The 57,671-nt window shown below is 58.1% G+C and carries 52 protein-coding genes and 3 tRNA genes (1 of these 55 running past the window's edge); 31 read left to right on the forward strand and 24 right to left on the reverse strand.

All coding sequences use genetic code 11. The features are described 5' to 3' along the window. The 14 genes from ACHUE7_RS17030 to ACHUE7_RS17095 form a co-directional block, all read right to left on the reverse strand. On the reverse strand, positions 1-566 hold a 566-nt coding region (locus tag ACHUE7_RS17030), incomplete at its 3' end, for a GTP-binding protein (RefSeq protein ID WP_394171082.1). Between the two features lie 100 nt (positions 567-666). Next, a tRNA-Thr gene (locus ACHUE7_RS17035) sits at positions 667-741 on the reverse strand. Positions 742-803: 62 nt separating this feature from the next. Beyond that, a tRNA-Gly gene (locus ACHUE7_RS17040) sits at positions 804-877 on the reverse strand. Positions 878-898: 21 nt separating this feature from the next. Further along, positions 899-983 (reverse strand) — tRNA-Tyr (locus tag ACHUE7_RS17045). A 228-nt stretch (positions 984-1,211) separates the two neighbouring features. Then, entirely contained in the window at positions 1,212-1,868 is a 657-nt protein-coding gene (locus ACHUE7_RS17050; RefSeq protein ID WP_394171083.1) for a hypothetical protein, read from the reverse strand. Beyond that, entirely contained in the window at positions 1,865-2,596 is a 732-nt protein-coding gene (locus ACHUE7_RS17055; RefSeq protein WP_394171084.1) for a type III pantothenate kinase, read from the reverse strand. Before ACHUE7_RS17055 ends, ACHUE7_RS17050 begins: the two co-directional genes overlap by 4 nt. 22 nt (positions 2,597-2,618) lie before the next feature. After that, on the reverse strand, positions 2,619-3,584 hold the full coding sequence (locus ACHUE7_RS17060; protein WP_394171085.1) for a biotin--[acetyl-CoA-carboxylase] ligase: 966 nt from the start codon (positions 3,582-3,584) through the stop codon (positions 2,619-2,621). Between the two features lie 311 nt (positions 3,585-3,895). Then, positions 3,896-4,732: an ABC transporter permease subunit gene (locus ACHUE7_RS17065; protein ID WP_394171086.1), complete on the reverse strand. Its 837-nt coding sequence runs from the start codon at positions 4,730-4,732 to the stop codon at positions 3,896-3,898. Continuing rightward, positions 4,729-5,631, reverse strand: a complete 903-nt coding sequence (locus ACHUE7_RS17070; RefSeq protein ID WP_394171087.1) for an ABC transporter permease subunit — start codon at positions 5,629-5,631, stop codon at positions 4,729-4,731. The genes ACHUE7_RS17065 and ACHUE7_RS17070 overlap by 4 nt, the downstream gene beginning before the upstream one ends. Further along, positions 5,628-6,770 carry an ABC transporter ATP-binding protein gene (locus ACHUE7_RS17075; protein ID WP_394171088.1) on the reverse strand — a complete coding sequence of 381 codons (1,143 nt, stop codon included), beginning with the start codon at positions 6,768-6,770 and terminating at the stop codon, positions 5,628-5,630. Before ACHUE7_RS17075 ends, ACHUE7_RS17070 begins: the two co-directional genes overlap by 4 nt. Before the next feature lie 200 nt (positions 6,771-6,970). Further along, on the reverse strand, positions 6,971-8,062 hold the full coding sequence (locus ACHUE7_RS17080; protein WP_394171089.1) for a polyamine ABC transporter substrate-binding protein: 1,092 nt from the start codon (positions 8,060-8,062) through the stop codon (positions 6,971-6,973). 109 nt (positions 8,063-8,171) lie between these two features. Beyond that, the gene (locus tag ACHUE7_RS17085; RefSeq protein WP_394171090.1) at positions 8,172-9,566 is read right to left on the reverse strand and encodes an aspartate aminotransferase family protein; all 1,395 of its coding nucleotides are present in this window, start codon (positions 9,564-9,566) and stop codon (positions 8,172-8,174) included. Positions 9,567-9,828: 262 nt separating this feature from the next. Next, entirely contained in the window at positions 9,829-11,181 is a 1,353-nt protein-coding gene (locus ACHUE7_RS17090; protein ID WP_394171091.1) for a glutamine synthetase family protein, read from the reverse strand. Between the two features lie 18 nt (positions 11,182-11,199). Beyond that, entirely contained in the window at positions 11,200-11,940 is a 741-nt protein-coding gene (locus tag ACHUE7_RS17095) for a gamma-glutamyl-gamma-aminobutyrate hydrolase family protein (protein ID WP_394171092.1), read from the reverse strand. Between the two features lie 366 nt (positions 11,941-12,306). Here ACHUE7_RS17095 and ACHUE7_RS17100 point away from each other — a divergent pair, with 366 nt between their 5' ends. The 6 genes from ACHUE7_RS17100 to ACHUE7_RS17125 all read left to right on the forward strand — a co-directional run bounded on the left by ACHUE7_RS17100 (position 12,307) and on the right by ACHUE7_RS17125 (position 20,459). Then, entirely contained in the window at positions 12,307-13,758 is a 1,452-nt protein-coding gene (locus tag ACHUE7_RS17100; RefSeq protein ID WP_394171093.1) for an NAD-dependent succinate-semialdehyde dehydrogenase, read from the forward strand. Between the two features lie 89 nt (positions 13,759-13,847). Continuing rightward, the gene (locus tag ACHUE7_RS17105; RefSeq protein WP_394171094.1) at positions 13,848-15,212 is read left to right on the forward strand and encodes a glutamine synthetase family protein; all 1,365 of its coding nucleotides are present in this window, start codon (positions 13,848-13,850) and stop codon (positions 15,210-15,212) included. A 297-nt stretch (positions 15,213-15,509) separates the two neighbouring features. Then, a complete protein-coding gene (aguB, locus tag ACHUE7_RS17110; RefSeq protein WP_394171095.1) occupies positions 15,510-16,379 on the forward strand; it encodes an N-carbamoylputrescine amidase in 870 nt (289 codons plus the stop codon). A 1-nt stretch (position 16,380) separates the two neighbouring features. Beyond that, positions 16,381-17,478 (forward strand): agmatine deiminase, encoded by a 1,098-nt coding sequence (aguA, locus tag ACHUE7_RS17115; protein ID WP_394171096.1) that lies wholly within the window; start codon positions 16,381-16,383, stop codon positions 17,476-17,478. Positions 17,479-17,760: 282 nt separating this feature from the next. Beyond that, entirely contained in the window at positions 17,761-18,420 is a 660-nt protein-coding gene (locus tag ACHUE7_RS17120; protein ID WP_394171097.1) for a hypothetical protein, read from the forward strand. Between the two features lie 620 nt (positions 18,421-19,040). Next, positions 19,041-20,459: a DUF4397 domain-containing protein gene (locus ACHUE7_RS17125; protein WP_394171098.1), complete on the forward strand. Its 1,419-nt coding sequence runs from the start codon at positions 19,041-19,043 to the stop codon at positions 20,457-20,459. A gap of 93 nt (positions 20,460-20,552) precedes the next feature. Here ACHUE7_RS17125 and ACHUE7_RS17130 read toward each other — a convergent pair whose 3' ends face one another. The 6 genes from ACHUE7_RS17130 to aptA all read right to left on the reverse strand — a co-directional run bounded on the left by ACHUE7_RS17130 (position 20,553) and on the right by aptA (position 27,148). Then, entirely contained in the window at positions 20,553-20,978 is a 426-nt protein-coding gene (locus tag ACHUE7_RS17130; protein ID WP_394171099.1) for a CBS domain-containing protein, read from the reverse strand. 80 nt (positions 20,979-21,058) lie between these two features. Continuing rightward, positions 21,059-21,712, reverse strand: a complete 654-nt coding sequence (locus ACHUE7_RS17135; protein WP_394171100.1) for a hypothetical protein — start codon at positions 21,710-21,712, stop codon at positions 21,059-21,061. 93 nt (positions 21,713-21,805) lie between these two features. Further along, positions 21,806-22,261 carry a YaiI/YqxD family protein gene (locus ACHUE7_RS17140; RefSeq protein WP_394171101.1) on the reverse strand — a complete coding sequence of 152 codons (456 nt, stop codon included), beginning with the start codon at positions 22,259-22,261 and terminating at the stop codon, positions 21,806-21,808. Positions 22,262-22,722: 461 nt separating this feature from the next. Beyond that, entirely contained in the window at positions 22,723-24,009 is a 1,287-nt protein-coding gene (locus ACHUE7_RS17145; protein ID WP_394171102.1) for an NAD(P)/FAD-dependent oxidoreductase, read from the reverse strand. 249 nt (positions 24,010-24,258) lie between these two features. Continuing rightward, positions 24,259-25,746: a CoA-acylating methylmalonate-semialdehyde dehydrogenase gene (locus ACHUE7_RS17150; RefSeq protein WP_394171103.1), complete on the reverse strand. Its 1,488-nt coding sequence runs from the start codon at positions 25,744-25,746 to the stop codon at positions 24,259-24,261. A gap of 40 nt (positions 25,747-25,786) precedes the next feature. Then, a complete protein-coding gene (aptA, locus tag ACHUE7_RS17155; protein ID WP_394171104.1) occupies positions 25,787-27,148 on the reverse strand; it encodes an omega-aminotransferase AptA in 1,362 nt (453 codons plus the stop codon). 292 nt (positions 27,149-27,440) lie between these two features. Here aptA and ACHUE7_RS17160 point away from each other — a divergent pair, with 292 nt between their 5' ends. From ACHUE7_RS17160 to ACHUE7_RS17260, 21 genes are all read left to right on the forward strand, one after another. After that, positions 27,441-28,931, forward strand: a complete 1,491-nt coding sequence (locus tag ACHUE7_RS17160; protein ID WP_394171105.1) for an aldehyde dehydrogenase — start codon at positions 27,441-27,443, stop codon at positions 28,929-28,931. Positions 28,932-29,022: 91 nt separating this feature from the next. Then, a complete protein-coding gene (locus ACHUE7_RS17165; protein WP_394171107.1) occupies positions 29,023-29,850 on the forward strand; it encodes a hypothetical protein in 828 nt (275 codons plus the stop codon). A gap of 410 nt (positions 29,851-30,260) precedes the next feature. Then, positions 30,261-33,056, forward strand: a complete 2,796-nt coding sequence (locus ACHUE7_RS17170; protein ID WP_394171108.1) for a monovalent cation/H+ antiporter subunit A — start codon at positions 30,261-30,263, stop codon at positions 33,054-33,056. Continuing rightward, positions 33,056-33,421 carry a Na+/H+ antiporter subunit C gene (locus ACHUE7_RS17175; protein ID WP_127558074.1) on the forward strand — a complete coding sequence of 122 codons (366 nt, stop codon included), beginning with the start codon at positions 33,056-33,058 and terminating at the stop codon, positions 33,419-33,421. The genes ACHUE7_RS17170 and ACHUE7_RS17175 overlap by 1 nt, the downstream gene beginning before the upstream one ends. Then, positions 33,421-34,926 (forward strand): monovalent cation/H+ antiporter subunit D, encoded by a 1,506-nt coding sequence (locus ACHUE7_RS17180; RefSeq protein WP_394171109.1) that lies wholly within the window; start codon positions 33,421-33,423, stop codon positions 34,924-34,926. Before ACHUE7_RS17175 ends, ACHUE7_RS17180 begins: the two co-directional genes overlap by 1 nt. Continuing rightward, entirely contained in the window at positions 34,923-35,411 is a 489-nt protein-coding gene (locus ACHUE7_RS17185; protein ID WP_394171110.1) for a Na+/H+ antiporter subunit E, read from the forward strand. Before ACHUE7_RS17180 ends, ACHUE7_RS17185 begins: the two co-directional genes overlap by 4 nt. Beyond that, on the forward strand, positions 35,405-35,674 hold the full coding sequence (locus tag ACHUE7_RS17190) for a K+/H+ antiporter subunit F (protein WP_394171112.1): 270 nt from the start codon (positions 35,405-35,407) through the stop codon (positions 35,672-35,674). Before ACHUE7_RS17185 ends, ACHUE7_RS17190 begins: the two co-directional genes overlap by 7 nt. A 46-nt stretch (positions 35,675-35,720) precedes the next feature. After that, the gene (locus ACHUE7_RS17195) at positions 35,721-36,098 is read left to right on the forward strand and encodes a Na+/H+ antiporter subunit G (RefSeq protein WP_394171113.1); all 378 of its coding nucleotides are present in this window, start codon (positions 35,721-35,723) and stop codon (positions 36,096-36,098) included. Positions 36,099-36,511: 413 nt separating this feature from the next. Beyond that, on the forward strand, positions 36,512-37,645 hold the full coding sequence (locus ACHUE7_RS17200) for a hypothetical protein (protein WP_394171114.1): 1,134 nt from the start codon (positions 36,512-36,514) through the stop codon (positions 37,643-37,645). Then, complete coding sequence (locus ACHUE7_RS17205) at positions 37,642-38,274, forward strand: hypothetical protein (RefSeq protein WP_394171115.1); 633 nt, start codon at positions 37,642-37,644, stop codon at positions 38,272-38,274. The genes ACHUE7_RS17200 and ACHUE7_RS17205 overlap by 4 nt, the downstream gene beginning before the upstream one ends. 41 nt (positions 38,275-38,315) lie before the next feature. After that, a complete protein-coding gene (locus ACHUE7_RS17210; protein ID WP_394171116.1) occupies positions 38,316-40,106 on the forward strand; it encodes a hypothetical protein in 1,791 nt (596 codons plus the stop codon). 34 nt (positions 40,107-40,140) lie between these two features. Continuing rightward, on the forward strand, positions 40,141-40,605 hold the full coding sequence (locus ACHUE7_RS17215; RefSeq protein ID WP_127558090.1) for a hypothetical protein: 465 nt from the start codon (positions 40,141-40,143) through the stop codon (positions 40,603-40,605). Positions 40,606-40,643: 38 nt separating this feature from the next. Continuing rightward, positions 40,644-41,447, forward strand: a complete 804-nt coding sequence (locus ACHUE7_RS17220; protein ID WP_394171118.1) for a hypothetical protein — start codon at positions 40,644-40,646, stop codon at positions 41,445-41,447. 43 nt (positions 41,448-41,490) lie between these two features. After that, complete coding sequence (locus ACHUE7_RS17225) at positions 41,491-42,057, forward strand: hypothetical protein (RefSeq protein ID WP_213676660.1); 567 nt, start codon at positions 41,491-41,493, stop codon at positions 42,055-42,057. A 3-nt stretch (positions 42,058-42,060) separates the two neighbouring features. After that, positions 42,061-43,056: a hypothetical protein gene (locus ACHUE7_RS17230; RefSeq protein WP_394171119.1), complete on the forward strand. Its 996-nt coding sequence runs from the start codon at positions 42,061-42,063 to the stop codon at positions 43,054-43,056. A gap of 45 nt (positions 43,057-43,101) precedes the next feature. After that, entirely contained in the window at positions 43,102-43,743 is a 642-nt protein-coding gene (locus ACHUE7_RS17235; protein WP_394171120.1) for a hypothetical protein, read from the forward strand. Next, the gene (locus ACHUE7_RS17240) at positions 43,743-44,942 is read left to right on the forward strand and encodes a PASTA domain-containing protein (protein WP_394171121.1); all 1,200 of its coding nucleotides are present in this window, start codon (positions 43,743-43,745) and stop codon (positions 44,940-44,942) included. The genes ACHUE7_RS17235 and ACHUE7_RS17240 overlap by 1 nt, the downstream gene beginning before the upstream one ends. A 230-nt stretch (positions 44,943-45,172) precedes the next feature. Continuing rightward, positions 45,173-45,853, forward strand: a complete 681-nt coding sequence (locus tag ACHUE7_RS17245) for a PASTA domain-containing protein (protein WP_394171122.1) — start codon at positions 45,173-45,175, stop codon at positions 45,851-45,853. 77 nt (positions 45,854-45,930) lie between these two features. After that, positions 45,931-46,938, forward strand: coding sequence for an LLM class flavin-dependent oxidoreductase (locus tag ACHUE7_RS17250; protein ID WP_394171123.1), 1,008 nt, complete (start codon positions 45,931-45,933; stop codon positions 46,936-46,938). Between the two features lie 210 nt (positions 46,939-47,148). Beyond that, positions 47,149-48,228: an SDR family oxidoreductase gene (locus ACHUE7_RS17255; RefSeq protein WP_394171124.1), complete on the forward strand. Its 1,080-nt coding sequence runs from the start codon at positions 47,149-47,151 to the stop codon at positions 48,226-48,228. Positions 48,229-48,260: 32 nt separating this feature from the next. Next, complete coding sequence (locus ACHUE7_RS17260; protein WP_394171125.1) at positions 48,261-48,656, forward strand: hypothetical protein; 396 nt, start codon at positions 48,261-48,263, stop codon at positions 48,654-48,656. A 2-nt stretch (positions 48,657-48,658) separates the two neighbouring features. On the opposite strand, the gene ACHUE7_RS17265 is transcribed toward ACHUE7_RS17260, so the two are convergent. After that, a complete protein-coding gene (locus ACHUE7_RS17265; protein ID WP_394171126.1) occupies positions 48,659-49,720 on the reverse strand; it encodes a GlxA family transcriptional regulator in 1,062 nt (353 codons plus the stop codon). Between the two features lie 102 nt (positions 49,721-49,822). On the opposite strand from ACHUE7_RS17265, the gene ACHUE7_RS17270 reads away from it, so the two are divergent. Continuing rightward, on the forward strand, positions 49,823-50,782 hold the full coding sequence (locus tag ACHUE7_RS17270) for an alpha/beta hydrolase (protein ID WP_394171127.1): 960 nt from the start codon (positions 49,823-49,825) through the stop codon (positions 50,780-50,782). A gap of 6 nt (positions 50,783-50,788) precedes the next feature. Here ACHUE7_RS17270 and ACHUE7_RS17275 read toward each other — a convergent pair whose 3' ends face one another. Continuing rightward, the gene (locus ACHUE7_RS17275; protein ID WP_394171128.1) at positions 50,789-51,451 is read right to left on the reverse strand and encodes an SDR family oxidoreductase; all 663 of its coding nucleotides are present in this window, start codon (positions 51,449-51,451) and stop codon (positions 50,789-50,791) included. A gap of 239 nt (positions 51,452-51,690) precedes the next feature. Further along, positions 51,691-53,859, reverse strand: a complete 2,169-nt coding sequence (locus tag ACHUE7_RS17280; RefSeq protein ID WP_394171129.1) for a methyl-accepting chemotaxis protein — start codon at positions 53,857-53,859, stop codon at positions 51,691-51,693. Positions 53,860-54,251: 392 nt separating this feature from the next. Here ACHUE7_RS17280 and ACHUE7_RS17285 point away from each other — a divergent pair, with 392 nt between their 5' ends. After that, positions 54,252-55,025: a YiiX/YebB-like N1pC/P60 family cysteine hydrolase gene (locus ACHUE7_RS17285; protein WP_394171130.1), complete on the forward strand. Its 774-nt coding sequence runs from the start codon at positions 54,252-54,254 to the stop codon at positions 55,023-55,025. Positions 55,026-55,060: 35 nt separating this feature from the next. Here ACHUE7_RS17285 and ACHUE7_RS17290 read toward each other — a convergent pair whose 3' ends face one another. Further along, positions 55,061-56,029 carry an NAD(P)-dependent alcohol dehydrogenase gene (locus tag ACHUE7_RS17290; protein ID WP_394171131.1) on the reverse strand — a complete coding sequence of 323 codons (969 nt, stop codon included), beginning with the start codon at positions 56,027-56,029 and terminating at the stop codon, positions 55,061-55,063. A gap of 261 nt (positions 56,030-56,290) precedes the next feature. On the opposite strand from ACHUE7_RS17290, the gene ACHUE7_RS17295 reads away from it, so the two are divergent. Both ACHUE7_RS17295 and ACHUE7_RS17300 read left to right on the forward strand, forming a co-directional pair. After that, a complete protein-coding gene (locus tag ACHUE7_RS17295; RefSeq protein ID WP_394171132.1) occupies positions 56,291-57,565 on the forward strand; it encodes an efflux RND transporter periplasmic adaptor subunit in 1,275 nt (424 codons plus the stop codon). Continuing rightward, positions 57,562-57,671, forward strand: the 5' portion of a protein-coding gene (locus tag ACHUE7_RS17300; RefSeq protein WP_394171133.1) for an efflux RND transporter permease subunit. The gene runs 2,983 nt beyond the window's last position; only the first 110 of its 3,093 coding nucleotides appear in the window; the start codon lies at positions 57,562-57,564; its stop codon lies beyond the right edge, outside the window. The genes ACHUE7_RS17295 and ACHUE7_RS17300 overlap by 4 nt, the downstream gene beginning before the upstream one ends.

Genomic DNA, 57,671 nt, shown 5'->3' on the forward strand with positions numbered 1-57,671 from the left:
CCCATTTCGTTGTCGTCTTTGCCTTCCAGCGCCATCAGGGCAGAACCGATGATGATCGGCGTGTCGTCGCCCGGGAAATCGTACATGGACAGCAGGTCACGCACTTCCATCTCAACCAGCTCCAGCAACTCTTCGTCGTCGACCATATCGGCCTTGTTCAGGAATACAACGATGAAGGGTACGCCAACCTGACGGGACAGCAGGATGTGCTCACGCGTTTGCGGCATCGGGCCGTCAGCGGCAGAACACACCAGGATAGCGCCGTCCATCTGGGCAGCACCGGTGATCATGTTCTTCACATAGTCAGCGTGGCCCGGGCAGTCAACGTGCGCGTAGTGGCGAGCAGGTGAATCGTATTCAACGTGAGAGGTGGCGATGGTGATACCACGCTCGCGCTCTTCCGGTGCGTTGTCGATGCCGTCAAACGCAACCGAGGCGCCAGTGCCCCACACTTCGTGACAGACGCGCGTCAGCGCCGCGGTCAAAGTAGTTTTACCGTGGTCAACGTGACCGATGGTGCCGACGTTTACGTGCGGCTTGGTACGCTCAAAAGTAGCTTTAGACATAGTCCCAGCCTCTCACCTGGATTCACATAAGCAAAAGGCAGCCACTGTTAAGTGCCTGCCTTCCGATTCACTCAGCCAGCCAAAACGCCGGCTATAAATATGGTGCTCACGATGAGATTTGAACTCATGACCTCTCCATTACCAATGGAGTGCTCTACCACTGAGCTACGCGAGCGAACAAACACTGCAGACAGACCAGAAGGCACAGCCCGTAGGCTGACTTTCGACAACACTATCTGGAGCGGGTAGCGGGAATCGAACCCGCATCATCAGCTTGGAAGGCTGAGGTTCTACCGTTGAACTATACCCGCACTGCCTCCCGGGGGAGGAAATGGTGGAGGGGGACGGATTCGAACCATCGAAGCATAAAGCGGCAGATTTACAGTCTGCTCCCTTTGGCCACTCGGGAACCCCTCCAAACCGGGCGAGAGTTTGCATGAAGCCTGCCAGGGTGTCAACTCTGATCGTTAAATTTTTCTCAATCAGAACAAGCACTTAGACAACATGAAACCGGGTAAAACCCACCTTGCCTAACAAGGAGGCGCGCATATTATTGATTATGGGATTGAAATGCAACTGTTCGGCAAGTGTTTTGCGTCGCCGCTGTGGGGCCGCACCACAGCCGGCCTGCAGCGGCGTACGGCGTTAACAGCGGAAGCGCTGGAACGAGGCCCCTTCAAATTCAGAGACGATGGAATCCACAGCGGCATTCGAAATCTGCCGGGCGGACTCGGCCCCGACCGTCAGGACCCAGACTTGGCGAGTCCGGTCTACTCGCTCTACCCGGGCTTCTATGTCTTGCCCGGCCAGTTCAGAAACCCGGGTTCTGGCATTGGTGTCCGATGAAAACAACCCCAGTGAAATACCGCCGGCGAGGCGGCCCTGGTTGATCAGAAAGCTCTCGATGTCGTCGGACTGCAATTGCGCCAGGCGGTCACGTCCTTGCTGATCGGTGTCGAAGGGACCAATCACGACCCAGTAGTCCGAACGCAGAATCTCTTCGCGGGTGCTCATGTCAGACGACACTTCCAGCGCCCGCAACCGGGATTGAATAATATCGGCCTGATCTTCAGCAGCAATGCCGGTGATGCGAATGCACTGCAACGGCTCGACCACCGGCTCAGCCACCACAGTTTGTTCCAGCTCTGCCAGTTGGTTTCGTGTCGCCTGGTCAATCGCCAGGTTGTTCATTTGTGCGACCGAGGGCTCAGCCACCTGCACGGCGGGCTGCGTCGTCTGCCAGTACTGAAAACCACCCAGCGCCAGGTTCAGCACCAGCAGGGTCAGAATTATCCACTTCATCCTAGAGATTCCATGTAAGCCGCATCCTTATACAGTTGTTTCATACCGTCGATTACCAGGTCCGGCAGCTGCTCGCCGGCGGGCTCTACCTGCCCCGCCAGTGCCGGTGCATCGCCTCCGGTCCAGACCAGGCGGCAAGGCGAGAGGGCATACTCGATGCAAGCCGCGCTGACCGCTGCACTGAGCGTCAGTACCGCACCGTTGGCAATGGCATCGGCGGTGTTGTGCCCGGGTGCCCTGCTCTTACTCGCGGCTACGGCCGGTAACGCGAATGTATCACTTACCAGCGCACGGCGCATCAGCGCCAGGCCGGGCACGATATAGCCACCCCGGTGCTGCCCGCTGGCATCGAGCGCATCAATGGTCAGCGCGGTGCCGGCATCCACAACAACCACGTTCTGTTGCCAGTGGCGCACGGCGATCAGCGTCAGCCAGCGATCCACGCCATAGCGTGCGGGGTCGGGATAGGCCAGTTGAATCCCGTGCCAGCCATTTCGCACTGCCATTACGCTGATCTTGCATCGACGGGTCGCTGACAGGGCTTCGCGAAGCCGGGCGCCGAAAGCAGAGACGGTCGCGATTACCACCTGCAGAGGTTGCCAGTGATCTATATCGGCCAGCGCCGCTTCAATGTCGAGCCAGTAGCCTCGGCGCTCACCCATCCGGTATTTGCAGCGGCTGTTGCCGCAGTCGAGGAACAGGACCTGTGTTTCCTGAATCGGTGTCATAGCCGCCACTCTCCTGCTGGCCTTACCACAGTACCGACACCTCACCGCCATTGACGGTTCTGCGTTGCCCGGCCTCGTCATCGACGATCAACTGACCCTGGGCATCGATACCGCGAGCGACAACGGTTTCTTTCCCGCTGCCTTGCACTAACGTGACCGACCGGTCCAACAAGCAATCGTATTCGGACCACTCTCGCAACAATTCCGCCAAACCACCAGACTGCGTCAGGCTGGCCAGCACGCTGTGCAGTTCGTTAAGCAATGCTGCCAGCAAGTCATTGCGATCAATAAACCGACCGGAAAGATCGCGCAAGCAAGCGATGTCGCGGTCCAGCCCCGGTGGCGCCGCGTTCACATTCAGACCAATGCCGACGACCAACACGGGCTGATCGAGCAGGTTTCCCTGTAATTCGCAGAGCACGCCGCCGAGTTTGCGACCTTCATAATAAATGTCGTTGGGCCATTTCAAGGCGACTGACAAGGTCGTAATCTGCCGAATAGCCCGCACTACGGCCACACCGACCACCAGGCTGGCGGCATAGAGGGCATCGCCCGTCAGCGATTCCCGCACCGCCGCCGAGACCATAACGCTGCTGGCGGGCGGACTCTGCCAGGCCCGCCCGCGGCGCCCCCGACCCTGGTGCTGATAATCAGCTGTACACACCGACCAGCGCCCCGGCGCAGGCGGCTGCGCCAGCACCCAGGCGTTGGTGGAATCGACATCGGTGCGAATATCCAGCACCGACAAGCGGCGAGTCACCTCACCCGACAGCAAACTCAGTATCCGCTCCCGGTCGAGCAGGCTGACCGGTTCGGCAAGCCGGTAACCCCTGCTTTTGACCGAATAAACATCCACGCCTTGAGCCACCAGCTCCGCCACCCAGTTAGACACCGTGGGCCGCGTCACCTGAAGCTCGTCAGCCAGGGCCTGACCCGAGGTGAACTGCTGGTGGGACAATAGCGGCAATAGTCGATACAGGCTTTTCATGCAGTCGGGGCAACCTTGCAATAACGGGACGGTTAACGGGCAGGCCTTGCCCGGTCTGTGCACATCATAGGGAATTTTGACGCAACGGCCCAGAGCGAACCGTAACAACCCAAGTTTCGGGTTTCGATTGGGTAGCTAGCAGCGGGTGCCGGGTGTGCCCCTGTGGGGTAGTCCGCAGCAAGGATGCTGCGGCCTAGGCTCCATGGACGGATCTACGCCGACCCCACAGGGGCATACCCGGCTCCCGCTGCGGGCCAATGCCACTCCAGGCAGCCCGACCTCTTAAACTTGAAGCCACAAGAGCAGCTTCCTTAACCCTGAGCCGCCATGCGAGCCGCCGCCCGATTGTGCTGATCGATCTTGCGGAACAACAGCCAGCTGGAGAAAGCCACGATCGACACCACACCGATGATGATGGTCGCCAACGCATTGATCTTGGGCGTCACGCCCAGCTTGACCTGGCTGAACACTTCAATCGGCAGGGTTGTAGCCCCGGGTCCGGTTACGAAACTGGCGATCACCACGTCATCGAGCGACAAGGTGAACGAGAGCAGCCAGGCGGAAATGATCGCTGGCGAAATGACCGGCAAAGTGACCAGAAAAAAGGCCTTGATCGGTGTCGCCCCGAGATCAAGCGCCGCTTCTTCGAGGCTCTGGTCCATTTCGCGCAGTCGTGAACTGATCACCACCGTCGAATAAGCTACACAGAAGGTTGTGTGCGCAATCCAGATCGTCAGCATGCCGCGCTGGGCCGGCCAGCCGAGCGACTGCGCCATAGCAACAAACAACAACAGCATGGAAATGCCGATGATCACATCGGGCATGACCAGCGGCGCGGTGATCATGCCGCTGAACAGGGTGCGACCGCGAAAGCGGGTGAAGCGGATCATCACAATGGAGGCCAACATACCAATCACCACGGCGGTACTGGCCGAGTAAAACGCAATTTGCAGTGAGCGACCCACCGCACCCATGAGTTGCTGGTCCTGAAACAGTTCACCGTACCAGCGCGTCGACCAGCCAGCCCAGACCTGCACCATACGTGAGGCGTTGAACGAATAAATAATCAGCATCAGCATCGGGCCATAAAGGAAAAAGATGCCAATCCAGAAAATGATGACGCTGAGACTGAAACGACCCGACCTCATAGTCCCGACTCCTTGTTCTGATAGCGGTGGAACAGCATGATCGGAATGATCAGCAGCAGGATCATGAGCACCGCCAGCGCAGAGGCAACCGGCCAGTCGCGGTTATTAAAGAACTCCTGCCACAAGACCTTGCCGATCATCAGTGTTTCGGCACCGCCCAGCAGTTCTGGGATGACGTATTCACCCACCACCGGAATAAACACCAGCATTGATCCGGCAATAATGCCGTTAACCGACAAAGGCAGGGTTATGCGAAAAAAAGAGGTCACCTTGCGGGCCCCCAGATCGCTGGCGGCTTCCAACAGAGCGTTATCGTGTTTGACCAGATTGGCGTACAGCGGCAACACCATAAACGGCAGGTAGGAATACACCACGCCAATGTACACCGCAAAATTGGTGTTAAGCATTTGAATCGGGCTGTCGATCAGGCCGATCCAGATCATGAAGTTGTTGAACACGCCATTGTTTCCGAGCAGCCCCATCCAGGCATACACCCGTATCAGAAACGAGGTCCAGCTGGGCAGCAGCACCAGCAGCAACCAGGTGGTCTGCAAATGCGACGGCGCCTTGGCGATGGCATACGCCATGGGATAGCCCAACAGCAAGCAGAAAATGGTTGCATTGAAGGCGATCTTGATCGAATTCCAGTAGGCGCGAATGTACAAATCATCACTCAGCAACCAGGCGTAATTGCTGAACGTCATGCGAATGTTAAGTGTCTGATCCAGCCATTCGAACATCGCGGTGTACGGTGGAATGCCCAGAAAGGTTTCCGACACGGATATCTTCGCCACCATCACAAACGGCATGAAGAAGAAGACCAGCAGCCAGAGGTAGGGGCCGGCAATCACCCAGCGGCGACCACCCGGCAGAATGCGAGCCAGATCGAGTTTTTTCATGAGCGCAACACCACACCGCTGTCGCTGGCCCAGTGCACATAGACCGGGTCATCCCAGGTCGGCCGGTCTGCCCGGCGTTCGACATTGGCCAGAAAACACTGAACGATTTTGCCCTGCGGCAACCGGACGTAATAAACGGTGTGGCCACCCAGGTAGGCAATGTCATGCACAATGCCGGACGACCAGTTGTAATCACCTTCCGGTTTCTCGCGTGTCATCAGGGTTTTTTCCGGGCGCAAGGCGAACAGCATGCTGCGCTCGTCCACACCGGAGGTCACCCCGTGGCCGATGTAAATATCGGCATCCAGATCCGGGGTGTGCAGGGTCATGTGGTCTTCCTGATCGTCGATGATCTGCCCGTCGAACAGATTCACCGACCCAATGAATTCAGCCACCATACGGCTGTTCGGGCTTTCGTAAATATCGACCGGTGAACCGACCTGTTGAATAAAGCCCTGGTCCATGATGGCGATGCGATCTGCCATGGTCATGGCTTCTTCCTGATCGTGCGTTACCATCACACAGGTAACGCCGACGTTTTCCAGAATATCGACCACTTCCAGCTGCATTTCGGTACGCAATTTCTTATCGAGTGCACCCATGGGTTCATCGAGCAACAACAATTTGGGCTGTTTAGCCAGGCTACGCGCCAGGGCCACTCGCTGCTTCTGACCGCCGGATAACTGGTGCGGTTTACGCCGCGCATATTTTTCCATATGCACCAGCTTCAGCATGCGCTGTACCCGATCGATGATCACGTCTTTCGACAGTTTTTCCTGCTTAAGGCCGAAAGCCAGGTTTTGCTCTACGGTCATATGCGGAAACAGCGCATAGGACTGAAACATCATATTGATCTGACGCTGGTAAGGCGGCTGATGGGTAATGTCTTCCCCCTCCAGCAAAATGCGCCCTTCGGTCGGATTCTCGAACCCGGCCATCATTCGCAACAGGGTTGACTTACCCGAACCGGATGCCCCCAACAGCGCAAAAATCTCCCCCTGACGAACCTCGAGCGAGACGTTATCAACCGCCAGGTCTTCATCGAAGTACTTGGTCACTTTTTCAATACTGAGCAGCGTTTTTTTTGCTTCGGTACTGGTTTCATGCTGTTGTCGGCGCGCGCCGGCCGCTAATGCCATCTGGGTGTCTCCCCTGTCACGCTGGCTAATATTACCAAGTCTGTTTCTGAATAATGGGCAAGCGCCCCGTTGAACCCTGCATCGGGCTTACAGCCCTGCTCCAAACCTACTGGTGTTTCTTGTGCAATTGTTAAAGTACCGCTTGGAGCAGAAATGTCGGGGCCGGATTACCCGGCCCCGTTGTCATGCATTCTGTTAACTCAGCTGCCAGACTTAAAACGAGTCCAGCTGCGTGTAATTTCCCGCATGATGCTGTTGGGCAGAATTTCGTTGGTGAACAACTCAGTGCCATCCGGCGGATAGATGCCCGGGTTTTCAAGAATTTCCGGGTCGATGTACGGGTTGGCCGCTTCAACCGGGCTGCCGTACCAGACGTAGTTGGTGATGCCGGCAGCCACTTCAGGCTCCAGCACGAAGTTGATGAACTCGTGGGCTTCTTCCACATTGCGGGCGTCCGCCGGAATCACCATCATGTCAGACCACAACACGGTGCCTTCTTCGGGAATAAAGTAATCAACCGAGACATCGTTTTCCGCTTCTTCGGCACGCCACATGGCCTGGAATACATCACCCGACCAGCCTATGGACACACACACTTCGCCATTGGCCAGGTCGGAAATGTAGCGTGAGCTGTGGAAATACTGGATGTACGGACGCACCTTGTTCAACTCGTTCAGTGCGGCACGGTAGTCCGCTACGCTGCGGCTGTAAGGGTCACGGCCCATATACTGAAGTATCAGCGGGAAGATCTCGTTACCGGAATCGAGGAAGGTAATGCCGCATTCGGCCAGTTGTGAGGCGTATTGCGGATCGAACACCAGATCCCAGCTGCCAACGGGCGCATCGTCACCCAGAATTTCCTGGATTTTGCCGACGTTGTAGCCAATACCATTCGTGCCCCACTGGTAGGGGACTGAGTATTCATTGCCCGAATCGAAGTTCTCGAGGCGCTCCAACAGCTCCATGTCGAGATTGTCGTAATTGGTCAGCTTGGATTTGTCGAGCTTCTGGTAAGCACCGGCCTGAATCTGACGCGCCATGTAGTTGGTGGTCGGGACGACCAGGTCATAGCCGGTCTGGCCGGACAGCACCTTGGCTTCCAGTACGTCGTTGGAGTCGAACACATCGTACACAACTTCAATGCCGGTCGCTTCGGTAAAGTCTTCCAGCGTGTCCGGGCCGATGTAGTCAGACCAGTTATAGATATAAACAACGCGATCTTCAGCGATCGCCGTTCCCCCAACAGCCGCCGCCAGTGCGGCGATGGCGATGGTCTTCTTATGTTTACTCATCGAAAGATACTCCCCTGCATCATTTTTTAATTCGGACCTTCGGCTGACCTGGCCAGCTTCCGGACCACCTGCCTACAGTAAAATGAGATGATCAAAACACCAAAAGAATTTATGCACCGGCCGGATATTCTTTCTGCAACTGAGCCAGGGTCTGGTCCAGCGCCCGCCGTGTTTTGGCGACAAGTTCATCAATTTCAGCCGGCTTGATCACCAACGGTGGTGACATCAGCATGGTGTCACCGGTAGCGCGCAACACCAGGCCTTCGGCCAGGGCATAATCGCGACACAGTGTGCCCACCCGACCCTCTTCAGGGTAGCGCCTGCGGCTTGCCTTATCCTGAACGAGTTCCACAGCACCCAGCATACCCACACCCCGCACTTCGCCCACCAGAGGGTGATCTGCCAGCGTCTGCAACTGCGCCTGCAAGTAAGGTGCCGTTTCCTCGCGGACTCGGTCGACAATGCCTTCTTCGCGCAGAATTCGCACATTCTCGAGTGCCACGGCCGCACAGACCGGATGCCCTGAATAGGTGAAGCCGTGGTTGAATTCGCCACCACTGATTTTGAATACTTCAGCAACCCGGTCGGCAACCATAACCCCGCCAATCGGCAGGTACCCGGACGACAGCCCCTTGGCGATGGGCATGAGATCCGGTGTTAACCCATAGTAATCGGACCCGAACCATTCACCGGTGCGGCCGAAACCACAAATCACCTCATCAACCACCAACAATAGATCATAGCGCTTAACGATGCGTTCGATTTCCGGCCAGTAAGTCTTCGGCGGGATAATCACGCCACCGGCGCCCTGAATCGGTTCAGCAATAAAAGCGCCGACCGTTTCCGGGCCAAGCTCCAGAATTTTCTCTTCAAGGGCTCGTGCAGCCAGCAGACCAAACTCGTCCGGCGACAGGTCGCCTCCCTCGCCGTACCAGTAGGGCTGACGAATGTGGGCAATGCCGGGAATTGGCAAGTCCCCCTGAGCATGCATGGGGCTCATGCCGCCCAGACTGGCACCCGCCACCGTGGAGCCGTGGTAGCCATTATGGCGGCCGATGATGGTTTTCTTCTCAGGCTTGCCCTGCAAATCCCAGTACCGCCGCACCATGCGCAGCACAGTGTCGTTGGCTTCACTGCCGGAGTTGGTAAAGAAGGTATGGTTAATGTGCTTCGGAGCAATCTCGGCCAGAGCCCCGGCAAGCTCAACCGCCGGTGGTGTCGCCGATTTGAAAAACAGATTGTAGTAAGGCAACTGACTCATCTGCTTGCTGGCAGCATCGACCAGTTCCTGCCGGCCGTACCCCAGGTTCACACACCAGAGTCCGGCAAAGGCATCCAGATACTCATTACCTTCACTGTCCCAGAGCATCACGCCCTCGGCCCGCGTAATAATGCGAGCACCCTCACGGCCAATCGCACCGCTGTCACCAAAAGGGTGCAGCATGTGATCGGCACCCTGATGTTGCCAGTGTTCGGTTTGAGTCAATGACGGTGCGGCTGTCAAGGAATAACCCCTTATATAGTTCTGATCGAGTGGCGGAGGCAAACGTGACCAATCACGCCGGATACTTTATTCCTTAAGGTTCGGGTTGCGCACATTGCGAGCGGCGGTTGCCGGTGATGCCTCTGCGGGGAAGTCCGCAACATGGATGTTGCGGTCTAGGCCCCATGGATGGGTTGAGTGGGCGGCATCCCGCCCGACCCCGCAGAGGCATCACCGGTGGCCGACGCGGACCTCGCCACCCAATGGACCCGTGCCTCTAATTTTAAACCGTGCTCAACAAGAACTCGCGTTCCCAGGAACTGATCACACGCTTAAAGCCTTCATATTCAGCCCAGCGAGTTGCAATGAAGCCGTCTACAAAGGTTGGCCCCAACAGCTCCCGCATTTCCTGGCACTCGGCCATGATTTCGAGCGCGGCTTCGAGGTTGAACGGCACATCCGGGTCGGCCTCGGCACCGGCGCGTCCGGTAACCGGCTTGCGTGGTTTGAGATCCTTGACCATGCCCAGATAGCCACAGGCGAGGTTCGCCGCCATGGCCAGGTAAGGGTTGGTGTCGGCGCCGGGCAAACGGTTCTCCACTCGGCGGGATTCCGGCGACGCCTGGGGTACCCGCAAACCAACGGTTCGGTTTTCTTCACCCCATTCAATGTTGACCGGCGCGTTGCCGTCGGCGCCCGGCAAATAGCGCCGGTAGCTGTTCATATTGGGTGCGAACATCGGCATTAGCTGCGGGATATACGCCTGCAAACCACCAATGTAATTGAGGAACTGCTTGGAGGCTGAACCGTCCGGATTGGAGAACAGGTTCTTGCCGGTTTTGGCATCGACCAGCGACTGGTGAATGTGCATCGAACTGCCTGGCTCGCCGGTGATCGGCTTGGCCATAAAAGTTGCACCAATGTTGTGCTTCAACGCCGCTTCACGCACCGTCCGTTTAAACACAAATACCTGGTCGGCCAGTTTCAGGGCATCGCCGTGGCGGAAATTGAATTCCATCTGGGCGGTGCCTTCCTCGTGAATCAGAGTGTCGATATCCAGACCCTGGGCTTCGCACCAGTCGTAAACGTCTTCAATGATCGGATCGTATTCGTTGGCGGCATCGATGCTGAACGACTGACGACCACTTTCCTTGCGGCCTGAACGGCCAATCGGCGGTTCCAGTGGCAAGTCCGGGTCGGTGCAGCGCTGGGTCAGGTAGAATTCCACTTCCGGGGCGACGATGGGTTTCCAGCCTTTGGCTTCGTACAGGCCCAGCACTTTTTTCAGTACCGCACGTGGCGACAGTTCGATCAGGTTGCCGACGCTGTCGTAGCAGTCGTGAATCACGTGAGCCGTTGGCTCCAGCGTCCAGGGCACCAGGAACGCAGCGTTTGGATCCGGACGCAGTATCATGTCGATGTCGGCCGGGTCCAGAATGCTGTAATAGGCTTCGTCGTCCGGGTAATCGCCGGTTGCCGTCTGCAACAGCACACTCTCGGGCAGGCGGATGCCGCGTTCGGCAATGAATTTGTTGGTTGGCATGATCTTCCCGCGCGCAATGCCGGTCTGATCTGGCGTGATGCATTCCACTTCGGTCACGCGATTGTCTTTAAGCCACTTGATTAAATCGTCCATACAGGGTTCGTTCGATTGTCACGCTCTACACGCATCACCGAACGCCTCAAACAGTTGTCGTTGTTGGGGATGGTTCATAACCTGCCATTCCGGGTGCCACTGCACGGCCAGGGCAAATCGCATGGCGGCGATTCGCACTGCTTCGATCAAACCGTCCGGTGCAGTGGCTTCAACCTCTAAGCCGCCCCCAAGTGTTGCCACACCTTGAACATGCAAGGAGTTTACCTCCAGGGTGTCAGTCGAAAGTATCTGCTGCAGCAACCCACCCCGGGTCAGTGCAACAGGGTGTGCCGGCGCGTACTGCTTCGCCAGCGACTCGTCTTTGTTTTCGCGATGTTCCTGCAAACCCGGCACCTCATGCAATGCCTGGTGTAAAGTGCCACCCAACGCCACGTTGACCTCCTGAAAACCACGGCACGCAGCAAAGAGGGGAAGGTCCCGATCCAGAGCGGCGTTTATCAGAGCCAGACTCAGCGCATCACGTCGTTCATCATAGGCCTGATCCGGCAACGGCGCTGCCCCATAATGCCGTGGATGCACCATGGAGTAACCTCCGGTCAGAAAGAGACCGTCGAGACGGCTTACAAAGGAAGTGGGATCGAGCAGATCGGTCAGGGCAGGCAGCAGCACGGGGGTTACACCAGCGGCCTGGGCCAGTGCAGTCAGGTACTTGTCACCGGCCATGTGAAAGGCATGCGGCGGTACCATCTTGACATCGCAGACGACGCCGACCAGTGGCCGGACACGTTCGGGCTGCATGCAAACCCCCTCTTGTGCTGTGCTTTATTATTACCGTGAGCATTCCGGCTTCGACCTCCATCAGGCGGCAATATCCGGTGACTGCTCAGGTGTTTATTTTTTACCACGTTACCATAAAAAATAATCAACACAAGGCACTGAAATGGCCGAATGTTAATTATATAAAACATTATTGACGGCCTTCGGGCCCCAAAGCCCGGTAAAGTGTCAATTATTTTCACCACACCTCTTGAGCTTAACCGCTTTTTGGGGTTAGCTTGCTTCATCGATTAATCCTCTCCGGGACACGACTATAACCACTACACTGGGTGGTTCACGGCGACGAGGTCTCGCCCGTTAGCGATGTAACCCATAAGGAGCGCCTTCATGACAGAATCCATGATTCACAGCCTCAGTTTTATCGACGGCGACTGGGCAACGGCCCAGTCTGGCCGAACCTTCGATGTCACCAACCCGGCCAATGGCGAATGCCTGGCCGTGGTTACCGACTGCGGCCCGGAAGATGCCGAGCTAGCCATTGAAGCGGCGCACCGGGCTTTTGCTTCCTGGAAACATGAAACGGCCAAAAGCCGTGCCACCATCCTGCGCCGCTGGTTCGAACTGATCATGAACCATCAGGATCAGTTGGCCGAACTGATGACACAGGAGTGTGGCAAGCCGCTGGCCGAATCGAAAGGCGAAGTCGCCTACGGTGCTTCTTTTATAGAGTGGTTCGCCGAAGAGGCCAAACGCGCCTCGGGTGATGTGATTCCGACCCCGAACAACGACCGCCGCATTCTGGCCATCAAACAGCCGGTCGGCGTCTGCACCGCCATTACACCGTGGAACTTTCCACTGGCGATGATTACCCGCAAGGTCGCCCCGGCGCTGGCCGCCGGCTGCACCATCGTCGTCAAGCCAGCCGAAGCAACGCCACTCACGGCCCTGGCGCTGGCCGATCTGGGCCGGCAGGCGGGCTTGCCAAAGGGGGTGTTGAACATCATCACCGCCAGTAATGGCAAAGCCGTCGGTGAAGTGCTCAGCACTCATCCGCTGGTGCGCAAGGTGAGCTTTACCGGCTCCACCCCGGTCGGCAAGACGCTCATTCGCCAGGCCGCCGACACAGTGAAGCGGGTATCGATGGAGCTTGGCGGTAATGCCCCCTTTATTGTCTTTGACGACGCCGATATTGAAGCGGCTGTTAAAGGCGCCATGGCGTCCAAATACCGCAATACCGGCCAAACTTGCGTCTGTGTAAACCGCTTTTTGGTACAGGAAGGTGTGTACGACCGCTTCGCCAGCGCCATGGCCGAAGCCAGCGAACAGCTTAAAGTGGGCAACGGCATGGACGACGGCGTGACCATTGGTCCGCTGATCAATGAAGCCGGGCTGGAGAAAGTCGAGGCCCTGCTCAACGAAGCAACCAGTCAGGGCGCCAAGGTGCTGCTCGGTGGCAAACGTCACAGTCTGGGCCACAGTTTTTTTGAACCGACCGTGTTAACCGACGTAAAACCGGCCATGCGCGTCAGTCAGGAAGAAATTTTTGGCCCTATTACCGCCCTGACCCGGTTCAAAACCGAAGAGGAAGCGGTACAACTGGCAAACGATACCCCCTTCGGACTCGCCGCCTACTTTTACAGCAGCAATCTGTCGCGCATCTGGCGGGTCGCTGAAGCGCTGGAATATGGGATGGTGGGCATTAATGAGGGTATTATCTCGACTGAGGTCGCGCCCTTTGGTGGCGTGAAAGAGTCGGGCCTCGGCCGCGAAGGCAGCCAGTACGGTATCGATGAGTACCTGGAACTGAAGTATTTATGCATGGGCGGTCTCGACCGCTGATCCTTTTGGCGGCAAGACCGCCCAACTGTTAAGTCGCTGTGTCAGGCCCGGTACGCCCGGGCCGTCATCGCCAACGATGAGAAAGCATCATGTCACACCCTGAAGTAACCGCCTTTCTGGAACAACACCCGGACGTCACCACCATCGAACTGCTGGTCACCGACCTCAACGGTGTGCTGCGCGGCAAACGCATTGAGCGTGAGCTGCTGGAAAAAGTGTATGAAGAAGGCTTTAACCTGCCTGGCTCGGTGATGGCGCTGGACGCCACCGGCACCACCGTCGAAGAAACCGGCCTGGGCGCCGAAGACGGCGACCGCGACCGGCTCTGCCTGCCGGTTCCCGGCACTCTGGCCATGGTGCCGTGGCACGCCGACGGCGACCGGGCTCAGGCGCTGTTCACCATGTTCGAAACCGATGCCGAAACCCCTTTTCTGATGGACCCGCGCCAGGTATTGGTGCAGGCGGTCAAGCGTTTCAATGAACTGGGCTATACCCCGGGTATTGCGGTTGAGCTGGAATTTTATCTGATCGACACCGAGCGCGACGCAGAGGGCAAACTGCAGCCACCGGTCTCTCCGGTCAGTGGCCGGCGCATGAGTTCCAAACAGGTCTATTCGATGGATGACCTGGACGACTACGATTTCTTCATCCGCGATGTACTCGACACCGCCCACGAGCAGAACATCCCGGCTGATACCGTCATCACCGAATACGCGCCCGGCCAGTTTGAGGTGAACCTCAATTACGGCAACGATCCGATGCGTGCTGCCGACGAAGCGGTAATGCTCAAGCGCGTCATCGCCCAGGTAGCGCGCAAGTGGGAAATGGAAGCCACTTTTATGGCCAAGCCCTACATCGAGGAAGCGGGCAGCGGCATGCACATTCACCTGAGCCTGATGGACGACGACGGCAACAACATCTTTGCCAGCGAAGACCCGGAAAACGTGCCGGAAATGCGCTGGGCCATGGGCGGATTAATCGACATGGCCGACCACGTTCAGGCGCTGCTGTGCCCGAACATCAACAGCTACCGCCGCCTCAACCCGGATGCCTTCGCTCCTACCGCCAAAACCTGGGGTTACGATAACCGCACGTCTGCCTTGCGCATTCCCTCTGGCAGCGTCGAAGCCACCCGCATCGAGCACCGCCTAAGCGGAGCCGACACCAACCCCTATCTGGCAGTAGCGGTGGTATTGGCAGGCGTAACCGAAGGCCTGCAAAACCACATAGAACCGCCCGAACCGGTCGAAGGCAACGTCTACGACCAGGACCACCCGGAGCTCGCCGACAACGCCCGCGATGCGCTGCGTTCCATGATTCTGGATGAACGTGTCCAGAAGTGGTTCGGCGCCGACTTCATCGAGATGTACCGCATCTGCAAATGGAGCGAAGTACGGCTATTCGAGCGCCAGGTCACCCCCATGGAGTACGAGCTTCTGCTACCCTATATTTGAGTGCTCAGGGTTGCCTTTGTTTTGTGCCATGAGTCCGCGTCCGGCACCGGGTGTAACTATCCGGGGTCGGCGTGGACCCGTCCATGGGGCCTAGACCGCAGCATCCATGCTGCGGACTTCCCCGGATAGTCACACCCGGCACCTGACACTCGCTTGATAATCAGCCTTAAATTGAATAAAAAAAACCGCTGGCTGAACGGTGAAAAACACCTCAAAAAAAACGCTGGTATTTTCGTTAATTTCAGGAAAAATACGCGCCCCTGAGAACCCAGGGTTAACCCCGAGGAGCCAAGATAGATGAGACCGGTAACTGTAGCTGCCACCCAGATGAGCTGTGGCTGGGACGTTGATGCCAACATTGCCAAAGCCGACGCCCTGGTGCGTGAGGCCGCTGCAAAAGGCGCACAGATTATCCTGATTCAGGAGCTGTTTGAGCGCTGCTACTTTTGCCAGAAGCAAATCGAAGGCTACATGGCGTTCGCGACACAGGTTGATGAGAATCCGGCTATCCAGCATTTCAGTAAAGTGGCTGCCGAGCTCAAGGTCGTGCTGCCCATCAGTTTTTACGAGCGCGCCAATAATGCGTTTTACAACACCGTCGCCATCATCGACGCAGACGGCAGCAATCTGGGCATCTATCGCAAGACCCACATCCCTGACGGCCCGGGCTATTCCGAGAAGTTTTATTTCACACCGGGCGATACCGGCTTCAAAGTCTGGGATACCGCCTATGCGCGCATCGGTGTGGGTATTTGCTGGGATCAGTGGTTCCCGGAAACCGCCCGGGCCATGGCATTAATGGGTGCGGAACTGCTGTTCTATCCGACGGCCATCGGCAGCGAACCGCAGGACAACACCATCGACTCGCGCGATCACTGGCAAATTACCCAGCAGGGTCATGCAGCCGCCAACCTGACGCCCTATATCGCCAGCAACCGCACCGGCGTTGAAGCCGAGGGCGAGCAGACCATTTCGTTTTATGGCTCTTCATTTATTGCCAATGAACTGGGCCAGAAAGTGGCTGAGTTTGATCGCAATGACGAGGGCGTCCTGGTGCACACCTTTGACCTGGATGAAGTGGCCAGTACCCGCCGTGCCTGGGGCGTTTTCCGCGACCGCAGACCGGATCTGTACGACCCGCTGATGACCAAGGACGGAGGCCGCTGATATGCCAGCGCCGCTAACGTCGACACCGCGCGCTGACGGCTATGGCATGCCCGCCGAATGGGCACCCCACAGCCAGACCTGGATGCTGTGGCCGGAACGACCGGATAACTGGCGCTATGGTGCCAAGCCCGCCCAAGCTGCCTATACGGCCGTTGCCGAAGCCATTGCCCGGTTTGAACCGGTAACCATGGGTGTGTCGGCCGATCAGTATGAAAACGCCTGTGCCCGGCTCAGTGCCGGCATTCGGGTGGTTGAAATATCGTGCAACGATGCCTGGGTTAGAGACACCGGGCCAACCTTTATTACCAACGGTGAAGGCGGTCTGCGCGCCAACGACTGGGAATTCAACGCCTGGGGCGGACTGACCGGCGGTTTGTATCAGCCGTGGAACCGGGATGACCAGGTGGCACAGAAGATCTGCAATATGGAGCGCATCGAGCGCTACCGCACCGAGGGCTTTGTGCTCGAAGGCGGCGCCATTCATGTCGATGGTGAAGGCACCTTGATGACCACCGAAGAGTGCCTGCTGAACAATAACCGCAATCCGCATTTAACGCGGGCGGAAATAGAGCAGCGGCTGCGGGATCATCTGAATATCGAGACCATTTTGTGGGTGCCCGATGGCATCTACAACGACGAGACCAATGGTCACATCGACAACATGGCCTGTTTCGTCAGTCCGGGCCAGGTAGTCCTTGCGTGGACCGATGACGAGACCGACCCACAGTACCATCGCAGCCGTAAGGCTTACGATTACCTGAGCGCCCATCGCGACGCCAAAGGCCGGTCACTGACCATCACTAAAATGCCGTTGCCCAAGCCGCTGATGCAGACCGAAGCCGAAGTCGATGGCATCGACTGGGCCCAAAAAGCCTGGCCACGCCGGGCCGGTGAACGCATGGCCGCCAGCTATGTGAACTTTCTGATGGTCAATGGCGGCATCATTCTGCCGAGCTTCGATGATCTGCAAGACGACATCGCCGCCAGCATTCTCAGCGACCTGTGCAAAGACCGGGAGGTGGTTCAGGTGCCAGGCCGTGAAATCCTGCTCGGCGGCGGCAACATTCACTGCATTACCCAGCAGCAACCACTGGCCTGAGAACGCGAGTTAGCATGGGTGCCAATCTTCGAACTGGCTTAATCCAACTTTGAGACGCACATCCGCGCCAGGAAGCGGGTATGTCTCAGCCGGTCGCTGCAAGTACATCCATGTAAGCTCGACGGTCCCCATCCATGGGGACCGACGCCCGTCTGAGACATACCCACTACCTGGCGCTAAACTTAAGGGTTTAATCAACTAGGATGTTCCTTTGTTAAAGATGCCTTTCCAGCCGCATTTCGTTACTCTTCTCCAACCTCTTTACTGCCAGACGAGACCTACATGCTTTACACCTTTTTAAAGGACACCGCCCAGTTCTTTCGCCAGCACCTGATCGCGCTGATCATCATCACCGTGGGACTGGGGTTCATTTTCGAAGTGCTGTTTGTTTTGCTGCAAGGGGCATTCGCCGATTTTCCCTATGCCTGGCCCCTTATGCTACTGCAATGGGTGGGTGGCGTCTGGGCATCGGCTGCTGTGGTGTTGTACGTGCGCCAGTCACTGAATAACCAGTACCTACCCCCCAAAGACGCCATTACCCAGGCTCTGCCCTGGGTATTACCACTGGCGGGCGTACAAATTCTGACTGGCTTGGCGGTGGGCCTGGGATTGCTGCTGATTGTTCCGGGCATCTATTTTGGGGTGCGTCTGGCGCTGGCCACCTTTTACCTGATCGATGGCCGCGAACCCATACCCGATGCAATGCGTAAAGCCTGGACCGGCAGCATGGGGTTCGGCTGGATCATCTTTGGCGGCTACGCGCTGATCTACGGGGTGCTATTGCTCGTCAGTCAGCTACTGGTGGGAGGTCTGGATTTGGCAGCGGGCTATGGACCACTGAACTTCATCATCGCGCTTGTCTTTAAGCCGGTCGGTGCCTTTGCGCTGATCTTCGGCTTCCGCATCTACTCGGAAGCCGTCAAACAGCCCGCCAAGCCCTGATCGGGCGCGGGTTCAGCGCGGTGGATAACACAGCCTAGTTGCGGTCGCAACCGGCTTTTATTCACACCTCAGCTGGTCACCCGGCCGCTCGCTGTCAAGCCATTTTTTCATCAAAAAGGCTCTAAAACAGGCTTGACAGCACCTGCTCTCGTCACAACCTCCCTAAGGCCATCGTATTCTACTTACCCACAGAAAATGTGGATAACCTTCTGCATAACTTTGGGACAAACCCATTGAATGCGAACCTTTCCCCACTACCATGGCGTTGCAGCCGGATTGGAAAAATTGACTGATTTTCCAACACCCGCTTTGTTCGCACTGGAACATCAGGCCGTGAGGGTCGAAACCGAAATGTGCGCCTGTTCACTTTTTACACACGGAATCTGACCTCTATTGCACTCGTTAGGCTGTCATTCCAATGCCAGGTCTTTTTCTGCAGGCGACTCCAAGGGTTTGAATTGTCTGGCATTTCCTGGCTTGGCCGGCGCTCGCCCCCAGTATTGTTCATGGAATCCGACCATGTCGTTCAAATCTTCTGATTGATCAGTTGAAACCTGCGCTGTCGTATCCCCTGTCGCTGGCCAGCACCCACAACAACTTATTCTGGAAGGATAACGACAATGCACACTCTAAAAGTGATCGCCGGAATCGCGGTCAGCGGCCTGATTCTGGCTGGCTGTGAGTCCACCAGCGACGATGATGACACCACCACCGCCCAGGCTTCGCTGCGGGTGCTCCATGCGTCACCCGATGCTCCTGCGGTAAACGTTTACCTGAACGATGCCATGACGCCCGCCGTCGATACGCTCGACTATGGCTCAGCATCTGCCTTTGCGTCTGTGGATGCCGGCACCTATGGCACCGAAGTCTATGGCATTCTGCCAAGCGGAGCCGACACCGATGATGCCGTCATCGATGCTGATCTGACCCTGGAAGAGGATATGGAATACACCGTGGTTGCGGTCAATGCACTGGCCAGCATCAGCGCCAAAGTCTTTGCTGACGACGGTTCTGAACAGGACAGTTCGAAAGTAAGGGTTCAAGTTGCCCATCTGGCGCCCGACGCGCCAACTGTTGATGTTCACGTAACGGCTCCCGGAGCAACGCTGACCGCCAACACGGTCTTAGGCACTTTGGAATTTACCGCCGAGTCTGATTTACTGGGCCCGACTCTGGTCGATGAAGGCACCTACCAGATTCGCGTCACCGCGCAGGGGGATACTGATCCGGTTTATGATTCCGGTTCCGTTGAACTGACCGCCGGCAGTGATCTGTTCATCGGTGCCATTCCCAATATGTCAGGGATTGGCAGCTCACCGATAGCCCTGGCGGTGTCTGATGGCACAAATACGAGCCTGCTTTATGACAAGAATTCAAGCGATGTAGCTGTACGCGCTGTTCACAACGCAGTCGATGTGCCGGCGGTGGATATCTTTGCTGCCGCAGACACCACCAGCGCGCTCGACGTCACCGATTTCACAAGCGCCGACGCCTTGTATTCCGACGTATCCTTTCCGGCTATTTCGGCTTACACAGAGGTGGGGTCTGGTGATTACGACCTGGCCGTCAGTCTGAATCCGGATGCCGCTGATGCGTCCATTTCTGAAGAAGGTATCACCCTGGCCAATGGCACTAGCTATACCGTATTCGCCATGGGTACGCTGGATGGAGGCGACAGTGCGGACCTCGAACTCGTGCCTTACGTCGATGACCGGCGGTCGGTCGCCACTGCCGCCAAAGTTCGCATTATTCATGGCTCAGCGTTGACCGCCAATGTGGATTTGTATGCGACGTCAGGCCCTCTAGCAGGCGCCGTTATCACCAATGAAACCCCGGCTTACGAAGATGTTCCCTACAAGGGTAATACCCCCTTTATCGAACTGGCAGCCGGCACATACACCTTCACGGTGACACCGACAGGTACTAAAACAATCGCCGTACAAGCTGAATTAACGGTAGCCGCAGGCGACATTTACACCGTTTGGGCACGCGACGATGACCCGGGCGTTGCCATTGCAGTCGAAAACGACAGCGACTGAGCAATGCAATCGTTCCCGGTCAGGCTGACCGGTAAATAACCCAAAAGGGCGGCTAATAGCCGCCCTCTTTGTTTGGAGTTTTTGCCTGGAACTTCACTCGCCCTGTTTATGCCGCGACACCCGCTCCATCGTCCTCAGTATGTCTCGCCAACTGACCATCCCCAGAGGCTGATTGCCCTGGGAAACCACCGGCAGGCAGGAAATTCTATTCCGGTTAAACAGACTGATTGCATCGGCCAGCGAGGCCTCTGGCGATATGGTGATGGGGTCGCGCGTCATCACCTGATGGGCGCGCCGGAACAACGTGCTGGTATCGCGCGTTTGCTCCGACGGCGTCCCAACGTAGGGGGACAGCGCTTTCAGAATGTCCCGGTCGGAAACAATGCCCTTGAGAATGCCGCGCTCGGTAACCAGCAAGTGGTGAAACCGATGTTCTTCAAACAACTCGCGCATGCGCGCCACGGTATCTTCCATCCCGACCACCACCGGGTTGGGATTCATGATTTTTTTGACACTCATACCCGCCTACCCTGCTGTTACCGTTCTGCACAGCATACCGCCATCGCTCTGGAGTGTCTTCACCTCCCGGCCCGGTCAGGTCAGTCGAGCCCCTCTACCTGACGTATTGCCGTCAATTCTTCACGGGCGACCACGAGCCCCCCTTCTTCACGCGTCGCATCGATGGTGCCATCACCGTTTTCATCAACGCCGTTAGCCAGAGCATTAATCAGCCAGGCCATGTCATCGAGAGACTCCTGTGCGGCTGATGTCGACCGGGCATCCAGGGCTGCATTGCCCGCGCGAACGGCCAGCTTGGCCAGCGATTCGGCGTTGCGTAACGGATTTCGAACCCTGAGGTTATTATTAATGATGTTGTCGGAGGCACCCGGCGACTGGGCCGCATAGAGGGTGTGTTTTTCTGCACCGTCGGCCCCTTCAATAACACCGAAACCCAGGCCCGGACCGCTGCTCTGTTCATCGGGGTCCAGCGCATGCAGTGCATGAGCCACATGCTGTTTGAGGGTAGCGAGGTCTCCGTTGTGATCTTCAGCCAGCCTGACATGAGTCAGAGCAATCTCGGCTTCCTGCAGAGCCACGGTCATGAACCCGACCTGGCCTGGCGCCTCCGGCCAGGAGGTCGAAACGTGTTCCAAATGCATGTGCGCAACGTTCATGGTGGACTCGGCCTGAACGCCACTCATCAGAGCCAACGCCACACAACACCCAGCCATTCTGATGGTTCTTTGCTTCATCCTGCTACCTTCCATGTTTATGAATGTGAGAATCGTACTGATTAGACGAAGCCTAGCGGGTTTTGGATGCAAGCGAACACAAAAAGCGTGATTTCAGCTTTTACGGCCGTATCGGGCAAGGTAGCTGTCGAGTTTGTTGGCAAACGCCATCCGGTCGGTATTATCCATCGTCTTCTGCCCGCCAGACTGAATGCCGCTGGCGCGCAGCGTCTCCATAAAGTCGCGTACATTCAGCCGACCGCGAATGTTGTCACGGGTAAAGGCTTCACCCCGATGACTCAGCGCACTGGCACCTTTCGCAATCACTTCTGCCGCCAGCGGAATATCACTGGTGATCACCAGATCTTCCGCCTCGGCCAGTCGAACAATTTCATTGTCCGCCACGTCAAACCCGGCCGGCACCTGCACCGAGGTCACGTATTTCGACGGCGGCGTCTTGATGTACTGATTGGCCACAAAGGTGGTCTGAACCTGCGTCCGCTCCGCAGCCCGCACAATAATGTCGCGGATCACAGTCGGACAAGCGTCGGCATCTACCCAAATGCGCATATCTCATTCACTGCATTGCATGTTTAGGGGCATTTTCGCATGTTCTGAGGTTAGTCGGTATTTCTGGTTAGTGGCTGTGGGTGGCTAGGTGGCGATTTCAATAGCGGCTTAACGTTATTCGGTGGCAGGAAGCCGCAACCGGCATCGCGCGCAGCTCTGGCGGTCGCTGCAAGTACTTCCATGTAAGCTCGACGGTCCCCATCCATGGGGACCGACGCCCGCCAGAACCGCACCCGATACCGGTAGCTGGTCTGGCGTTGGTTTAATTCGACGTGGCAAATAGTGAACCGAAAGGGCGCCGGGTGTGTCCTTTTGAGGCCGTTAGACCGCACGGATGCGGTCTTCGAGCCCCCAGGGATGGGTTCACGGCGTGCCTCTAAAGGGCATACCCGGTGCCCTTTCCAGCAACCAGGGCAGCTTTGGCAACGTTTTTGGGGTTGGGTAATGGCACCTAGGCCAACCTATATCCCCAACTTGTCTCGCAACCCGTAGTAAGTCGCACCGATGGCTGTATAAGGCGCCCTGAACAGTTGGCCGCCGGGGAAGCGGAAGTGCTTCAGGCTGGCAAACGCGTCGAAGCGTTCAGCCTGGCCGCGCAGCGCTTCGGCGATCAGTTTACCGGCCAGGTGGGTGGTGGTAACACCGTGGCCGCTGTAGCCCTGGGCGTAATAGATATTATCGCCGATGCGGCCGAATTGCGGCAGCCGGCTCATGGTGAGCAGGAAGTCCCCACCCCAGGCGTAGTCCAGTTTTACGCCGGTGAGAGACGGGAAAATGGATTCCAGGTGCGGGCGCAGGAAGCGCTCGATTGAATCCGGATCTCCGCCGCCGTAAGTGACCCCACCGCCATAAAGCAAGCGAAAATCACCGGTGATGCGATAATAATCGAGCTTGTAATTGCAGTCTTCGACACATTCCAACTGGGGAATCAGCTCACGGGCGCGCGCTTCACCGAGCACCTCGGTGGCCACGATCTGGGTGCCACAGGGCATCGACTTGGCGGCCAGTTCCGGCACCAGGTTGCCCAGATAGGCATTACCGGCAACCATCACGTACTTGGCGCGCACCTGACCCTGGTCGGTATGGACCACCGGCTCGGCACCCCGGTCAATCTTCACCACCGGAGAATCTTCAAAAATCTGGCCACCATGCTGCTCAATCGCTGCGGCTTCGCCTAACGCAAGATTCAGCGGGTGAATATGCCCGGCCCGGTTATCGCGCAAGCCGCCGATATACTGATCGGATTTCACAACGTTACGTACGGCGTCCCGATCGAGAAAATCGAGCTGGGTATGGCCGTAGCGCTCCCAAAGCGCTTTTTGCTCCTGCAATTCGTGCAACTGGCGCTTGTTGAACGCTACAAACACACCGCCATCGCGATAATCACACTCAATCTTGTAATCGCGAATACGCTGACGAATGATTTCAGCTCCTTCAAACGCCATGCCGCCCAGCATTTTGGCGGTATCCATGCCGTAATTTTTTTCGATCACATCAATGTCGCGACTGTAGCTGTTCACCAACTGGCCGCCGTTGCGACCGCTGGCGCCATAACCAATACGCGCCGCCTCCAGCACCACTACGCTGAACCCGGCCTCCGCCAGATGCAATGCGGTCGACAGGCCGGTAAAACCCGCGCCAATCACACAGACATCAGCCTGAACGGACTCAGTCAGGGCCGGGCGATCCGGAGTCGGGTTAGCACTGGCGGCATAATAGGAACCGGTGTGTTCAGTACGACGGGTCATCTGGGGCTCCACAAAGAAGAATGTAAAGAAGGACGATTAAGATTCTGGTAACTCAGGCTTTGGCGTTCGCATTCAGACAAGTGCCGGGTGCCGGGTGTGCCTATCCGGGGAAGTCCGCAGCATGGATGCTGCGGTCTAGGCCCCATGGATGGGTTCACGCCGACCCCGGCTAGGCACACCCGGTGCCCGGCACGGACCACTGGCAACATAGCAGCACCGAACGCCATAACCTGAGTTAACCGGCCACTATTATTCCATGGTAGGCATCACGAAATCTGCACCCAGGTCACCTTCCGGCCAGCGTGCCGTCACGGCTTTGCGACGGGTGTAAAAACGCACCCCTTCCATGCCGTGTATGTGGTTGCTGCCAAACAGCGAGCGCTTCCAGCCGCCGAAGGCATGGAAGGCCATCGGTACTGGAATGGGCACGTTTACGCCGACCATGCCGACCTGGATATCGCGGGTAAACTGGCGTGCTGCGCCACCGCTGCGGGTGTAGATTGAGGTGCCATTGCCGTATTCATGCGCGTTGATCAGTTTGACTGCGCTGACGTAATCCGGCACGCGCACTACGCACAATACCGGGCCGAAAATTTCTTCCTGATAGATCGTCATTTCTGGCGTCACGTGGTCGAACAGGCAACCGCCGATGAAATAGCCCGCCTCGTGTCCAGCTACTTTATGACCACGACCATCAACGACCAGCGTAGCACCCTCTTTCACGCCAGCATCGACATAGCCTGTGACCTTGGCCAGATGTTCACGGGTGACCAGCGGCCCCATATCCAGGCCTTTCTCAGCGCCGTTACCGATTTTCAGGGTACGGGCTTTTTCCGCCAGCTTGTCGACCAGTTCGTCGGCGATGTCGCCGACCGCGACCGCCACTGAAATCGCCATGCAACGTTCACCGGCAGAGCCATAGGCCGCCCCGGTCAGGGCGCTGACCGCGCCATCAATATCGGCATCGGGCATGACCACCAGGTGGTTCTTAGCGCCGCCAAGTGCCTGCACACGTTTGCCGTTGGCGCTGGCGGTGCTGTAAATGTATTCAGCAATAGGAGTCGAACCGACAAAACTAACCGCCTGAATGGACGGGTGAGTCAGTAATACATCGACGGCTTCCTTATCACCGTTCACCACATTAAACACGCCATCGGGCAAGCCAGCTTCTTTCAACCATTCGGCGACCAGCAGGGGCGCGCTCGGGTCTTTTTCGGAGGGCTTCATGATGAAGGTGTTGCCACAGGCAATGGCGACGGGCCACATCCACATCGGCACCATGGCCGGGAAGTTGAAGGGCGAAATGCCGGCGACCACGCCCAGCGGCTGATTGACCGACCAGGCATCGACACCACGACCGACCTGCTCGGTAATTTCGCCTTTCAGCAGGTGCGGAATGCCACAGGCGAATTCGACCACTTCCATGCCACGCACGACTTCACCGCGCGCGTCTTCAAACACCTTACCGTGTTCGGCGCTGATCACTTCGGCCAGTTCGTCCAGCCGTTCTTCAAGCAGCATTTTAAAGCGAAACAGAATGCGCGACCGGTTCAGGGGAGTGGTTTCAGACCAATCAACAAAGGCAGCCTTAGCCGCTTTAATGGCGCCGGCGACTTCGTCGGCACTGGCCAGAGAGACCTCTGCCGTCTGTTCACCCAGCGCCGGGTTGTACACCGGGCCGGAACGCTTGCTTGGCGCGGTGGTTGCGCCGTTTATAAAGTGGCTAATCTGTTTCATCGGGTTTCCAGTCTGATAAATAGAATAAGTCGGGGCCGGTTCAGTCGGTGGCCTCAATGGCGGTTTTCAGCGTCGACATCAGTTCGTCTATCTGCGCTTCATTGATGATCAGCGGCGGCGACATGGCAATGGTGTCACCGGTGCAGCGAACCAGCGCATTGCCTTTCCAGTAGCAATGGTGGAACACATCATAGCCACGGGCACCGGGCGCTTCGCGCGCTTCCAGTTCAATGGCGCCGATCAGGCCGATGTTACGAATGTCTTTTACGTGGCGCGTGCCTTTCAGGCTGTGCAGGGCATCCTGCCAAATGGGTTCCATCGCCAGCGTGCGCTCAAACAGGCCTTCCTGCTCGTAAATGTCGAGAGTCGCCAGAGCGGCGGCGGCGGCCACCGGGTGACCGGAGTAGGTGTAGCCATGGAACAGCTCGATCACCGACTCCGGGCCGTGCATAAAGGCATCGTGAATGAAGTCGGCCGCGAACACCGCGCCCATGGGGATGGCGCCGTTGGTCAGGCCCTTGGCGGTGGTCATCAGATCCGGTGTTACGCCAAAGCGGTTGGCGGCGAACGGCTTGCCGACGCGGCCAAAACCGGTGATGACTTCATCGAAAATCAGCAGAATGCCGTGCTGTCTGGTCAGTTCGCGCAGGCGCTGCAAGTAGCCTTTGGGTGGCAGAATGACGCCTGCCGAACCGGCGACCGGTTCCACGATGACGGCCGCAATGGTTTCTGCACCATGCAGCGCGATCATCCGTTCGAGGTCCTGAACCAGATCGGCACCGTGCTCGGGCAAACCCTTGCTGAAGGCATTTTCCGGTAACAATGTATGACGCATGTGATCGACGCCGTTCAGTCCCATGCCGAACGCCTTACGATTGTTCACCAGGCCACCAACAGAGATGCCTCCGAAGCCAACCCCATGGTAACCCCGTTCGCGGCCGATCAGGCGAGTACGCTCGCCCTGGCCCAGTGCCCGGTGATAAGCCAAAGCGATTTTCAGCGCAGTATCGACCGACTCTGAGCCGGAATTGGTAAAAAACACCTTATTAATGCCGTCTGGTGTGTGCTTGATCAGCCGCTCGGCCAGTTCAAACGGCTTGGGGTGGCCCATCTGAAAGGTCGGTGCGTAATCCATTTCACTGATCTGACGTGCGACGGCTTCAGAAATGTGCGCCCGGCCATGGCCGGCATTCACGCACCACAGCCCCGCCGTGCCGTCCAGAACACTGCGGCCGTCTTCCGTTGTGTAATGCATGCCTTCGGCGCCGACCATCAGTCGGGGCTCAGCTTTGAATTGCCGGTTGGCGGTAAAAGGCATCCAGAACGCATCGGTCTTCGCCGGTGAATCGGCCGAACGGGCCGTCTGGGTTTGCTTGGACGTGTTATCTGGGGTCTGGGTCATGGCCGTTCTCACTCCGACTGAACCGTGGCGCTACCGTCGGGCCGCACCTGTGATGTTTGTTATTTCGAACACATGGAGGCCAGTGTATGTAAAATAATTAAAACATCAAGTCTTGCTGAAGCCTTGATTCGATAGGGTCATCAAGGCGCATCTGCTAATAGCCGAGGGTCATATGGGCGGCATCGATAATCGGGGTGAAGCGCGCCCTTTGCGTTCAATATATTGAAACCCGGCCAGCGACTGGGGTAAGGTAGCGTGCAATAAGAATGACGCTGACTAACAGGTTCCCAACATGACCGATACCCTCGAATACTGGACTCAACGCGCCGCCGAGCTCAAGCCGGAAGGACGTGCCTTTATCAATGGCCAATACCAGGCTGCCAAGTCAGGCGAGACGTTTGAAAGCCGCAGCCCGATCGACAACCGGTTGCTGGCCAACGTAGCAGCCTGCGACAGTGCCGATGCCGACAGTGCCGTGCGTCACGCACGCGCTGCCTTTAATGATGGCCGCTGGTCGCAATTGCCGCCTGCCAAGCGTAAAACCATCCTGCTGCGCTTCGTCGACCTGATCAAGCAGCACGGCGACGAGCTTGCCCTGTTGGAAACGCTCGACATGGGCAAACCCATCTCTGATGCCCGCAATGTCGATATCCCGGCCACCCGCCGCAGCCTGCAGTGGTCGGCTGAGGCCATCGACAAACTCTACGACGAAGTCGCCCCAACCGGCCCGGGCGAACTGGGCCTGGTCACCCGCGAAGCTGTCGGCGTGGTTGCCGCCATCGTACCCTGGAACTTCCCGCTGATCATGGCCAGCTGGAAAATCGGCCCGGCCCTGGCCATGGGCAATTCGGTCATTCTGAAACCGTCTGAAAAATCCCCATTGTCGGCACTGCGCCTGGCCGCCCTGGCCAAAGAAGCGGGCATTCCCGACGGTGTGTTCAACGTACTGCCGGGCTTCGGCCACACCGTCGGCAAGGCGCTGGCGCTGCATATGGATGTAGACACCCTGGTGTTCACCGGCTCTACGGCCATTGCCAAACAACTGATGATCTACGCCGGCGAATCCAACATGAAACGGGTCTGGACCGAAGCGGGCGGCAAATCACCCAACGTCGTCTTCGCCGACGCACCGGACCTGCCGGCCGCCGCCAAAGCCGCCGCCGAGGGCATCTGCTTCAATATGGGCGAAGTCTGCACCGCGGGCTCTCGTCTATTAGTCGAGGCCAGCATTGCCGACGACTTCATGGCCGAAGTCGTGCGGGCGGTACAGGACTGGAAGCCTGGCAACCCGCTCGACCCGGCCACCAATGTGGGCGCCATTGTGGACGAGACCCAGCTCAAACGCGTTCAGGGCTACATCGACACCGGCAAAACCCAGGGCGCCCGTCTTTCGACCGGAGGTAACCGCGCCGACACCGTCGATGGCGGTTTCTTTATGGAACCGACCGTGTTCGAAGACGTCACCCGGGACATGACCATCTTCAAAGAAGAGATATTCGGACCCGTGCTGTCGGTGATAAGATTTACCGATGAAGCAGAGGCTCTGGCCATCGCTAACGACACCATTTATGGCCTGGCCGCCGCCGTCTGGACCAGCAATCTGAGCCGGGCGCACCGCTTTGCACGCGGTCTGCGGGCCGGGTCAGTCTGGGTCAACCAATGGGATGGCGGCGACATGACCGCACCCTTCGGGGGCTACAAGCAATCTGGTAATGGTCGCGACAAATCGCTGCATGCGTTCGACAAATACAGCGAAATCAAAGCCACCTGGATCAAGCTGTAACACCCCGGCACCATATACCGGTTAGCGGGGTGAGGCCTAAAGGAACAGGCCTCACCCCGAGCATACTGACCTCCAACGTTGGGCGCACTGGATGCAAGTAATCACTAACCTGTCCCAACACCGCCGCTGGCTGCACATCAGCCTGCTGTGCTTGCTCCCCCTGTTGACGGCCCAGGCCCGGGAACCAGTACACCTCACTCTGGGCGGAACCCCGGCGTCCTTTAACTATATGTCCACCCTGCTGACACGCTCACTGAATCACCAGGGCTATGCGGTGGAAATCACCAACCTTGGCAACATGCCCACCACCCGCCTCGAAGTGTTGATGGAACAGGGCAATATCGACACGCTGATACTGGGCCAGACCCCTGCCCGCAACGAACGCTTCCTGAACGTCCAGGTCGGCATGACCGACAATCTGGTGAACCACCGTATCCTGTTCATCCCTCCGGGCAGCCAGCAGGACTACAACCAGGTCAGCACACTCGACGATTTTATCGCGCTCAACAAAGTCGCCGGCATGGGTCAGGCCTGGGGCGACAAGCTCATCTGGGAAACCAACAACCTGCCGGTGCAGGGCATTCCCGGAGACTGGAAACGGCTCTACCAGATGGTGGCCTCGGGCCTGAGGGGCGTCGACTACCTGCCCCGGGGAGCCCATGAAATCGTACTCGAATGGCCTCAGCAGCAGGAGCTGGCTGTCGAGGAAAACCTGGTCTTCGTATACGACCGCGATCACATTCTGTACGTCACCCCCACCAACCCGGAATTGCATACCCTGCTCAATACCGTCATGAAAGCAGCCTATCAGGACGGTGTGATTCGTGATGTCGCCAATGAGTTGTTCAGTGAAGTCTATGAACCGCCGGTTAATTTACACCAGCGGCGGGTTATTACGCTGATTACACAGCCCGGTTGAGGGGTGTGGTGATCGGGTATTGTGCGAATAGCTGATTTCACTGGCACTGTGTTCTTCCAGTCGCCCAGGGGACTGGCCTCTTACAAAAGATGAAAACCGAACATGCCACCGTGCCGAGTGGAGGCTGCCGGGTAGGCCTATCCGGGGTAGTCCGCAACATGGATGTTGCGGTCTAGTCTCCATGGATGGATTCACGACGACCCCGGATAGGCCTACCCGGTGGCTTCCACGAACTCTTGGCACTTCACCAACAATTTCGGTTTTTCTGGACGCTTGTTGCCTGCCTCGTTATCCTCTTTCGCCATTGAACAGCGAGCGAGCGGACCCATCTGTGCACCGCGCTGGAGCGTAGGTTCAAGGGTCGTCTCGCTGGATGTTGCCGTTTTAACCAAGGGGAGTCTTACCCACCCATGAGTCTTTTCTGGATACTGCTGTTACCTTTGCTGGGGACAGTTGTACCCCTGCTGACTGATCGCTTCGGTCGTACCGCCTGTGCCTTTGCAACCGCCGCCCTGCCAGCGCTGGCACTGCTACTGGTATTGCTGCAGGTACCGGCCGTCTTCGACGGACAACCCGTGGTTGCCACCCTGCCCTGGATACCCCTGCTTGGCCTGGAATTGTCCGTGCATCTCGATGGACTGGCGCTGCTGTTTGCGATACTGGTACTCGGCATCGGCCTGCTGATCATCCTCTACGCCCGCTATTATCTGTCCGACAAAGACTCAATGGGTCTGTTCTACGCCTACCTGATCCTGTTCATGACCGCCATGCTCGGCATTGTGGTCTCGCATAACCTCCTGCAAATGTGGGTCTTCTGGGAAATGACCAGCGTCAGCTCCTTTTTGCTGATCAGCTTCTGGAACCACAACAGCGACGCCCGCAAAGGCGCCCGCATGGCCATGACCGTCACCGGCCTCGGCGGCCTGGCACTGCTGGCCGGCGTCATCATGATCGGCAACATCGTCGGCAGCTACGACCTGACCGCCGTACTCAGCAGTGGCGACCTGCTGCGCGAACATGCCGCCTACCCCGTCATCGTCATCCTGGTACTGCTCGGCGCTTTCACCAAATCAGCCCAGTTCCCGTTTCACTTCTGGCTGCCCTACGCCATGGCCGCGCCGACACCCGTGAGTGCTTACTTGCACTCCGCCACCATGGTGAAAGCCGGCATCTTTCTGATGGCCCGGTTTTACCCGGTACTGTCCGGCACCGAACTCTGGTTCGTGATTGTCAGCCTTACCGGCCTGACCACCCTGCTGATCGGCGCCTACACCGCCCTGTTCAAACACGACCTCAAAGGTCTGCTGGCCTACTCCACCGTCAGCCACCTGGGCCTGATCACCCTGCTGCTCGGCATGGGATCCGACATGGCCGCCGTCGCTGCCGTGTTCCACATCATTAATCACGCCATTTTCAAAGCCTCGCTGTTCATGGCCGCCGGCATCATCGACCACGAGACCGGCACCCGCGACATGCGAAGGTTGAACGGCCTGTGGAAGTACATGCCCTATACCGCCACCCTGGCGATGGTCGCTGCCGCGTCCATGGCTGGTGTCCCCTTGCTGAACGGCTTTCTGTCGAAAGAGATGTTCTTCGCCGAAACCCTGGACCAGAGCTCCCTCGGTTCCCTGTCCTGGATGATCCCGGTACTGGCGACTGTGGGTACCGCCTTTTCGGTCGCCTATTCGCTGCGCTTTATTCACGATGTGTTCTTCAACGGCGAGCCGGTCGACCTGCCCAAAACACCGCATGAACCGCCGCGCTACATGCGGCTACCGATCGACATTCTGGTCGCCCTGTGTCTGCTGGTCGGCATCTGGCCAGCGCTGCTGATTGGCAAATTGCTAGCGGCGGCGGCCGGTTCGGTAGTGGGCGGTGCATTGCCCGACTACGGCCTCTACATCTGGCACGGTTTCAACCTGCCGCTGCTGATGAGCGCCCTGGCGATGACCGGCGGCGCCTACGTCTACTTCAATCGGGAAAAACTGTTTACCTTCCAGGCCCAGTTCCCGGAAGCCAATGCCAACCTGATCTTCGACAAATCGGTGAAATGGGTGATGAAGCACTGCGCTCGCTTTATCGAGTGGTTCGAAAACGGGTCGCTGCAACGCTACGCCTTCCTGCTGATACTGCTGGCGCTGGTGTTGCTCGGCCTGCCCCTGATCGATCTGAACACCACTGCCGGTCTGCGCCCTCAGATTCCGGTCGATGCCGTCATGCTCTCCGGTGCAGCCCTGCTGGCATTGTCGTCTCTGGCGACCGTTATCTGGCACCGCAAGCGGCTGATTGCGCTGTTGATGCTGTCGGTGGTCGGGCTGATCGTGTCGCTTGCCTTCGCGCTGTTCTCCGCACCCGACCTGGCGCTGACACAGTTGTCGGTTGAAGTGGTCACCATCATTCTGTTGCTGTTGGCGCTGTTCTTCCTGCCGCAAAGCACACCCAAGGAATCGAGCCCGCGCCGGGTCGCGCGGGACCTGACCATTGCCGCCATCTTTGGTGGCATCATCGGCACCATCAACTACGCCATCATCACCCGGCCGCTGGACAGCATTTCCGATTTCTTCCTCGACAACGCCAAAAGCGGCGGTGGCGGCACCAACGTGGTCAACGTCATTCTGGTCGACTTCCGGGGGTTCGATACCCTGGGTGAGATCACCGTGCTGGGCATCGCCGCCCTTGGCATCTACAAACTGATCGCCCGGATGGGGCTGTTCAAACCGACCAGCGACGACGATGGCCGCCCCTGGACCGAAGACAAACACCCGATGATGCTCTCGGTCATTTCCCAGGGCCTGCTGCCGCTCGCCCTGCTGGTTTCGGCCTACATCTTCCTGCGCGGGCACAACCTGCCAGGTGGCGGCTTCATTGCCGGGCTGGTTACCTCCATTGCGATTATTCAGCAGTACATTGCCCACGGCGTCGACTGGCTCAAAGACCGGCTGAAACTCGACTACCAGAAGGTCATCGGCAGCGGTCTGCTGATCGCCACGCTCACTGGCCTCGGCAGCTGGGCGTTTGGCTACCCCTTCCTGACCTCCTGGTACGACTACTGGACCTGGCCGGTCATCGGCGAATTCGAGGTCGCCAGCGCCATAGCCTTTGACCTGGGTGTCTACCTGACCGTGGTCGGCGCCACCATGCTGATTCTGGCGAACCTGGGCCAGCACACCACCACTGAACGCGCACGAGAGACGGAGCACCAATAATGGAAGCCATCTTTGCCTTTTGCGTTGGCCTGATGACCGCTTGCGGCCTGTTTTTAACCTTGCGCGGCCGCACCTTCCCGGTGGTGGTCGGCATTACTTTGTTGTCCTATGCGGTGAACCTCTTTCTGTTTTCCAGCGGTCGACTGCTGATCAACGGCGCCACCATTCTGGGCCAATCAGATCAGTACGCCGACCCCCTGCCACAAGCTCTGGTGCTGACCGCCATCGTCATTGGTTTCGCGATGACCGCCTTCGTGGTGATTCTCGCCATCCGCGCCCGCTCCGATCTGGGCAACGACCACGTCGACGGCCGCAACCCACCGGGTGCCGGCCTGCCCAGTGACCGGCTCAAGGAGAAGAATTAATGCAACATTGGGCCGTGCTCCCCATTCTGATTCCCTTGCTGGCTGGCACCCTGATGCTGCTGCCACCGCTGGCCGGAACGATCCGTCGCCAGCGGATTGCCAGCCTGGTCAGCCTGGCACTGATGCTCGTCGGGGCTCTGGTGCTGTTCCGCCTGAGCACCCAGGCAACGCAACTGTATGTACTGGGTGACTGGCAACCGCCGTTCGGCATTCTGCTGGTGGCAGACCGGCTATCGTCCCTGCTGGTGCTGCTGACCACCGTGCTGGCGATCGGGGCGGTGCTCTATTCTCTGGCCGGCGACGACAACCGGGGTAAATACTTTCATTCGCTGATGATGTATCAGTTGATGGGTGTCAACGGGGCCTTTCTGACCGGCGATATTTTTAACCTCTTCGTCTTCTTCGAAGTGCTGCTCATTGCCTCATACGCCTTGTTGATTCACGGCGGTGGCAAGCAAAAAACCCAGGCCAACGTGCACTATATTGTGCTGAACCTGATCGGCTCGGCATTTTTCCTGTTTGCGCTCGGCATGCTCTACGGCACCCTCGGCACCCTGAACATGGCGCAAATGTCGACTCGCATTGCTGAGCTGACGCCCGGCGCCAGCATTCTGGCCGAGGCCGGGGCGCTGTTACTGCTGGTCGTGTTCGGCCTGAAAGCCGCGATGATGCCGTTGCACTTCTGGCTGCCCAAAGCCTATGCCTCTGCCTCTGCGCCGGTTGCGGCGATGTTCGCGATCATGACCAAGGTGGGCATCTACAGCATCTTCCGGGTGCATACCGTGGTGTTTGGTGAGCAGGCCGGAGACCTGGCCTACATTGCCATCCCGTGGATCTGGCCGATGGCGCTGCTGACGCTGGTGATAGGAGCGGTAGGCGTACTCGCAGCCCCGACGCTGCGCACCCTGGTCGCCAACCTGATTCTTATTTCCGCCGGCACCTTGCTGGTGGCGGTAGTATTGCTCAATACCCAGGCGGTCATCGGCGGGCTTTACTATCTGGTGCACACCACGCTGGTTACCGGTGCCCTCTTTTTACTGGCCGACGTGATCGCCCAGCAACGCGGTCAGGCGTCCGACCGTTTTGTGGTGTCACGGCCCATGAAACAGGCCCCCATGCTTGGCCTGTTGTTCTTTATCGGTGCGGTTACGGTTGCGGGTTTGCCGCCGCTCTCCGGTTTTGTCGGCAAGGCGTTGCTGCTGCAGGCGGCCCAAACCGCCACGGAGATGGGCTGGGTCTGGTCCACCATTCTGCTCAGCAGCCTGGCGGTGATCATTGCGCTTTCCAGGGCTGGCACCAACCTGTTCTGGCATGTATCGGGCAATAAAACCGGTACCGACAACGCACAGCCGATTCAGCTGATTGCCATTGCCTTCCTGCTGCTGGCCTCGCCGGCGCTGGTTATTTTTGGCGGCCCGGCTACCGAATTTGCCGAGGCAGCGGCTTTGCAAATGCAGCAGATGTACCCTGAAGTCCAGACGCTGATGGCGGAGGGCCAGCCATGAAACGACTACTGCCGTTCCCGTATTTGAGCCTGCTGCTGTTGATCGTCTGGCTGCTGATGAACAACAGCATGTCGCCCGGTCAAATTCTGCTCGGGCTGATTTTTGCGTTGCTGATTCCGCTCGGCACTTCGTCCATGCGCAAGAACCAGCCAACGCTGAAAAAGCCGCTGTCGGCGGCGAAATACCTGTTGATGCTGATGGGTGACATCATTGTCTCCAACGTTGAAGTCGCCATTCAGGTTCTGGGCCCCGTGCGCAAGATTAGCCCGGGCTTTATCGCCGTTCCGCTCGACATCACTCAGGATTTGCCCATTACCCTGCTGGCCAGCAGCATTTCACTGACGCCCGGCACCGTGAGCATCGAGGTGTCGGAAGATAAACGCTGGCTTTATGTTCATGTTTTGAATCTGGTGAACGAAGCCGACACCATCGCCAACATTAAACAGCGCTATGAAGCGCCGCTGAAGGAGATATTCGGATGCTGACGACGGTTGTTCTGATCAGTTGCACCTTTGTCGGCATCGGGCTGCTGCTCAACCTGTGGCGACTGCTAAAGGGCCCCAGTGTGCTCGACCGTGTGCTGGCGCTCGACACCATGTACATCAACAGCATCGCGTTAATTGTATTGCTGGGTTTGTATTTCGGCTCGCCGCTGTATTTCGAGGGCGCCCTGCTCATTGCCATGCTGGGTTTTGTCAGCACGGCGGCGCTGTGCAAATACCTGGTGCGCGGCGATCTGATCGAATAATACCGGGCGGCCCACGCCGCCTGCCGACCATTTGTGGAGTTGTTCAATGAGCCTTTTTGTAGAATGGCTGGTCATAATACTGTTATTGCTCGGTGCCTTTTTTCTGATGGTCGGTTCCATTGGCCTGGCCAAGCTGCCCGACTTTTACACCCGCCTCCATGCGCCCACCAAAGCCTCAACCCTGGGCATCGGTGCGGTGCTGATCGCCTCAACGCTATTCTTCAGCGTGACTCAGGAAGGCATCAGCGTAAAGGAACTGGTGATCACCCTGTTCCTGTTCATAACCGCCCCCATCACTGCCCACATGATGGGCAAGGCCGCCATGCACAAGGAAAAAAAGGCGATCGACCGCACCCAGAACCTGCACTTGCAGGAGCCCGCCCGCAATCGTCAACCGCCTGAGGCACCTGAAACGAATGAATAACGCGAATGTCATGAGATAACCATTCGCTCCAGGTCAACCACTTGCCATCCAAGGACTACCGGGTGCGCCTACAGCCGGCCGCTAGACCGCATGTATGCGGTCTCCGAGCCCCCAGCCGGGGCACACAAGTAAGAATGGGTAACCAGACGCGTTATTCAGCGACGCTCAAACTCATAGCATGGACCTACCACCGGTAAAACTGCGTACCTGCTCACAAATTTAGCTTTTATTCGCCTACCCTGCCGAAGTCAGTTTGACAGCCCTGCCACCCGCTGCTTTTCTTCCACAGGCACTTACGTTGTCGCGATGTTCAGATCGTGAAGTGACTTGGGTGTCCCCGTATCGTGTTGCTGTCTGCGTGGACAAGGAACATCCACTGGTGTCATGGCACCAGCTAGGGAACGGGTTAGCCTATGTCTGATGCTTCAGCCAACACTGCGCCACAGACGCCGCCTGCTGAAGGCGAGTATCGACTGGTTGTCACCTCTATTGGAAAGGCCACACCGGCGTCCGCCAAATCCATCGCACTTGGGCTCGGCGTTTCCGTTCAAAGCGTACTTAATGCCCTCTACCGCGCGCCCTCCATTCTAATTGACCGGGTGTCGGTCGACATCGCCGAACAAATGCAAACGTTACTGGCCAGCCTCGGCTACGAGACGCGAATCGACTCCTGTGATCAGCCCTTGACGCCTGCGGATGGCTATGTCGACATCGCCGCTTATATTACTGACGTTCAGGCTTACGACCGCATCCTTGATGAACTCGCGCGCTTTCTCGGCACGACCGCCGCTGAGACATCGCACCTGCTCACCTCGCCGCCCGGCATCATTCTCGGCAATGTCAGCCAGGCTACGCTGATTGCGCTGCGTGACCGACTGGGCGATGGCATTGAACTGATCGCCTCGAACCCGAAAACCGCTCGCTACAGTGTCTTTCTGACGGCAGACAGCCCCGAGCAGGCTCAGCGTACCGGTCTGGAGCTGCGCCGACGGGGCTACCAGCCTATTGCCGACCAGGGCTGCGTACTGATTGACCTCGACAAAACACAGGCCGATGCACTCTGGTCAGCCTTTCAGAAGGCCAACACCCTGCGAGTGATCAATCAGGATTTCCTGCGCTACGATCTGGTACTGACCGAACCCGGCCAGGGTGCCACCGCCGACGCCTGTGCCGCCCTTGGCGACTTGGCAGGCATCCCTGAACACATCATTGCGAAACTCTTTGCCAATACCCCCATCACCCTGATCGAAGCACTGCCCAACGAGCACCTGCAATCCACACTGCTGGCGCTGACGCAGACCGGGCTCAGCGTCCGTGCCGACCTGATCAGCTTTATGCCGCTGGGACTGAAAATCACGCACACCCGGGAGCCCCGGCAATTGCAGCGCACGCTGCAGTCTCTGGGCTTGCTCGACGGCGCCCAAACGACCCTGCCTGCACTCCCCTTCCAATTGCCCTACGCCCTGCCTGAATTGCAGGCTCGGGTGGTACGCGGGGCTTTGGCAGCAACCGGTACAGCAGCAGAACTGGTGGAGATAGCCTCATGACTCAGGCGAGAACAACGCAGTCAGCCAAACCAGCCAGCGCCGACGCACACGCTTACCACCTGGGTGTGGCTGAAGCCGGAAAATGCTGTGCACTCAGGGGCGATCATGACGAAGCCCTGCGTCACTATCGCGAGGCCATCAAGCTCGCGGTGTCGGCCCGAGCGCCCGAAGTGTTTTTCCGGCACTACAGCCAATGCGTACTGGAGAGCCTGGAGCTGACCGGAAGCTATCAGGACGTGCTGGATTACTGCGAAAAGGCCGATGAGTACTATCAGACCCTTCGGCTAGAGCCGGGCAATCAGCGCCGGCTACACGCCCGGGATCACGGCAGCATCCTCGAACGCCAGGGCCTGATCTACGCCAAACTCGGCGATCGCAAGGCGGCCTTTGCCAGCCTGGAAAAAGCACGCCAGATTGCCGGGCAAAACACCCTGGGGCTGACCGAACAGGTCATTGGCTGGTTGCAGCGCGGCCTGCACCCGGACCCGGCCCGCCTGACCGACGCCCAGCGCAAGCATCACTATTTCAGCGTTCGTACCGACCAGGTCGACGCTCGCCGGGCACGCCCGTTACCGGCAGCGACGAACGCCGGTCCAGCGTCGCACCGCACCCGCAGTTCACTGTTATAAACCGCTGATTACTCCGCCTCCAGGCGGCCAGGAGAAAGGCAATGACAGATTACGATGGACTCACACCCGGCCAGGTACTGGCAGACGCCAGTGTCGCCGAATTCATTAAAACTCTGGGCTTGTCCATTGCGGAGGCACAACAGGCACTGGATGAAAACTCGGTTGATCAGATCGCCGAATTCATCACCCCCAGGGACGGACTCGGCGGTCGCACCTTGCTCGACCTGGGTCTGTCTCCGGCGTTTTATCATTACCAACACGCCGATATTTCCTGTTCCTTGCAATTGAGTTTGCGCGTCGAAAAAGACCTGAGCGTGGGTTTGAACCTGAACGGCTCATTCAACGACACCCAAACCTCCGACAGCGATCAGTCCGAAAGCAGTGAAAGCACCGAGAGCGGATCGAGCACGGCCTCGCGTGAGCGCACCGCTGAAATCAGCGTGCAATCATCCAGTACCGGTGCACTGACCCTGGGCGGCCGCCAATTCCAGATCAGCGGTGATGACCCCCTGGCACGCATCCGTGCACTGCAGGAGGCGGTTACATCTGACGCCCAGGCTGGTGTGCCGCGTCTGTTGTACGAACACCCCGACCGTACATTCACCATTAGCACCGATGCCGAACCCGAAAAAGTGGCCACCACCGACCGCACCGTCGCGTTTAAGGGCGGGGGCTTCGACCGCTGCGTGATTCAGATCGACGCCAACAGCGCTACCGATTATGAATTTAATGGCAGTATCACGGTAAACACCACCGCCCAGGGGGCACTGCAGGCGTACGCCGACCATGTCAAAACCGAAGTGGAAGGAGCGGGCTACACGGCATCGCTCTACGCGCCCACCGACCCGATCACCACCACCCATTTCAAAACCGGCAAGCACCACCTGGAAACCTTCAGCATCGATGGCACCACGTACAACGACGACATGATTCAGAGCCTTGGCTATCTGGCCCAGTTCGCCAAGGATCATAATTTTGAACTCGAAGTCAAAGGCTTTGCCGACGCTCAGCGGTACCGGAATCAGAGCCCTTCCGAATCAAACCAGAGCAATATCGATCTGGGCAACTGCCGGGCCGATGAAGTCATTCGAATTCTGTTGGGCCAGGGGCTGCCCGCAAACCAGGTAAGGCGGATAACGTCGGAAGGCTCCGCCGATGCACAGGCCGCCGGTGGTACGCCCGACAACGTGAACTTTCGCAAAGCAGAAATTCGCATCAAAAACCGCTCGGTCTATTACCTGCTGGTGCGCTCGCCCAACTCAGGCCTAACCATCGAAAGTGTCACACCGGATAAAACCACGCCCGGCACCAGCGGCAATGGGTTTGCCTGGTTGTACCGGCCTCAGTCACTGTCTCTGTCTGGCAAGAAAGTCACCATTGAAGGGACGGATTTTCCCTTCTCCGGTGCGTCAGCCGCAGGCCATGCAGCGGGCAGTCCGTCAGCCTATGCCGAGAATCTGAAGAACGATATTAACGCCAACGCCAGTGTCGATTTCAGTGCCTCTGCCGAGGCCAATGTGGTGACGGTGTTTGGCAAGAGCACACCGTTCCGGCTGACGCTGGTGTCCTCTGAAGAACGCTCGATACAAATCAGCGGCACCGAGGGTATCACCGTAACCCGGCAGTTCACACGCACCGAGTCTTCGAGTCTGACGCGGCAAAACACCGGCAATCGCACCGTGGCGGTTGGGGCATCACTGGATGTGCGTTTCTCGCGTCAGTTTGAAATGAACGTCACCGGCAACTCTTCCATTTCGGCGCGACTGGTCTCCATTCCCGCACCACCGGAGTTTCTGGAAACCATAAAAACCTTTCTGGCACAGAACGATTGAACGGCCATGAAGCAACGACCGAGGAGCATTCATCATGAGTGAGGTACCGGCGGTTACCCGCTCGTTAATGTCGGCCCCGCTGCCGCAGATTATTGAAAAGCTGGGGGTCGCCATTGCCCAGGCGCAACTGGCGCTCGATAAAAATTCGATCGAGATTGCCCAGTCGCTGGCCGAGTCGGAAGTCGAGATTGGCGACACCACCTACAACCTGTTATCGCTCGGATTTGTGCCCAGCTTTTATGCGTTTACCGAGGCGACGGTGGAAGCCAAGCTCAGTTTCAGCATGACGGAAAGCACCGAAACCTCGGTAAATGTCGGGGTGCAGGTGGGCGTTCAGTACGGCGTTTTTATGGCAGCGGCGTCGGTTGATGTGGGCTATGCCCGAAAGTTCTCGGTATCGGCTGAAGGCATGTCGTCCATCGCAGCGCGGCTGGTGTCGTTACCCGCACCGGAAACGTTTTTATTGTTACTGAAACAACAATACCAGCAAGACATTTGACCAACCGGAACTGAACAGTCAGCCAGAGGAGAACGGCAATGGCAATAGGACAAGAACTGCTGAACGTGCCCATGGGCGATATGATCCGGCAAATGGCCTTCGCCATCGCCGATGGTCAGTATCAGCTCGATGAAAACTCGATCAACGTTGCCGAAATGATGGGCGGCCTGACCACAGTGTATGACGAGCGCGGCGAGGTCACCTTTGACGACAGCCGGGTATTTTTCGGCTACGAATACATGACCCTGGCCGAGGCGGTGGCCTATGCCACCGTTGATGATGCCGTATCGGGCTCGTTAGATGAAAACGAGGCCGTCAAACTGCTCGATCTGGTCAAAAAGATCGCCAAAGACCTGCACGATGTCGATGATGTGGCCAGCCTGGATGCCAATCAGAAAAAACTAGAGATTCGGGTACCCGTTCGCCATTCGATGATGGAGCTGGGCTTTGTTCCCACCTTCTATCAATTCGTCGACACCATTATCGAAGTTAAAATCGCGATCAAGATTACCCGTGAACGCGAGTACACCCGTACCCGCAGCAATAAGACGACAGACAAAGCCAACGCCTACAAACGCAAGCGTTCTTTCTGGGGCACTTCCAGATCTTCAGGTTCTGAAAGCACGGTCACCACCAGTCAGGTCGATGCTACCTACTCCAGCAAATATTCCTACACGGCTGAAGGGGCTTCCATTCTGCGCACAAAGATCGTTCCGGTGCCGCCACCGACCGTGCTGGAAGATCGCATTCGCTCCTTCATGGAATCCGAAGAGGCACGGCGCGAAGCCAACCTCGAGGTCCGGCGCCGTGATATGGGGCTGGATACTGACGACGATGCGTAAATTCCCGCGCGATTTTTGCGGCAGACAGGCAGAGGGCTAACCCATGTCCATTGGCACAGAAATGCAAAACACGCCCTTCCCCGAGATGGTGCGAACACTCGGGATCGGCATCGCAGAAGCCCAGTATGAACTCGATCTGGTATCACTCAAGATCGCACGGATGATGGCCGGCTACGCACCCGACCCGGAACCCGAAGACGGCGAACCCGCTCCCACGCCAACCACTCCACCGGAGCGCAACATGCTGGTGAAGCTGGGCGATGGCAACGAGTACTCCCTGCTGGAACTAGGCTTCGTGCCCACCTTCTATCAGTTTGTCGACACCCTGATCGAATTGAAGCTGTCGATTTCGATGTCGCGCGAAACCAACTTCAAACGTTCGTCCACCAATGTGAATGCATCGGTCAGCGGTAAGGTCGGGTTCTTTTCGGCCTCCGCCAAAATGAGCGTCAGTTCGGTGTCGGCCAGTTATTCCTCCAAATATCAGTACTCGGCAGAGGGCTCCTCGCTGATGCGCACCAAGCTGGTACCGGTTCCGGCCCCGGCGATACTGGAAGAGCGCATCCGTTCCATGATTGCCAGTACCCTTACTGACGCCGACGATGAGTGAACCATGACCCGACGGACCTGGCGCGACCTGGATCAGGATTCAAACGGGCGTTCAGCATCGTCCACTGGGCCGTCCGCTGGGCCGTCCGCTCCGGCCGCGGCGACAGGCTCCAGCGGGGCGTCTGACCTGGCAGAGGCCGCCCGGCTGGCCCCGAACAGTCAACTCAACCAGCTGTTGAACCGGCGCAATGAACTGGAATCCAAACTGCGCGGCCTGACCGGCAATTCGCAACAGGACCCGGCCATCAGCCAGCGTTTCCCGGTGGCCAGCTTCGCCGAACGGCGCCAGCAAGAGCAGGAATGGGCCGCCCAACGGGCTGCCGCCCGGCAACGGCAGAGTGACCCTGTGCCGGTGGGGACGCCACGCGGCAGCCTTCCTGCGTCGCCACTCGAAGGCCGCATGTATGACGGGCTGCCGGGCCGCAGTGGCCTGAGTGAGGGGCCAGACAATCGCTTTGTTACGGCCAGCCGCCAGGCTCGCTCTGGCTTGCGTCGCATTGGCGAAGCACTGACGCCACCCCAATCGGTCAGCCAGCCAGTGCGAGACGCCCGGCAGTCGGTCGACGGCGCACGCGATCAACTGCGCGATCTCGACCAGCAACTGGCCAGCGAAGGGGTATCCGAAGCAGACCGGGCCGAGCTGCGCAAAACCTTGCAAGGCGACCGGCTCGACAAGACCAGCGCCGTTTTAAACCGCGCCCAGTCGGCACTCGATGCGCCTCAGCGAGCCGTCGAGCGCATTGAATCCGGCTGGCAAGCCCGTGAACAACGCCTGACTGGCGCCATGGACCGGTTTTCCAGCTACGCCGATCGTCGCGAACAGCGCCTGTCGCTCGACAGCGGCGGCTCCGGAGACCTGTTCGCTCGCATGCAGGCGAACCGACAACGCGCCCTGGAACGACGGCGCGAACAACAACAGGCCGAACAACGCGATCAGCAGCGCCGGGAGCGGGCGCTGGCCAAACAGCGCGAACGATCACGGGAACAGGACAGTGCCTGATACACCCTGGACGTCAACGTAACGGGCATCAATCGAGGTAGTTGAATGAGCGAAGGAAAATTCATTGCAGACACGCTGGAAAGCGTACTGGTCGGCATTGCCGAAAGTCTGCGCGAAGCCCAGGAAGAACTGAACAGCATAGCGCCACTCGACGGTTATGGACGGCCTGCCCCCCAATACCGCATACCGCATCTGGATTTCGAAGTGGGCTTTCAGCTCAAATCCGAAACCCGATCCGGCGGGGGCGTTCGCTACCTGTTTGCCCCCGTTAACAGTAGCGAGGCGTCCAAAGAAGTGACCAGCCGGATAACCGGCCGCTTTGTGGCCGTGCCCCCGGGTGAAGGGATGCCGGTCCCACAGCTGGCCGCCGACATTACCTCAGCGGGTAACCGCCGCACCGTGACATTCACAGCCACCACCAGTGCCGGCGAAGTACTGACCGGTGCCGACATAGAACTGAACCTCGACCGGGAAGCCTCGATCGGCTTGTCCAAAGCCGCTGGCGTCAGTTCACCCCGGCTAACGGCGGTGTCGCTGAGCAGTGCCGTGGTACAGACCGATGCGTCGGGCGTGGCGGTCACTGACGTGCAACTCGGCGGTGCGCTGCAAACCGCCGCCAGGGTGGTTTTGGTCGCAGAGCTTGGCTTTGAAACCCTGCGTCTGGTCATCGGCAAGGAGGTCAGCTGATGGGCAAAGTCATCGCCACCGTTCACTTGCTGACCGATGAAGGCAAAGTTGCCGAAGGCCATACCCTGAGCCTGGAAGCCTACCAGTTGAAAAACCGTCGCTGGCAAGCCGTTGCCAGAAGCAAAACCGACGCCGAAGGCAAGGCCACGCTGACCACCAACAACAGCGCCGTCAGCGACACCATGGCCCCGGCCTTACGCCTGACGGAAGCCGGTTCACCGGCACCGCGTGTCCTCGCCCACGGCGGGCTGATGCAATATGACACCCGTCAGCAAACCCTGTTTCTCGATTTTGGAAAAATCGAGCGCTTGGAAGAAACCGCACACCGGTTGCAGCACGTCGACAGTCGCTTCGCTCGCACCAATGAATCGGTGGCCGGGGCACCGGTCGCGCCGCAGATTTCAACGCTGGCCGTCAACCGACTGGTGATGGCCAACCCGACCCTGACCGCCAATCTAACCCGAGTCGATGTGGCCAGCGAAAGAGCAAGACCTACGGCCGAAGTCCCCGGCGTGAAGCTGGACCCAGCCGTTACCGCCACCCTGCTGAACACCAAAGAACTCGATACGCTCAAAGCCCGGGAAGTGCAATTGAACGCCCAGCTACTCGATAAAAGTCGTGAATTCACACTGACCGCCGAGCAACTCTCAACCGCCAAAAGCCGCATCAGCACCCTTGAAACCAACCTGTCGCAAACCGCGACCGAAAAGGAAGCGCTGGCCGCAAAAGTGAAACAACTGGAATCCACCACCCGCAAACCGGCCGCGATAGAAACGGTGCTGGTCGGTCTGGGTTCAAAAGTGAGCAGCTCCAATACCCGCATGAAGGCCGAGGCACTGCCTTACCGGCTGGGGAACGTGAAAATCGATTTGCGCGGGTCCATGTCGGACGACGGGAGTTCCATCGTCATGGGCGAAGCCGGTGGCGGCTTCAGCACCGAGCTGATCAGTGAGTCAGCCGATACCGGCGAAACCAGAACGTCGGTCCCGGACGTCATTGGCCTGACAGAAAGTGCGGCGCGCCGGGTACTGCGATCAGTCGGATTGCGCATGGCCAGCGCCCACCAGCAACTTGCCGAGGGGGCGGGTGTACCCGGCCAGGCACTCAGTCAGCACCCGGCCCCCAGCAGCGAAGCGGAGTACGGCAGCTCGGTCATGGTGGTGTTTGGCGAACGCAAACAAGAGGCTGCACCGAAATGATTCTGATACACAGGCCTTTCCGGTGCTTCGGAGTTCGCAGGCAAAGGACTAGCACCGGGTGCCAGGTAGGGCTATCGAGGGTGGTCCGCAGCAAGGATGCTGCGGTCCAGGCCCCATGGAAGGGTTTACGCCGACCCTCAATAGCCCTACCTGGTGGCCGGTGCGGGCGACTGGCAACGTAACCAACCGCGAACTCCGAAACTCGAGTCATTAACAACAGGAGCACGTCCATGAAAAATTTGCGATCACTGGTACAGGATGTTGTGGCGTCTCCGCTCGGCGATGTCATTGCCTCGGTCGGCGAAGGCGTTGCAAGCGCTCAACAAGCACTTGATGACGGATCGCTGGCCGCCGTGCTCGAGCTATACGCCGAGAACGATGACGCCAAAATGAAGCTGCTGCAGGACATCGGCTACCGACCCACCTTCTACGCCCTGCCGGACACAACCGGTGAAGTGCGGGTGGCCTTGCGCCTGGGCCAGGGGGCAGCCGGCGCGTCACAGGCGACCGCGGTTAAGAAAACACCGGTACCGGCAGTTCGTGCGGCGCTTGGGCGGCAAGGGCTGAATACCAGCCGGAAGCTCTACGCCTCACCGGTCGATGCCGGTTACACCAACCAGTACGGGTTCAGTGCCGACGTCAGTGCAAAGCTGACCTTCCGTATTGTACCCATCCCACCGCCAGACGGCGTCGACGAACTGCGCCTGGTGCCAAACCTGGTCACCGACCGGGACGGGAATCCACGCAGCCTGGCTGGTGCCCGCGCCGTGCTCGAACAACTGGGCTTAAGGGCTGCGCTGGCTGACGATGAACAGGATGCCAATGACACCTCGCTCATCGCCAGCCAGGACCCCACCCCCGACAGCATTGCCCGTGCCGGTGATGAGATCCTGCTTACACTGGCACAGTGACTATCGACACCTTGTGACCGGCGGCTTACCCCTCATGTTGTGGGTATCATTCACTGACTACGCGCCCGGAGGCTCCAGTGACCGCCTATTCCATACTCGATCTGTCACCCGTTAACCAGGGCAGCACCGCCGGTGAGGCCCTGCACCGCTCCCGCGCCCTGGCGCAGCACGCCGAAAAAGCGGGTTACACCCGCTTCTGGATGGCCGAACACCACAACATGCCCGGTATCGCCAGCGCCGCGACGGCGGTAGCGCTCGGCTTTGTCGCCGAAGGCACCAAGCGCATCCGCATTGGCGCCGGTGGTGTCATGCTGCCCAACCATGCGCCATTGACCATCGCCGAACAGTTCGGCACCCTCGCTGCCCTCTACCCGGACCGGGTGGACCTCGGCCTCGGCCGTGCGCCCGGCACCGATGGCGCCACCATACGGGCACTGCGCCGTAACCCGATGAACGCCGCCGATACCTTCCCGGACGATGTGCAGGAATTGCTGCATTACTTTGAACCGGTGCAGCCGGGCCAGACGGTGCAGGCCGTGCCCGGCGCTGGCTTGAAAGTGCCGGTCTGGTTGCTTGGCTCCAGCCTCTACAGCGCCCAGCTTGCCGCCGCACTCGGCTTGCCGTTCGCCTTCGCCTCGCACTTTGCGCCCGACCATCTCGATCAGGCCCTGGCTATTTACCGCGAACGCTTCAAGCCATCCGACTATCTGGACGCTCCGTACGCCATGGCAGCTGTGAATGTGTTTGCGGCCGACACCGAGCATCAGGCCCGGGTGCTGAAAACCTCGGTGGAACAGCAGTTCATGGCGCTGCGTCGCGGCACACCGGGCCCTTTGAAACCCCCGGTCGAACCGGACCAGGTCGGCAGCCCGATTGAGCGTGCCCAGGTGGATCACGCTCTGGCTGAATCGGCCGTGGGCGCGCCCGGCCAGGTGGAAGCCTGGCTGCGCCGCTTCATTGACCGGACTGACGTCGACGAAATCATCTTTACCGGCCAGATGTTCGACGACAAGGCGCGGTTCAAATCGTTCGACATAGCGGCCGATGCGATGCGAGCCATCGCCGCCACCCAGGTGGCCGTATAACCTCTGGCCCCTAGTCTCTAACAGGTTGTTGAAAAAGGCTTCCTGCCTTTTTCAAAACACGAGAACCAAACATTGCGATTTTTGGTTCTCTCACAAAATCAATGACTTAGCAGTCATCAATTTTGCCGGAACATCCATGTTCCGGGAGCAGGCCGCCGAAATTCTCCGAATTTCAACAACCTGCTAAATAATGCATCAGGAACCCATACTATGACCGACGCCCTAACGATAGACCCGAACCAGTCCGTACTGGTGACCGGCGCCACCGGCTACGTCGCCGGCTGGATTGTGAAAAAACTGCTCGACGCCGGCGTCACCGTGCACGCCGCCGTGCGCGACCCCGACAACACCGACAAAGTCGCACACCTCAAACAACTGGAACAGGAAGCCCCGGGCACGTTGAATCTGTTCAAAGCCGATCTGCTCGACCCGGGCTCCTATACCGACGCGATGGCCGGTTGCTCCGTCGTGTTCCATACCGCCTCGCCGTTCATTCTGTCGTTCGATGATGCGCAGAAAGACCTGATCGAACCGGCCCGTCAGGGCACCCTGAACGTGCTCGACAGCGTGAATAAAACCGACACCGTCAAACGCGTGGTACTGACCAGCAGCTGTGCGGCCATCTATGGCGACAACATCGACCTGGAGACCTCGGGCAAGCCGGCCCTGGATGAAACCGACTGGAACCGGACATCGTCACTGACACACCAGCCGTACTCCTATTCCAAGACCCTGGCCGAGCAAGCCGCCTGGGAAACCGTGGAAAAACAGTCGCGCTGGGATCTGGTCACCATCAACCCCTCCCTGGTACTGGGGCCGGGCATCAACCCGCGCAGTACGTCGGCCTCGCTCGGCATGTTCAAACAATTTGCCAGCGGTCGGCTCAAGGCGGGCGTTCCGGCCTTCTACATTGCCGCTGTCGATGTGCGCGACGTGGCCGATGCACACATCAAAGCGGCCTTCACACCGCAGGCTAAAGGCCGCTACATTGTCTCCGGTCACGACAGCAGTTTTATCGAATTTGCGGAGATCATGCGCAAAGAATTTGGCGACGGATACGACTTTCCAAAGCGCATTCTGCCAAAACCTCTGGTCTGGCTGGTCGGGCCACTGGCCGACAAGGCCATGACCCGCGCCATGGTCAGTCGCAACGTCGGGCACCCGATCCGGTTTGATCACAGCAAGAGTGAGCGAGAGCTTGGCGTCCGGTACCGGCCGCTGCGGGATTCAATCAGCGATTTCTTCAATCAGTTGCTGGAAACTGGCCAGATTCACAAGGCCCGCAGCTAACCTGGCACACCAAGTGCGAGTGGGAGGGTACTATGAAAGGCTTTCTGACCCCGGGATTCACTGCGCTGGTGACCTTGCTCGTCGCCAGCCTGGCGTTCGGCGAAACAGACGCCGAACAACGTTACCCGGATGTGATCGACGTCAGTGTCAGCGCCTCGGGTGACGACCGTTTCACCTTCCAGGTAACGCTGTCGTCACCCTACGACACACCCCAGCGATACGCCGATGCATTCAGGGTAGCGACCGAAGGCGGAGACACACTGGGCGTGCGCGAACTGCTACACGACCACGCCAACGAACAGCCGTTTACCCGAAGCCTCTCCGGGGTAGCCATCGCGCCCGACCTTACCCGAGTGGTCGTTCAGGGGCGCGACCAGGAATATGGCTATGGCGGCCAGACCATGACGGTCTCACTGCCCGGGCGTTGACTTCATGGCATTACCTGAAGGTCGGTGAACTGGGGCGACGCTGGCTGACCGCCGGGCTGAAACCCGAACTGATCACGGTATTTCTCCATGGTCATGCCCAGTTCGCGTTTGAACAGACGACGGAAATTGCTTTCGTCCTGGTAGCCGACATCGAGCGCAATCCGGGCCGAGGTAAGTCGGCTGTTTTCCAGTAACTGGCAGGCGCGCTTTAAGCGCTCTTTCTGCAAGTATTTCAGTGGCGACACGCCTGTCGCCTGCTGAAACCGCCGTTTGAACTGCCGGCTGCTGATGTTCAGTTGCTGTGCTGCCACTTCCATACTCACCGCCTCATGCAACGACTCCCGAAACCGGGCCTGCGCCAGACGCACCAGTTCATCGTTATGCGTTTTATCATCATCCGTTGCGCTGAAGGCCGTCGGAGGTGTCGGGAAACGATCAACCTGCATCATTTTCGCCCCTGTCAGTGCCAGGTCCCGGCTGCCCGCTTTCTCCGCCAGGTGCAACACCAGCTGATAGGTTGTATGAGCACCACCCGTGGTGCAAATAATGCGACCGTAATCCGCCAACACAGAACGCGTATCAACTCTCACCCGGGGGAACAGCCGGCGAAAATTCAACTCACTGCGCCAGTGCATCAGCGCCGGGCAATGCTCAAACAAGCCGGCGGCCGCCAGCAAAAACGAGCCGGTGCAACAGCTGGCTACCCGGCCACCGCGCTCATAATGAGCGGCAACAACATCGACCATCGGCTGCAACTGCGCCAGTGCACCCTCAATCCTGGACTGACGGGAAATCGCATCGTAAATAGACGGCACCACCCATAGCTGCTCGTCCAGTGGTGTACGGGTATCGGCATAAGCCTGGTGTATCGAACAATCGGGCATCAGCGTCATGCCGTTGAAGGGCGTTACCGCCTTGCCATCCATCGACGCGGTTACCCATTCGAACAAAGGCCGTTCGCCCCCTGCTTTCAGGTGACAGTAGTTGAGCGTGATCAACCCATCGATCAGGCTCATGGCCATTGAGCCCACACAGCGGTCGGTCAACAGAATGACAACTTTCATGGCCTTGTCCATTTTCGCCAGTATTAGGGCAAATATGACACTTATGCACTGAGGTCGCAAGGCGCACACTCGCTGAACACTCACCCCGTCAGGAGACCCATCATGACGCTGCGACCCGAGCTGTCACACCCGGCCGAGCCCGATTCACCCCCGGCAAAAACCTTGCCTCAACATGCCGAGCCTGGTCGAGTACCGGCCAGCTACCGCGCCCTGGCTGTAGGCTTGAACCTGATTGGCCAGGTATCGCCCGACCTATCAGCCCGTCTGCTGCAGGCCCTGTGGTTTCGTCCGGTCCATGGCCGGCCTGGCAAGCGCACTCAGGCGTTCTGGCAGACGGCTGATCGGCGCCACACCCTGACCACGGGCAACGACGACGTCGAGCTTCATTTCTGGGGTGACCCGGATGCCCCCATGATACTGGGCGTTCATGGCTGGCGCGGCACCGGTGCTCAATTCCGCTATCTGGTACCAGGATTGGTGGAGGCCGGTTATCAGGTGTGTCTGTTCGATATGCCGGCACACGGCATGAACCGGACTCGGTTTACCCATGTCTTTGAATTCATGCAGGCCGTGTTGTCAATTCAGGCCGAACTGGGCCAACCAGCCGGTGTCATTGCACACTCACTCGGTTGCCAGGCGGTGGTGCAGGCGGTCTCCAAGGGGTTCAAGCCCGGCCATCTGGCGTTCATTGCGCCCGGCTTTAACATGGACGCCATGCTCGACCGGTTCAGCCAGTCAGTTGGGCTGAGCGCCACAGTGCATCAGCGCTTCAAAGCCCGGCTGGGCGCCCAGTCGATCTCGATCAGTGAAGCCTGGGTGGGGACGAGCGAAACGCTCTATCAGCGATTATCGCATCAGGTCGTTCGCCAGCACCTGAACCATCCCGGGCTGCTTGTTGCCGATGATCAGGATGAAGAAATTCTCTGGCAAGATTTCGTAACAATTACCGACTACTGGCCCCAGGCCGAAACCAGTTTCAGTTCCGGTCTAGGTCACTACCGGATTCTAAAAGATGAATCGGTTCAGAACCGGGTAGCCACTTACTTCAGCCGCCATCGATAGCGACTGTTACCAGGGCAAGGCATCACCATTGCTGTGCCAGAACGACCCGGTATTGTCCAGTGTGAGGCCGTCTATGCGCGCAGCCAACCCGGTAGCGGCTTCTTCGGGCGAGATCATACCGCCAAAGTTCACCATCCGGGTTTTCACGTAACCGGGGTGCAACAACGCTACGGCGATTCCCTTGGGCTTGAGGTCAATAGCAAGCGACTTGCCAAAGGCATTCAGCGCCGCTTTCGACGCCCGATACCCATAGCGCCCTCCGGAATCGTTATCAGCGATGGAGCCCATGCGGCTGGTGATGAAGGCCACTTTGCCACCGGCATCCATGTTCGGCAGCAACGCCTCGGTCACTCGCAACGGGGCGTAGGCGTTGATCTCCATCTGGCTGCGAATGGAATCCAGATCGATGGAACCGAGTTGCTCATCCTGCAACAAACCGGCGTTGTTGATCAGTAAGTTGATGAGTTCACCGGCAACAGCCGACACCAGCGTCTCGATACTCTTTTCCTCGGTAACATCTATGCCTTGCACAACTTGCTTCGCCACGGCATCCAGTTCCGGGGATGACTGACGACACACACCTATGACCTGCCAGCCATTGCTTGCATAGTGACGCGCCAGCTCCAATCCAATACCGCGATTAGCGCCGGTTATAAGTACCTGTTTCATCCCAGGGCTCCTGTTCGGAATAAGTGATGCTTCCCAACCTAACCGATGAGTGCCTGAGTTTCCAGTTGGCCAGTGCCAAGTTGCTGAGGTTATAACCCGCACTGACGATAAACAATGCCCGGAACTAAACCCGGCTGTCCACAGTGCGTTTCGCGGGTTTCAGCGAATAGAGCCCGGTGCAACGGCGTGGATAAGGTTAAGAAAATTCCGGGACTTCTGAACGACTGATGCGTGTTCCCTCAGAGTTCAAAACGCTGGACCAGCGTCTTTAACTGGTCAGACGTTTGCTGCAGGCCCTGGCTGGCCTTGATGTTGGCCTGGGCTGTTTTTCTGGCTTCGTCGGACTGGAGGCGTACGTTGTCAATGCCCTGGTCGATGATAACCAGTTGCTCGCGCTGGCTGTGCGTCAGGCTGCCAATCTCAATGTTTTGTGCATTGATGTCACCCACCTGATGAATAACGGCGCTGAGCGCCTGCGCCACGTCATCGGTCGCTCGTACGTTACGTTCAAGTTGCTCCAGGCTGACGTTGATGGCCTCGTTGCCACTGTTGGCCCCGGTCTTCAACGACTGCGTCAGAGTTTCGATCTCGACGGTGGCATCACCGGTGCGCTGCGCCAGTTGCCGTACCTCATCGGCAACGACGGCAAACCCCCGACCAGAATCACCGGCCCGCGCAGCTTCGATCGCCGCATTCAACGCAAGCAAATTGGTTTGCTCGGAAATTTCACGAATAACAACCAGGGTTCGGCTGATGTTGTCGCTGTCGGTTTTTAGCCGGCTCATGGCGTCATTCACCGCCGCGATTCGGTTGGAAAGCGCGTCCATTTCGCTCTTGGCTTGCTGAACGCCCTGTTGACTGGTTTGTATAGTGCCATCGACCTGTTTGGCATCCTTCTGCACCTGCTCACCGATGTCCGCAACCGAATGCACCAGCGCGCCCAGTTGCCGGGTTGCCGTTTCAATCTCGGCTTCGCTGCGCTGTTGGGCTTCAACGGCTGCCTGGGTCGTGACGGTGGTGCTGTGCATGGCCGCGACACTGCTGGCAATGGCATCACCCGCTGCGGTCATGTCATTCACATTCTGACGCAAAGACTGAATCAGTCCGTTGACCTGCACGATCACCGTCTTGAGTTCGCCGATTGCACCCCGGGTTTCAATTTGCTGGCGCAAGTCATTTCGGGCAACCCGATTGACGCCCGACACAAAACGGGAAATCGGTTGAACGAGCAGGCGTTGCAGACCAAAAATTGCCACCAGGCTGAAAATCAGGGCGATGACACACAGCGACACTAAGATCACGGGTAGGTGTTGTGCCTGCTGTTGCCGGCTAATCGCCTGGTCCTGAACCGCGTCGAGTCGTTCCGATTGGTCGGCTGATACAATGCTTCTAATAGACTGAATGGATTGCTGAAACTCAGTCTGCACCCTGGGGATAATCTCCAGTGATTCACCCAGTTCCTGGGCGGTGTTGGACAAATCGGCTGTCAATGCGCGGGTCACTTCATTATTGCTGCTGACAATGGACAGGGTGCTTGCCAGCGCAGCGTCGGATTCTGCATTGGTTTCACGTTGCTCAGCCACGGCAACCTGCGCAGCCTCTGCCAGTTCGTTCACCTGTGCAGCCGTCGTGTTGGCCAGTTCCAGGCTGCCGTTCTGAATGCGACTGGTGCGTTCGGCAACCCCGGTGGCTGCCAATATCAGTTCTGGCAACAGAGTGCTCCGTTCCTGTTCATCTTCACTTCGGGTGAAGCTATTAACGTCACCGCGCAAGGCTCGCATCTCCCGACGCAACTCAATCAGCTCTTGCCGGGTATCATCGCTCTGATCGACATTGAACATGGCACTGGTCATGGTGGCGAGCCCACGGGTGATACCAATGACATCGTCGCCAATACCGGATTCATCAACGCTGATGCCGGCGGAGAGCTGATACAGGTTCAGCAGTATTCGCTGTGCGTTGCCATTGATGGTCTGGGAGGTGGTGATCATGGTCAGCAGCGGCCCCGATACCAGGGCCAGATCTTCCGCAATCCGGGTGGAACGATCGCTGATGGCCTGCAAACTCTCATTCTGGGTTGCTGCAACGCGTTGAAGGTTCTGCAGGCCACTGTCGATTTCGACGGCGGCCTGTCCGGTGCGCTCCAGTTGCTGCTCCAGATCCCGCAACCGGGCAAAGGACTCCTGAGCGCCCGACAATGCCGCCAGTTGCGAGTCGAGATCACTCAGGGCAACCAGCGATTGCTCCAGATTGCCGGACACGTCTTCGGTTTCCGACATTAGGTGTATCAGGCTGCCACTGAGCTGATGCACGCCGTACAACGCATAACCGCCAATGACCACCAGCCAGAAAACCACAAACCCGAACAGTGAGTAGATCAAACCCTTGATGGTCAGTACTCGAGCCATGGAACTGCCTCCGAACCGGATGGTTTGCCCGTGCTCGGGCAGAATTGACGAGTGTCATTCGCGGTGATGCGTCAGGGATGCCGCTTTTCTAACCAGTGCCCGATAACGCCTAACAGAATAACTGCTTAATCGACCTGTAACACAGCAACTTAAATACCAAAATGTTATAAGTACGAAAGTAGAGGAAAACAGCCCTGATGCCGGTGTTTCGTTTGCACTGCTCTGGTGCGGTTTTTTGGGCAAGCAAGAAGGGGCTGCCTCTTTGTGAGTCGGCTCAACGAAAGCCGGTGATACCAAGCGTCCCGGTTCGACGCATCCATGATTGCGCAGGCCGGTCACGTTGATTCACTGCGACCTACACCGGCGGTTAATATCACCTTGCGGAAGTAGACATGATGCAATCCATTGGCCGAATGATGGCCGCTTACCTCAGTCGAGGTAACCCCAAGAATCAGTCTGTTGAAACCAGTGCTCTGGTTTCGGTGCTACCCGTACTTAAACGGGCCGATGTGTTACTGGTTGAAGGCAACAGTAAAATAAGCCAGGGCATCAAATACCTGACCCAGTCAACCTGGTCGCACGCTGCGCTCTACATTGGCGATGCCTTGCTGCCCGGAAGCCAGGGCTCACCGACGCCCGCACTGATAGAAGCCGATGTGCGCGACGGGGTCCGGCTGGTTCCGGTTAGCCGTTATGCGAGTTTCCATACCCGAATCTGCCGGCCTGTGGGGCTCAGCGACGACGATGTAGATCGGCTGATCGCGCACGCCATGCAGCACCTCGGCCACCAGTATGACTTGAAGAACATTATCGATCTGGTTCGCTACCTTTTGCCCACGCCACCGGTCCCACAACACTGGCGGCGTCGCATGATTGCGCTTGGCAGTGGCGACCCGACCCGGGCCATCTGTTCCTCTCTCATTGCCAAAGCCTTCCAGCATGTTCACTACCCCATCCTGCCAGACATAGAACACATTGACCGTCAGGACCCGGGGTGCATTCGCTGCCGCGACGAAATACTGCATATTCGCCACCACAGTCTGTTTACCCCGCGGGACTTTGATGTATCGCCCTTTTTCCAGATCATCAAACCCCGCATTGCCGCCGGCTTTGATCCGTACCGGGTTACCTGGTCCCGTGAACCTTTGGCACCGCCCCTTGAATAAGAGCTGACCTTGCAGGCTCCCTTCACGGGCATGCACTACACCACGCTTATCACAATTTTGCCCAGATGGTCGGCCCGACCAAATCGAGCCATGGCGGCGGGTACGTCGGTCAGGGCAAAAGGCCCGTCGATCATGCAATTCAACGCACCGGATTCAAACAGATCATTGAGTCTGTCGAGTCCCTGGTTTGGCTTGAGTGCCAGTATGATCAGCTGCTTGTTCGTCACCTTGCGGATAACCGGGCTCGCGCAAAACAGCTGAAACAGTTTTGGCAAATACCCGCCCACCGATACGTAACGCCCACCGGGTTCCAGTGCATTCAAATACCGTAACGGCGAGTGTGTCGTTTTGGCATCCAGTACCAGATCATAGCGTTGTCCGTACCGGGTAAAATCCGTTTGTTCGTAGTCGAGCGTGTCATCAAATCCCATCGCGTTCAGCGCGCCGAGTTTTGATGCTTTATCCACACCGGTTACCCTGCAACCATAGGTTTTTGCAATACCCAGGCCTATCGCGCCTACCCCGCCGCCAGCACCATTAATCAGCACCCGATCCCCGTGCCGGATAGCGCCTGCCCCAACCAGGCCCTGTAATGCCAGCAACCCGGCATGGGGCAACGTAGCCGCCTGCTCGAATGTCATGTTAGTGGTCATCGGATGCACGGCATTTTCCGGTACACTGACATAGTCTGCAAAACCGCCGAACCCCGCCTCCGACAAATCGCCATATACCCGGTCGCCCACTGCAAAGCGCGTTACGCCTTCCCCCAGTGCTTCAACGACACCCGCGACTTCCGTTCCCAGAATCGTTATTTTGGGTTTAAATGGCCCCGAGAATAAACGCAGCAGATGAGGCTGGCCACGCAGGAGCGTCCAGTCCCAATCATTGATGGCAGTGGCATGGACTTTAACCCGCACCTGGCCCTTGCCAGCAATGGGCACCGGCTGTTCGCGCAGCTGCATCACTTCAGGCGTGCCGTAGCGACGATAAATAATGGCTTTCATAGTATCCGGCGGCTCCTAAACTGGTCACTCCGTTCTATATCGCAATGGTGTAGGCGTCAACGTTAGCGGCCAAAGTAGTGACGATCAGCCAATGCGGGCCAGGGTTAAACCAAATCAACAACCCGGTGTGACCGGTTGTTCATTATCCAAAAGTCACAGGCAGTCATATGACCGCTGGCACTGTTACGACCTGGCAAAACGCTGCACGATTTGCGTTTTGAAAAACAACAGCCCAACCAAGGGGCGACAAGGAGAGTATGAATGAAAACCTGGCAGACGCTGTTAGTAAGCGCCACTATTTTGGCGGCGGCCGGGACGGCCGTTGGAATCATGATGAACCAGACGCCCGAGCCGGAAAAAACCGAGGCGTCGGAAACCGAGTGGCGCATTGAAAGCGTTCGGGCTGAAGCCGGTTTTTATCACCCTGAAATTCGCTTGGTCGGTCAACTTGAAGCGGCGCGTCAGCTTACGGTGACAACAACGCAGAGTGCCGACATTATTGAACTGAATGTAACGGAAGGTAGTCGGGTTGAATCCGGAGACCTGCTGCTGCGACTGGATGACTTCGATAGCCGCCAGCAACGCGAACAGGCCGAAGCCGACCTCGCCGATATCACCTCTCAACTTGAAATCCGCCAGCTGCAGCAAGCGCAGGAAACCCGGGCTCTGGCGGTTGCCACCGCCGAACTCGAACAAGTGCAGTCGCGCCTGACCCAACAACAGCGATTGGCCGAACGCGGGCTCGCCTCCCAGCAACAACTGGAAGACCTTCAACAACAAGTCGACCAGCAGCAATTGAGTGTCTTGCAACACCGCACCAGCGTCGACAGTCATCCCGCCGAGCAAGCCCGACTGAATGCCAGCCGCACCAAGCTGCAGCTCAATCTGGAACGTGCGCAACGTACCCTGGACGACACCGTCATTAGAGCGCCTTTTGCCGGCCGCATTGCCAGCGTAGAGGTACGCCACGGCCAAACCACCCAGCCTGGCCAGGCATTGCTCACCCTGTATTCTGATAACGCCCTGCAATTGAAAGTGCAACTCCCCCACACCCTGGCCGGAGAAGAACAGGCACTTGGCGCTACGCTGACGCAGGGCAATCGCGAGACAGCGCTTCAGTTCGATCGCGCCCGGGCCCAACTGAATGCCAGCCAGAGCGGTTTTACCGCCTGGTTCAATCTGACCGACGCATCGGGCTGGCTGCCGGGTGGTTATGCCAGAGCCACGGTGCAACTGCCGGCCAGGTTCAGTTACCGGGTACCGGAAGCCGCGGTTTTTCAGGATGGCTGGCTGTACCGCATTACCGACGAGCGCCGCCTGCACGCTGAAGCGGTCGACATTCTGGGCATCAACCAGGAAGGCGATAAGCGCTGGCTGGTGGTTCAGGGCCCCGAGCTCACGGGTGACCTGCGGCTGCTGACTACCCGCCTGAGCAACCCTATTACCGGCATGCGTGTTTATGAGCCCGGTGTCGACCCGGACCCGGATCCACAGACCGAGGCTGAATCGGCTGAACCGGCCGGGGTTAATTTATGACAACGCCCAACAACCATGGCCTGCTGGCCTATTTCAGTCAGCACCGGGTCGCCGCCAACCTCATTATGATTGTTGTTGTGCTGTTTGGTTTAATGGCACTCAGCCG

The organism is Saccharospirillum alexandrii (assembly GCF_043641555.1).
Taxonomy (GTDB): domain Bacteria; phylum Pseudomonadota; class Gammaproteobacteria; order Pseudomonadales; family Natronospirillaceae; genus Saccharospirillum; species Saccharospirillum alexandrii_A.

Bases quoted from the DNA above. Each gene is read 5' to 3' on its own strand.
- ACHUE7_RS17055 (WP_394171084.1), bottom strand. From the start codon at position 2,596: ATGACACCGATTCAGGAAACACAGGTCCTGTTCCTCGACTGCGGCAAC.
- ACHUE7_RS17205 (WP_394171115.1), top strand. From the start codon at position 37,642: ATGACTCAGGCGAGAACAACGCAGTCAGCCAAACCAGCCAGCGCCGAC.
- ACHUE7_RS17295 (WP_394171132.1), top strand. From the start codon at position 56,291: ATGAAAACCTGGCAGACGCTGTTAGTAAGCGCCACTATTTTGGCGGCG.
- ACHUE7_RS17105 (WP_394171094.1), top strand. From the start codon at position 13,848: ATGTCACACCCTGAAGTAACCGCCTTTCTGGAACAACACCCGGACGTC.
- ACHUE7_RS17140 (WP_394171101.1), bottom strand. From the start codon at position 22,261: ATGCGCATTTGGGTAGATGCCGACGCTTGTCCGACTGTGATCCGCGAC.
- ACHUE7_RS17185 (WP_394171110.1), top strand. From the start codon at position 34,923: ATGAAACGACTACTGCCGTTCCCGTATTTGAGCCTGCTGCTGTTGATC.
- ACHUE7_RS17080 (WP_394171089.1), bottom strand. From the start codon at position 8,062: ATGAGTAAACATAAGAAGACCATCGCCATCGCCGCACTGGCGGCGGCT.
- ACHUE7_RS17210 (WP_394171116.1), top strand. From the start codon at position 38,316: ATGACAGATTACGATGGACTCACACCCGGCCAGGTACTGGCAGACGCC.
- ACHUE7_RS17280 (WP_394171129.1), bottom strand. From the start codon at position 53,859: ATGGCTCGAGTACTGACCATCAAGGGTTTGATCTACTCACTGTTCGGG.
- ACHUE7_RS17070 (WP_394171087.1), bottom strand. From the start codon at position 5,631: ATGAAAAAACTCGATCTGGCTCGCATTCTGCCGGGTGGTCGCCGCTGG.
- ACHUE7_RS17075 (WP_394171088.1), bottom strand. From the start codon at position 6,770: ATGGCATTAGCGGCCGGCGCGCGCCGACAACAGCATGAAACCAGTACC.
- ACHUE7_RS17235 (WP_394171120.1), top strand. From the start codon at position 43,102: ATGAGCGAAGGAAAATTCATTGCAGACACGCTGGAAAGCGTACTGGTC.
- ACHUE7_RS17220 (WP_394171118.1), top strand. From the start codon at position 40,644: ATGGCAATAGGACAAGAACTGCTGAACGTGCCCATGGGCGATATGATC.
- ACHUE7_RS17145 (WP_394171102.1), bottom strand. From the start codon at position 24,009: ATGACCCGTCGTACTGAACACACCGGTTCCTATTATGCCGCCAGTGCT.
- ACHUE7_RS17130 (WP_394171099.1), bottom strand. From the start codon at position 20,978: ATGAGTGTCAAAAAAATCATGAATCCCAACCCGGTGGTGGTCGGGATG.
- ACHUE7_RS17150 (WP_394171103.1), bottom strand. From the start codon at position 25,746: ATGAAACAGATTAGCCACTTTATAAACGGCGCAACCACCGCGCCAAGC.
- aguA (WP_394171096.1), top strand. From the start codon at position 16,381: ATGCCAGCGCCGCTAACGTCGACACCGCGCGCTGACGGCTATGGCATG.
- ACHUE7_RS17190 (WP_394171112.1), top strand. From the start codon at position 35,405: ATGCTGACGACGGTTGTTCTGATCAGTTGCACCTTTGTCGGCATCGGG.
- ACHUE7_RS17240 (WP_394171121.1), top strand. From the start codon at position 43,743: ATGGGCAAAGTCATCGCCACCGTTCACTTGCTGACCGATGAAGGCAAA.
- ACHUE7_RS17165 (WP_394171107.1), top strand. From the start codon at position 29,023: ATGCAAGTAATCACTAACCTGTCCCAACACCGCCGCTGGCTGCACATC.
- ACHUE7_RS17160 (WP_394171105.1), top strand. From the start codon at position 27,441: ATGACCGATACCCTCGAATACTGGACTCAACGCGCCGCCGAGCTCAAG.
- ACHUE7_RS17060 (WP_394171085.1), bottom strand. From the start codon at position 3,584: ATGAAAAGCCTGTATCGACTATTGCCGCTATTGTCCCACCAGCAGTTC.
- ACHUE7_RS17120 (WP_394171097.1), top strand. From the start codon at position 17,761: ATGCTTTACACCTTTTTAAAGGACACCGCCCAGTTCTTTCGCCAGCAC.
- ACHUE7_RS17200 (WP_394171114.1), top strand. From the start codon at position 36,512: ATGTCTGATGCTTCAGCCAACACTGCGCCACAGACGCCGCCTGCTGAA.
- ACHUE7_RS17135 (WP_394171100.1), bottom strand. From the start codon at position 21,712: ATGAAGCAAAGAACCATCAGAATGGCTGGGTGTTGTGTGGCGTTGGCT.
- ACHUE7_RS17175 (WP_127558074.1), top strand. From the start codon at position 33,056: ATGGAAGCCATCTTTGCCTTTTGCGTTGGCCTGATGACCGCTTGCGGC.
- ACHUE7_RS17245 (WP_394171122.1), top strand. From the start codon at position 45,173: ATGAAAAATTTGCGATCACTGGTACAGGATGTTGTGGCGTCTCCGCTC.
- ACHUE7_RS17275 (WP_394171128.1), bottom strand. From the start codon at position 51,451: ATGAAACAGGTACTTATAACCGGCGCTAATCGCGGTATTGGATTGGAG.
- ACHUE7_RS17100 (WP_394171093.1), top strand. From the start codon at position 12,307: ATGACAGAATCCATGATTCACAGCCTCAGTTTTATCGACGGCGACTGG.
- ACHUE7_RS17065 (WP_394171086.1), bottom strand. From the start codon at position 4,732: ATGAGGTCGGGTCGTTTCAGTCTCAGCGTCATCATTTTCTGGATTGGC.
- ACHUE7_RS17265 (WP_394171126.1), bottom strand. From the start codon at position 49,720: ATGAAAGTTGTCATTCTGTTGACCGACCGCTGTGTGGGCTCAATGGCC.
- aguB (WP_394171095.1), top strand. From the start codon at position 15,510: ATGAGACCGGTAACTGTAGCTGCCACCCAGATGAGCTGTGGCTGGGAC.
- ACHUE7_RS17215 (WP_127558090.1), top strand. From the start codon at position 40,141: ATGAGTGAGGTACCGGCGGTTACCCGCTCGTTAATGTCGGCCCCGCTG.
- ACHUE7_RS17230 (WP_394171119.1), top strand. From the start codon at position 42,061: ATGACCCGACGGACCTGGCGCGACCTGGATCAGGATTCAAACGGGCGT.
- ACHUE7_RS17260 (WP_394171125.1), top strand. From the start codon at position 48,261: ATGAAAGGCTTTCTGACCCCGGGATTCACTGCGCTGGTGACCTTGCTC.
- ACHUE7_RS17050 (WP_394171083.1), bottom strand. From the start codon at position 1,868: ATGAAGTGGATAATTCTGACCCTGCTGGTGCTGAACCTGGCGCTGGGT.
- aptA (WP_394171104.1), bottom strand. From the start codon at position 27,148: ATGACCCAGACCCCAGATAACACGTCCAAGCAAACCCAGACGGCCCGT.
- ACHUE7_RS17125 (WP_394171098.1), top strand. From the start codon at position 19,041: ATGCACACTCTAAAAGTGATCGCCGGAATCGCGGTCAGCGGCCTGATT.
- ACHUE7_RS17255 (WP_394171124.1), top strand. From the start codon at position 47,149: ATGACCGACGCCCTAACGATAGACCCGAACCAGTCCGTACTGGTGACC.
- ACHUE7_RS17270 (WP_394171127.1), top strand. From the start codon at position 49,823: ATGACGCTGCGACCCGAGCTGTCACACCCGGCCGAGCCCGATTCACCC.
- ACHUE7_RS17285 (WP_394171130.1), top strand. From the start codon at position 54,252: ATGATGCAATCCATTGGCCGAATGATGGCCGCTTACCTCAGTCGAGGT.
- ACHUE7_RS17180 (WP_394171109.1), top strand. From the start codon at position 33,421: ATGCAACATTGGGCCGTGCTCCCCATTCTGATTCCCTTGCTGGCTGGC.
- ACHUE7_RS17225 (WP_213676660.1), top strand. From the start codon at position 41,491: ATGTCCATTGGCACAGAAATGCAAAACACGCCCTTCCCCGAGATGGTG.
- ACHUE7_RS17290 (WP_394171131.1), bottom strand. From the start codon at position 56,029: ATGAAAGCCATTATTTATCGTCGCTACGGCACGCCTGAAGTGATGCAG.
- ACHUE7_RS17095 (WP_394171092.1), bottom strand. From the start codon at position 11,940: ATGCAGCCCGAACGTGTCCGGCCACTGGTCGGCGTCGTCTGCGATGTC.
- ACHUE7_RS17090 (WP_394171091.1), bottom strand. From the start codon at position 11,181: ATGGACGATTTAATCAAGTGGCTTAAAGACAATCGCGTGACCGAAGTG.
- ACHUE7_RS17170 (WP_394171108.1), top strand. From the start codon at position 30,261: ATGAGTCTTTTCTGGATACTGCTGTTACCTTTGCTGGGGACAGTTGTA.
- ACHUE7_RS17195 (WP_394171113.1), top strand. From the start codon at position 35,721: ATGAGCCTTTTTGTAGAATGGCTGGTCATAATACTGTTATTGCTCGGT.